This window comes from Rhizobium sp. SU303, assembly GCF_021052345.1.
Classification (GTDB): Bacteria; Pseudomonadota; Alphaproteobacteria; order Rhizobiales; family Rhizobiaceae; genus Rhizobium; species Rhizobium laguerreae.
This window is the reverse complement of sequence record NZ_CP088095.1, coordinates 4434365-4491719: the sequence shown is the minus strand read 5'-3', so window position 1 is coordinate 4491719 and position 57355 is coordinate 4434365. Positions and strand designations below refer to the sequence as shown.

Annotated in this window: 50 protein-coding genes, 2 pseudogenes and 1 riboswitch (2 of these 53 cut by a window edge); of the genes and pseudogenes, 40 read left to right on the top strand and 12 right to left on the bottom strand. The window is 61.7% G+C overall.

Annotated features, from left to right (window positions below):
* A pseudogene (locus RlegSU303_RS22115) lies at positions 1-77 on the bottom strand (DMT family transporter) (its annotated part extends 272 nt beyond the left edge of the window); the annotation flags it as partial.
* Between the two features lie 154 nt (positions 78-231).
* Here RlegSU303_RS22115 and RlegSU303_RS22110 point away from each other — a divergent pair.
* The 4 genes from RlegSU303_RS22110 (at position 232) to hisC (ending at position 4687) form a co-directional block, all read left to right on the top strand.
* Positions 232-1008 carry a DeoR/GlpR family DNA-binding transcription regulator gene (locus RlegSU303_RS22110; RefSeq protein WP_131620050.1) on the top strand — a complete coding sequence of 259 codons (777 nt, stop codon included), beginning with the start codon at positions 232-234 and terminating at the stop codon, positions 1006-1008.
* A gap of 63 nt (positions 1009-1071) precedes the next feature.
* Positions 1072-2262 (top strand): MFS transporter, encoded by a 1191-nt coding sequence (locus tag RlegSU303_RS22105; protein WP_017962538.1) that lies wholly within the window; start codon positions 1072-1074, stop codon positions 2260-2262.
* A gap of 96 nt (positions 2263-2358) precedes the next feature.
* Positions 2359-3609 carry a flavodoxin-dependent (E)-4-hydroxy-3-methylbut-2-enyl-diphosphate synthase gene (ispG, locus tag RlegSU303_RS22100; protein ID WP_168279284.1) on the top strand — a complete coding sequence of 417 codons (1251 nt, stop codon included), beginning with the start codon at positions 2359-2361 and terminating at the stop codon, positions 3607-3609.
* A 16-nt stretch (positions 3610-3625) separates the two neighbouring features.
* Entirely contained in the window at positions 3626-4687 is a 1062-nt protein-coding gene (gene hisC / locus RlegSU303_RS22095) for a histidinol-phosphate transaminase (RefSeq protein ID WP_168279282.1), read from the top strand.
* 9 nt (positions 4688-4696) lie between these two features.
* Here the strand turns inward: hisC and RlegSU303_RS22090 are convergent, their stop codons facing one another.
* Positions 4697-5611, bottom strand: coding sequence for a polyprenyl synthetase family protein (locus RlegSU303_RS22090; protein ID WP_131620047.1), 915 nt, complete (start codon positions 5609-5611; stop codon positions 4697-4699).
* A gap of 135 nt (positions 5612-5746) precedes the next feature.
* Here RlegSU303_RS22090 and mtgA point away from each other — a divergent pair, with 135 nt between their 5' ends.
* From mtgA to RlegSU303_RS22065, 5 genes and pseudogenes are all read left to right on the top strand, one after another.
* The gene (gene mtgA / locus RlegSU303_RS22085) at positions 5747-6484 is read left to right on the top strand and encodes a monofunctional biosynthetic peptidoglycan transglycosylase (protein WP_027668537.1); all 738 of its coding nucleotides are present in this window, start codon (positions 5747-5749) and stop codon (positions 6482-6484) included.
* 92 nt (positions 6485-6576) lie between these two features.
* Positions 6577-6663: pseudogene (locus RlegSU303_RS22080) on the top strand (DUF1868 domain-containing protein); the annotation flags it as partial.
* Between the two features lie 13 nt (positions 6664-6676).
* A complete protein-coding gene (locus tag RlegSU303_RS22075) occupies positions 6677-7324 on the top strand; it encodes a glutathione S-transferase family protein (RefSeq protein ID WP_168279280.1) in 648 nt (215 codons plus the stop codon).
* Positions 7325-7479: 155 nt separating this feature from the next.
* A complete protein-coding gene (gene rpmF, locus RlegSU303_RS22070; protein WP_003543812.1) occupies positions 7480-7665 on the top strand; it encodes a 50S ribosomal protein L32 in 186 nt (61 codons plus the stop codon).
* Between the two features lie 145 nt (positions 7666-7810).
* Positions 7811-8218 carry a hypothetical protein gene (locus tag RlegSU303_RS22065; protein ID WP_003543801.1) on the top strand — a complete coding sequence of 136 codons (408 nt, stop codon included), beginning with the start codon at positions 7811-7813 and terminating at the stop codon, positions 8216-8218.
* Here RlegSU303_RS22065 and phaR read toward each other — a convergent pair.
* Complete coding sequence (gene phaR, locus RlegSU303_RS22060) at positions 8213-8785, bottom strand: polyhydroxyalkanoate synthesis repressor PhaR (RefSeq protein ID WP_029870831.1); 573 nt, start codon at positions 8783-8785, stop codon at positions 8213-8215. The two genes, RlegSU303_RS22065 and phaR, sit on opposite strands and share 6 nt — an antisense overlap.
* A gap of 238 nt (positions 8786-9023) precedes the next feature.
* Between phaR and RlegSU303_RS22055 the strand changes: the two genes are divergently transcribed.
* Together RlegSU303_RS22055 and RlegSU303_RS22050 are read left to right on the top strand one after the other, a co-directional pair.
* Entirely contained in the window at positions 9024-10205 is a 1182-nt protein-coding gene (locus RlegSU303_RS22055; RefSeq protein WP_028742653.1) for an acetyl-CoA C-acetyltransferase, read from the top strand.
* A 71-nt stretch (positions 10206-10276) separates the two neighbouring features.
* Positions 10277-11002, top strand: coding sequence for a beta-ketoacyl-ACP reductase (locus RlegSU303_RS22050; RefSeq protein ID WP_017962530.1), 726 nt, complete (start codon positions 10277-10279; stop codon positions 11000-11002).
* A gap of 576 nt (positions 11003-11578) precedes the next feature.
* On the opposite strand, the gene RlegSU303_RS22045 is transcribed toward RlegSU303_RS22050, so the two are convergent.
* Together RlegSU303_RS22045 and RlegSU303_RS22040 are read right to left on the bottom strand one after the other, a co-directional pair.
* The gene (locus tag RlegSU303_RS22045) at positions 11579-11839 is read right to left on the bottom strand and encodes a YMGG-like glycine zipper-containing protein (RefSeq protein ID WP_003543792.1); all 261 of its coding nucleotides are present in this window, start codon (positions 11837-11839) and stop codon (positions 11579-11581) included.
* A gap of 27 nt (positions 11840-11866) precedes the next feature.
* Complete coding sequence (locus RlegSU303_RS22040) at positions 11867-12022, bottom strand: DUF3309 family protein (RefSeq protein WP_017962528.1); 156 nt, start codon at positions 12020-12022, stop codon at positions 11867-11869.
* Between the two features lie 808 nt (positions 12023-12830).
* On the opposite strand from RlegSU303_RS22040, the gene RlegSU303_RS22035 reads away from it, so the two are divergent.
* From RlegSU303_RS22035 to RlegSU303_RS22015, 5 genes are all read left to right on the top strand, one after another.
* A complete protein-coding gene (locus RlegSU303_RS22035; RefSeq protein ID WP_231283310.1) occupies positions 12831-16103 on the top strand; it encodes a helicase-related protein in 3273 nt (1090 codons plus the stop codon).
* Positions 16104-16105: 2 nt separating this feature from the next.
* Entirely contained in the window at positions 16106-16510 is a 405-nt protein-coding gene (locus tag RlegSU303_RS22030) for an RNA-binding S4 domain-containing protein (protein ID WP_168279276.1), read from the top strand.
* 194 nt (positions 16511-16704) lie between these two features.
* Positions 16705-17043 (top strand): ferredoxin FdxA, encoded by a 339-nt coding sequence (gene fdxA, locus RlegSU303_RS22025; protein WP_003543777.1) that lies wholly within the window; start codon positions 16705-16707, stop codon positions 17041-17043.
* Between the two features lie 393 nt (positions 17044-17436).
* On the top strand, positions 17437-18009 hold the full coding sequence (locus RlegSU303_RS22020) for a CarD family transcriptional regulator (RefSeq protein WP_003543775.1): 573 nt from the start codon (positions 17437-17439) through the stop codon (positions 18007-18009).
* Positions 18010-18387: 378 nt separating this feature from the next.
* Positions 18388-19251 (top strand): RNA polymerase factor sigma-32, encoded by an 864-nt coding sequence (locus RlegSU303_RS22015; RefSeq protein ID WP_012759432.1) that lies wholly within the window; start codon positions 18388-18390, stop codon positions 19249-19251.
* Positions 19252-19363: 112 nt separating this feature from the next.
* Here RlegSU303_RS22015 and RlegSU303_RS22010 read toward each other — a convergent pair whose 3' ends face one another.
* Entirely contained in the window at positions 19364-20908 is a 1545-nt protein-coding gene (locus tag RlegSU303_RS22010; RefSeq protein ID WP_168279274.1) for a M48 family metalloprotease, read from the bottom strand.
* Positions 20909-21297: 389 nt separating this feature from the next.
* Positions 21298-22836 (bottom strand): MDR family MFS transporter, encoded by a 1539-nt coding sequence (locus RlegSU303_RS22005; protein ID WP_017962522.1) that lies wholly within the window; start codon positions 22834-22836, stop codon positions 21298-21300.
* 116 nt (positions 22837-22952) lie between these two features.
* On the opposite strand from RlegSU303_RS22005, the gene RlegSU303_RS22000 reads away from it, so the two are divergent.
* The 4 genes from RlegSU303_RS22000 (at position 22953) to RlegSU303_RS21985 (ending at position 26765) form a co-directional block, all read left to right on the top strand.
* Entirely contained in the window at positions 22953-23480 is a 528-nt protein-coding gene (locus RlegSU303_RS22000; protein ID WP_026158935.1) for a MarR family winged helix-turn-helix transcriptional regulator, read from the top strand.
* 57 nt (positions 23481-23537) lie between these two features.
* On the top strand, positions 23538-24194 hold the full coding sequence (locus RlegSU303_RS21995) for a thiamine diphosphokinase (protein WP_017962520.1): 657 nt from the start codon (positions 23538-23540) through the stop codon (positions 24192-24194).
* Positions 24195-24197: 3 nt separating this feature from the next.
* Positions 24198-26015 (top strand): ABC-F family ATP-binding cassette domain-containing protein, encoded by a 1818-nt coding sequence (locus tag RlegSU303_RS21990; protein WP_168279271.1) that lies wholly within the window; start codon positions 24198-24200, stop codon positions 26013-26015.
* 120 nt (positions 26016-26135) lie between these two features.
* A complete protein-coding gene (locus RlegSU303_RS21985) occupies positions 26136-26765 on the top strand; it encodes a hypothetical protein (RefSeq protein ID WP_131644565.1) in 630 nt (209 codons plus the stop codon).
* A 71-nt stretch (positions 26766-26836) separates the two neighbouring features.
* On the opposite strand, the gene RlegSU303_RS21980 is transcribed toward RlegSU303_RS21985, so the two are convergent.
* Positions 26837-28726 carry an ABC transporter ATP-binding protein/permease gene (locus tag RlegSU303_RS21980; RefSeq protein ID WP_206106436.1) on the bottom strand — a complete coding sequence of 630 codons (1890 nt, stop codon included), beginning with the start codon at positions 28724-28726 and terminating at the stop codon, positions 26837-26839.
* Positions 28727-28840: 114 nt separating this feature from the next.
* A riboswitch (SAM riboswitch) is annotated at positions 28841-28918 on the top strand.
* A 48-nt stretch (positions 28919-28966) separates the two neighbouring features.
* Between RlegSU303_RS21980 and metA the strand changes: the two genes are divergently transcribed.
* The 6 genes from metA to RlegSU303_RS21950 all read left to right on the top strand — a co-directional run bounded on the left by metA (position 28967) and on the right by RlegSU303_RS21950 (position 35000).
* The gene (metA, locus tag RlegSU303_RS21975) at positions 28967-29890 is read left to right on the top strand and encodes a homoserine O-acetyltransferase MetA (RefSeq protein ID WP_027668526.1); all 924 of its coding nucleotides are present in this window, start codon (positions 28967-28969) and stop codon (positions 29888-29890) included.
* Positions 29891-30116: 226 nt separating this feature from the next.
* A complete protein-coding gene (locus RlegSU303_RS21970; RefSeq protein WP_168279269.1) occupies positions 30117-31139 on the top strand; it encodes an aldose epimerase family protein in 1023 nt (340 codons plus the stop codon).
* 162 nt (positions 31140-31301) lie between these two features.
* Entirely contained in the window at positions 31302-32075 is a 774-nt protein-coding gene (locus RlegSU303_RS21965) for a GntR family transcriptional regulator (RefSeq protein ID WP_131644562.1), read from the top strand.
* Entirely contained in the window at positions 32072-33103 is a 1032-nt protein-coding gene (locus tag RlegSU303_RS21960; protein WP_131628249.1) for an SIS domain-containing protein, read from the top strand. Before RlegSU303_RS21965 ends, RlegSU303_RS21960 begins: the two co-directional genes overlap by 4 nt.
* Positions 33103-34254: an N-acetylglucosamine-6-phosphate deacetylase gene (gene nagA, locus RlegSU303_RS21955; RefSeq protein ID WP_131644561.1), complete on the top strand. Its 1152-nt coding sequence runs from the start codon at positions 33103-33105 to the stop codon at positions 34252-34254. The genes RlegSU303_RS21960 and nagA overlap by 1 nt, the downstream gene beginning before the upstream one ends.
* Before the next feature lie 17 nt (positions 34255-34271).
* Entirely contained in the window at positions 34272-35000 is a 729-nt protein-coding gene (locus tag RlegSU303_RS21950; protein ID WP_029870843.1) for an SIS domain-containing protein, read from the top strand.
* 204 nt (positions 35001-35204) lie between these two features.
* Here the strand turns inward: RlegSU303_RS21950 and efp are convergent, their stop codons facing one another.
* Complete coding sequence (gene efp, locus RlegSU303_RS21945) at positions 35205-35774, bottom strand: elongation factor P (protein WP_017962511.1); 570 nt, start codon at positions 35772-35774, stop codon at positions 35205-35207.
* 148 nt (positions 35775-35922) lie between these two features.
* Here efp and epmA point away from each other — a divergent pair, with 148 nt between their 5' ends.
* The 9 genes from epmA to RlegSU303_RS21900 all read left to right on the top strand — a co-directional run bounded on the left by epmA (position 35923) and on the right by RlegSU303_RS21900 (position 48832).
* The gene (gene epmA / locus RlegSU303_RS21940; RefSeq protein ID WP_131644560.1) at positions 35923-36984 is read left to right on the top strand and encodes an EF-P lysine aminoacylase EpmA; all 1062 of its coding nucleotides are present in this window, start codon (positions 35923-35925) and stop codon (positions 36982-36984) included.
* Entirely contained in the window at positions 36981-38033 is a 1053-nt protein-coding gene (locus tag RlegSU303_RS21935; protein WP_131644559.1) for a lysine-2,3-aminomutase-like protein, read from the top strand. The genes epmA and RlegSU303_RS21935 overlap by 4 nt, the downstream gene beginning before the upstream one ends.
* Positions 38034-38297: 264 nt before the next feature.
* Positions 38298-38549: an acyl carrier protein gene (locus RlegSU303_RS21930; RefSeq protein ID WP_003543737.1), complete on the top strand. Its 252-nt coding sequence runs from the start codon at positions 38298-38300 to the stop codon at positions 38547-38549.
* On the top strand, positions 38549-39730 hold the full coding sequence (locus RlegSU303_RS21925) for an acyl-CoA dehydrogenase family protein (protein WP_231283309.1): 1182 nt from the start codon (positions 38549-38551) through the stop codon (positions 39728-39730). The genes RlegSU303_RS21930 and RlegSU303_RS21925 overlap by 1 nt, the downstream gene beginning before the upstream one ends.
* A 5-nt stretch (positions 39731-39735) precedes the next feature.
* On the top strand, positions 39736-40644 hold the full coding sequence (locus RlegSU303_RS21920; RefSeq protein WP_026158933.1) for an amino acid--[acyl-carrier-protein] ligase: 909 nt from the start codon (positions 39736-39738) through the stop codon (positions 40642-40644).
* A gap of 8 nt (positions 40645-40652) precedes the next feature.
* Entirely contained in the window at positions 40653-41615 is a 963-nt protein-coding gene (locus RlegSU303_RS21915) for a DUF1839 family protein (RefSeq protein ID WP_043294775.1), read from the top strand.
* A gap of 16 nt (positions 41616-41631) precedes the next feature.
* On the top strand, positions 41632-44112 hold the full coding sequence (locus tag RlegSU303_RS21910; protein ID WP_094087143.1) for a glycoside hydrolase family 2 protein: 2481 nt from the start codon (positions 41632-41634) through the stop codon (positions 44110-44112).
* Between the two features lie 45 nt (positions 44113-44157).
* On the top strand, positions 44158-45336 hold the full coding sequence (locus RlegSU303_RS21905; RefSeq protein WP_094087144.1) for a glycosyltransferase family 4 protein: 1179 nt from the start codon (positions 44158-44160) through the stop codon (positions 45334-45336).
* A 184-nt stretch (positions 45337-45520) separates the two neighbouring features.
* Positions 45521-48832, top strand: a complete 3312-nt coding sequence (locus RlegSU303_RS21900) for an oligosaccharide flippase family protein (RefSeq protein ID WP_017962502.1) — start codon at positions 45521-45523, stop codon at positions 48830-48832.
* A 69-nt stretch (positions 48833-48901) separates the two neighbouring features.
* Here the strand turns inward: RlegSU303_RS21900 and RlegSU303_RS21895 are convergent, their stop codons facing one another.
* From RlegSU303_RS21895 to RlegSU303_RS21885, 3 genes are all read right to left on the bottom strand, one after another.
* A complete protein-coding gene (locus RlegSU303_RS21895) occupies positions 48902-50080 on the bottom strand; it encodes a glycosyltransferase family 4 protein (protein WP_168279265.1) in 1179 nt (392 codons plus the stop codon).
* Positions 50081-50227: 147 nt separating this feature from the next.
* Positions 50228-50464 (bottom strand): Lrp/AsnC ligand binding domain-containing protein, encoded by a 237-nt coding sequence (locus RlegSU303_RS21890; RefSeq protein WP_003543721.1) that lies wholly within the window; start codon positions 50462-50464, stop codon positions 50228-50230.
* Between the two features lie 68 nt (positions 50465-50532).
* The gene (locus tag RlegSU303_RS21885; RefSeq protein WP_168279263.1) at positions 50533-51441 is read right to left on the bottom strand and encodes a LysR family transcriptional regulator; all 909 of its coding nucleotides are present in this window, start codon (positions 51439-51441) and stop codon (positions 50533-50535) included.
* Between the two features lie 84 nt (positions 51442-51525).
* Between RlegSU303_RS21885 and hglS the strand changes: the two genes are divergently transcribed.
* The 5 genes from hglS to RlegSU303_RS21860 all read left to right on the top strand — a co-directional run.
* Positions 51526-52956, top strand: coding sequence for a 2-oxoadipate dioxygenase/decarboxylase HglS (hglS, locus tag RlegSU303_RS21880; RefSeq protein ID WP_168279261.1), 1431 nt, complete (start codon positions 51526-51528; stop codon positions 52954-52956).
* A 69-nt stretch (positions 52957-53025) separates the two neighbouring features.
* Complete coding sequence (locus tag RlegSU303_RS21875) at positions 53026-54309, top strand: NAD(P)/FAD-dependent oxidoreductase (protein ID WP_094087149.1); 1284 nt, start codon at positions 53026-53028, stop codon at positions 54307-54309.
* A gap of 25 nt (positions 54310-54334) precedes the next feature.
* Positions 54335-55873 (top strand): L-piperidine-6-carboxylate dehydrogenase, encoded by a 1539-nt coding sequence (gene amaB / locus RlegSU303_RS21870; protein ID WP_094087150.1) that lies wholly within the window; start codon positions 54335-54337, stop codon positions 55871-55873.
* A gap of 211 nt (positions 55874-56084) precedes the next feature.
* Positions 56085-57101 (top strand): iron ABC transporter substrate-binding protein, encoded by a 1017-nt coding sequence (locus RlegSU303_RS21865; RefSeq protein ID WP_131720331.1) that lies wholly within the window; start codon positions 56085-56087, stop codon positions 57099-57101.
* Between the two features lie 63 nt (positions 57102-57164).
* Positions 57165-57355, top strand: partial view of an ABC transporter permease gene (locus RlegSU303_RS21860; protein WP_131720332.1) — the 5' portion only. The gene runs 1477 nt beyond the window's last position; 191 of the gene's 1668 nt are visible here — the first part of the coding sequence; its start codon is at positions 57165-57167; its stop codon lies off the right edge, out of view.

Here is a 57355-nt window from a genome sequence, read left to right as displayed (position 1 = left end):
TGGATGATGGTCTTTTCGTGCAGTGAGGTCTTGCGCAGCAGCACCATGGCGCAGGCCCAGAGCACGGCCGCCTGCATTCCCGCCTCTCGGATCGGTCAACAGGGCATATTTGGCTCTGGCGGTGGAGCTTTGTTTCGAAACGTCAGAAAACGTGTGACCGTGCATATTGCCTGCATGATCATAAGCGGTTATGCACGTTTCTGGTTTATGAGGTCGCGAACCGGTAGGAACATGCAGGATTTTCTGTTGCGAGAGCGCCAAGGCGTAATTTCCGAGAGGCTGCGGCTGAATGGCCGCGTGCTGGCGACCGAGCTTGCGCTCGAATTCGGTGTCTCCGAGGACACGGTACGGCGGGATCTGCGCGAGATGGCGGCGGCAGGGCTCTGCGAGCGGGTTTATGGCGGTGCATTGCCGGTCTCGCCGGCACATGGAAGCATGACGCAACGCATCGGCTTTGCCGCTGACCGGAAACAGGCGCTGGCGCGCGCTGCGGCAAAGCAGATTGCAGCCGGTTCGACCGTGTTCTTCGATGCCGGCAGCACCAATCTGGCGATTGCCAACGCATTGCCGGCCGAACTTCCACTCACGGCTGCGACGAATGCGCCGGCGATTGCCGCGGCGCTGATCGACAAGCCTGCCGTCAACGTCATCCTGATCGGCGGGATGGTCGACCGGCAGACGGGCGGTTCCCTCGGCGCCAAGGCCTTGCGGGATATGGAGCAGATTTCGCCCGATCTCTGCATTCTCGGCGCCTGCGGCGTCGATCTCGAGGCCGGCATCACGGTGTTCGGCTTCGAGGATGCGGAGTTCAAGCGGTTTGCGACGTCCAGGAGCAGAAAAGTGTTGGTGGCTGCAACCTCGGAGAAGTTCGGCACTGCTGCTCCCCATAGCATCCTGCCGGTTGCCCATTGCGAATGCCTGGTTGTCGAGCACGATGCCGATCCGGCCATTCTCGCCCGTTATCGCGAGCGCGGATGCAGAACTGTTCTCGCCGAGAAAACGAACTGAGGCGACGTCGTAGAGTTTAGGGAAACCGGGCGGGTGAAAGCCCGGCAATGAGGAAGTCCGGAAATGGATAGTCATGTGAGTACGCCGGGGGCCCGGAGCGGCTTCATTACCAGAAGCAGGGCGGCGGTTTCCCTGCTCTTTCTTATGAACGGTTTTGTCGTCGGCTGCTGGGCGCCGAAGATCCCGGATTTCGCCGAGCGTCTGGCGCTGACCAAATTCGAGCTTGGGCTGATGATCCTGGTCTTCGGCGTCGGCTCGCTGGTCATGATGCCGATCGCCGGTGCGCAGATCGCCAAACACGGCTCGCGTATCGTCGTTCAAGTCCTGGCCGTCTGTGTGCTGCCGTTGCTGCTGGCATTGACGCTGGCGCCAAATGTGCTCACCGGGGCGATCTCGCTCTTCCTGTTCGGCGGCTTCATCGGCGCAATGGATGTGGCGATGAATGCCAATGCGGTCTCGGTCGAGAAATCCATGCGCCGCGCCATCATGTCGTCCTGCCACGCTTTCTGGAGCCTTGGTGGACTGATCGGCTCAGGTCTCGGCGGCATCGTGATCTCCAAGCTCGGCATTCTCGGCCATGCGCAACTGGCGACGGTGCTGGCGGCGATCTTCGTTGCCGTCGCCTGGCCGATGATCCTTGCGGATCCGCCGCATCCCGACACCAAGAAGGAAAAGACGAAGCTGCCGATGGTGCCGCTGCCGTGGCTGCTCGGATTGATGGCGCTGTTCAGCATGGTGCCGGAAGGTGCTGTTCTCGACTGGGGCGCGCTCTATCTTCGGCAGGAAATGGATGCGTCCGTCGCGCTTTCCGGTCTTGGTTTCGCAGCCTTTTCGGCCACCATGGCAATCATGCGCTTTGGCGGCGACCTAGTGCGCGACCGTCTGGGCGGCGTCAAGACGCTGCGGATCTGCACGCTTTTTGCCATTGTCGGCATGCTGCTTGCAGGCTTGGCCCCCAATGCCGAGCTTGCCATTCTGGGCTTTGCTTTTTGCGGTATCGGCATTTCCAACATGGTGCCGATTGCTTTCTCGGCGGCGGGCAACATTCCCGGCCTCAAGCCCGGCATCGGCATCTCGGTGGTCACCACCATGGGCTATTCCGGCATGCTGGTTGCGCCATCGTTGATCGGCTTCGTCGCCGAGCATATCGGTTTTGCCGTCGTTTTCATGGCGCTGCCGGTGCTGCTGCTCGTCGTTCTGCTGCTGTCCAACCTAGCCCATTATGCCGATGAGACCTCCGGAGGCGGTCACTGAGCCGCCTCCCAACAAAAGTGATATCAGGGGCGGTTGACAAGCAGCCGGCCTTGATCCACCTGAAAAGCATTGTTTTTAGGGGTGCAAGAACTATCCATGTCTTCAGCCGCCGATTTTGATCCGAAACCGCGCCGCGCTTCCGTTGCCGTCGATGTCGGCGGCGTCATCGTCGGCGGCGGGGCGCCGGTCGTCGTGCAGTCCATGACGAATACCGATACGGCCGATATCGATGCCACCGTCGCGCAGGTCGCCGCTCTCCACCGGGCGGGTTCGGAGCTGGTGCGCATTACCGTCGACCGCGACGAGAGTGCGGCCGCCGTGCCGAAGATCCGCGAGCGGCTTCTGCGCCTCGGCATGGACGTGCCCTTGATCGGCGACTTCCATTATATCGGCCATAAGCTGCTCGCCGATCATCCGGATTGTGCCGAAGCGCTGGCGAAATACCGCATCAACCCCGGCAATGTCGGCTTCAAGGACAAGAAGGACAAGCAGTTCGCCGAGATCATCGAGATGGCGATCCGCTATGACAAACCGGTGCGCATCGGCGTCAACTGGGGCTCGCTCGATCAGGATCTGCTGACGGCGCTGATGGACCGGAACGCCGAAGCCGGATCACCGCTTTCGGCCCGGCAGGTGACGCGCGAGGCGATCGTGCAGTCGGCGCTGCTGTCGGCAGCCCTTGCCGAAGAGATCGGCCTGCCGCGCAACCGCATCATCCTGTCGGCCAAAGTCAGCCAGGTTCAGGACCTGATCGCCGTCAATTCCATGCTCGCCGAACGCTCCAATCATGCGCTGCATCTCGGCCTGACCGAAGCCGGCATGGGCACCAAGGGCATCGTCGCCTCGTCGGCGGCGATGGGCTTCGTGCTGCAGCACGGCATCGGCGATACGATCCGCGTGTCGCTGACGCCCGAGCCGAACGGCGACCGCACGCGCGAAGTCCAGGTGGCGCAGGAAATCCTGCAGGTCATGGGCTTCCGCCAGTTCATACCCGTGGTTGCTGCCTGTCCGGGCTGCGGACGCACGACGTCGACCGTGTTCCAGGAACTTGCCCGGAATATCCAGAACGACATCCGCAAAAACATGCCGGTATGGCGTGAAAAATATCCCGGCGTCGAGGCGCTGAACGTCGCAGTCATGGGCTGCATCGTCAACGGGCCGGGCGAAAGCAAACATGCCGATATCGGCATTTCGCTTCCGGGCACTGGCGAAACGCCGGCCGCCCCCGTCTTCATCGACGGCCGAAAGGCGTTGACGCTGCGCGGTCCCAATATTGCCGCCGATTTCGAGGCGCTTGTCGTCGACTATATCGAGAAGCGTTTCGGCCAGCGGACGGCGGCGGAATGACCACCGGCAAGTTCGGATGAGCCAGTACTGGTCGCCCATTGTCAGCAAGCTTCAGCCCTATGTCGCGGGCGAGCAGCCGCGTATCGCCGGCCTGGTCAAGCTCAATACCAACGAGAATCCCTACGGGCCGTCCCCGATGGCACTCGAGGCGATCAGGCTAGCCGCGGACGATCGTTTGCGGCTCTATCCCGACCCCGCCGCCACCGAATTGCGCGAGACGATCGCGGCCCGTTTCGGCGTGACGGCGGAGGAAGTATTCGTCGGCAACGGCTCCGACGAGGTTCTCGCCCACGCGTTTCAGGCACTGCTGAAACATGAGCGGCCGCTGCTCTATCCCGATGTGACCTATGCCTTCTATTCGACCTATAGCCTGCTATATGGTGTCGAGGTGGTCGAAGTGCCGCTCGATGTGAGGTTCCGGATCCGGCTGGCGGATTACGATAGGCCATGCGGCGCGATCATCATTCCCAATCCGAATGCGCCGACCGGCATCGGCCTGCCGCGTGCCGACATCGAGGCGCTTCTTGCCGCCCATCCAGATGCGGTCGTCGTGATAGACGAGGCCTATGTCGACTTCGGCGGTGAAAGCGCCGTGCCGCTCATTTCCAAATATCCCAACCTGCTGGTGATCCACACCCTGTCGAAGTCCCGTTCGCTTGCCGGTCTGCGCATCGGCTTCGCGCTGGGGCAGAGGCCGCTGATCGAGGCGCTGGAGCGGGTCAAGGACAGCTTCAATTCCTATCCACTCGATCGTCTGGCGCAGCTTGCCGCGACGGCGGCGATCAAGGACGAGGCGTGGTTCGAGACAGGCCGGAGGAACATCATCACCAGCCGCGAAAGCCTTGTTAGGGAACTCGAGGCGCTGGATTTCGAGGTTCTGCCGTCGCAGGCGAATTTCGTTTTCGCAAGGCACCAAAGCCGTTCGGGCGCAGCATTTCAAGCCGCTTTGCGGGAGCGCGGCATTCTCGTCCGGCATTTTGCCAAGCCGCGTATTTCAGACTTCCTGCGGATCAGCATCGGCACGGATGAGGAGTGTGCCCGTCTGGTATCCGTTCTCAAGGAGATACTGGCGGCCTGACCTGCCGCTTCAGCTGTTCCGGTCGGCGATGAAATGCGCTGCAGCAATGAGGGTCGAGGCACGGGCGCCGTAAGGGGCAAGCAGCGCTTCGGCATCGCGGACGTGCTCACGGAGCTGGGTCTCGGCCCATTCCATGCCGCGCAGGGCGACGAGTGTTCCCTTGCCGCGGGCCGCATCCTTGCCGGTCGCCTTGCCCATGGTCGCCGCATCCGAAGTCTGGTCGAGAATGTCGTCGGCAAGCTGGAAAGCAAGACCGATCTTTTCGCCGAAGGCGCGCAGGCGGCGGCGATCTTCCGGCGGGCTTGCCGAGATGACGGCGCCGGCTTCGCACGCGAAGCGGATCAGCGCGCCTGTTTTCATCGCCTGCAGACGGATGATGCCGGCCTCGTCGGGCGCCTGCTTTTCCGCCGCGAGATCAAGCGCCTGGCCGCCGGCCATGCCGCCGAGACCGGCTGCGCGGGCAAGGGCCAGCACCAGCGATGCCTTGCTCGTATCGGCAAGGGGCGTTTCCGACGCGGCGATGATGTCGAAGGCATAGGTCAGCAGGCTGTCGCCGGCGAGGATCGCCGTCGCTTCGTCGAACTTGATGTGGACCGTCGGTTTGCCGCGACGCAGGTCGTCATCGTCCATGGCCGGCAGGTCGTCATGCACGAGGGAATAGCAGTGGACGCATTCGAGCGCGGCGCCGACGCGAAGTGCCGCCTCGGCGTCGCCGCCGAGAAGGGCGGCACTTTCGACGACCAGAAACGGGCGCAGCCGCTTGCCGCCGTTCAGCACGGCATAGTACATGGCATCGCGCAGCGTCTCGGGCCTGGCGATTTCATCGGAAAGGGCACTCGGTGAAAGCAACGCGTCGAGCAGCGCCTCGATGTCGCGGGCGTTGTTCTTCAGCCTCGTCTCGAAAGTGTCCGGGTTCGCGTCCATGGGCGCTGTTTGGCATGAGCGCCCCCGGGCTTGCAACGGAATTGTCGATGGCGGCAGCAAGATTCGCCGCGCACTCTGGCATAAGCTCCGCACAGGCGTTATGAGAACCACAGGAGCGAAATCGGACTGGGGACATTGGATATAGCGCCGGAGAGAGAGGACAGCGTCGACATGCCGGCTCGTCGGCGATGGTTCGAAGACAGGCGTGTGTTGAAACGCATTGTTCTTGCCGTGCTGATCGTGCTGATCCTTCCCTATGCGCTGATCTTTTTCTATCTGCTGCCCTTCATTCACCCCGTCTCGACACTGATGCTGCGCGATCTCGTGCTGCTGCGTGGCTACGACAGGCAATGGGTGTCGCTTGATAAGATCGCCCCTGTTGTGGTGCAGTCGGTGATGATGTCGGAGGATGGGCAATATTGCTTTCACGGCGGTGTCGACTGGGCGGAAATGCGCATGCTGGTCGAGGATACGCTGAAAGGTCAGGCGACGCGCGGCGGCAGTACGATCCCGATGCAGACGGCGAAAAACCTCTTCCTTTGGAACGGCCGCTCCTTCGTACGCAAGGCGCTGGAACTTCCGCTCGCGGTGACCACGGATTTCGTTCTGTCGAAACGGCGGTTGATGGAAATCTATCTCAATATCGCCGAATGGGGTCCCGGCATTTACGGCATCGAGGCGGCGGCCCAACACCATTTCAAGGTGCCGGCCTCGAAGCTGACGCGGCGCCAGGCATCGCTGCTTGCCGTCTCGCTGCCGAACCCGATCGACCGCAATGCCGGCAAGCCCGGACGAGGCCTTCGCCGGCTCGCCGGCTTGATCGAGAGGCGTGCGCAAGGTTCGGGCGATTACATCAAGTGCATCTACGATTGAGACCAGAACTTGTCATTAGAGCATGATGATGCCCGAAAACCGCTCACAGTTTTCGGCATCATGAGAAGCGGCAAGCGTCATCGAGGCGCCCTGTTTTCGAGCTTGCCCCGCCGGTATTCTGCGTGCTCAAGGACATGAACCATCTTCACGAATTGCTGATCTTCGATTTCGAAGCCTGAACGGGAGAGGCCTATGGACAGACCGACGCTCTACATCGCCAACAAGAATTATTCCTCCTGGTCGTTCCGGCCGTGGATGGCGCTGACGGGCGCCGGTGTCGATTTCGAGGAAGTCCTCATCCCCTTCGACTATGCGGGTGGCAATCCCAACATCAAGGCCATCTCACCCACCGGGCGTGTGCCGTTGCTGCAGCACGGCGCATTGAAGATCTGGGAATCGCTGGCGATCATCGAATATGTCGCCGAGCTTTATCCGGACGCCGACCTTCTGCCGAGGGATCGCGCCGAGCGGGCGCTCGCCCGTTCGGTTTCGATGGAAATGCTGTCGAGCTTCCGGGCGCTGCGCAGTGCCTGCCCGATGAATATTCGCCGGCCGAAGGGCAGGATCGCGTTGCCGGATGGTGTCGACGCCGATATCAGCCGCATCGAGACGATCTGGCGCGACCTACTGCAGCAATCCGGCGGACCGTTTCTGTTTGGCGCATTCTGCGGGGCGGATGCGATGTTTGCGCCTGTCGTCAACCGGTTCGACATTTATGACCTCGTCAGCCGAAACGATACGTTGGCCTATATGGAGACCATGAAGGCGCATCCGGCCTGGCGGAAATGGGAAGAGGCGGCCCGCGCCGAGCCTTGGATCGTGCCGGAAGACGAAGTCTGAGCCTGGAATCATCGGCTTTGCAAAAAATACGCATGGGGACTGGTCAAGGTCACCCCTTGCATGTATAAGCGCGCCAAATTCCGAAATCGCGACATGTCCGTTTCGGCCGCCGGTGTGGCCGTGGGAATGTTTTGCCCGCAAGTGGAGTAAGAGAAATGGCTGTACCGAAGAGAAAAACAAGCCCGTCCAAGCGCGGTATGCGCCGTTCGGCAGACGCCCTTAAGGCTCCGACCTATGTCGAAGACAAGAACTCCGGCGAACTGCGCCGCCCGCATCATATCGACCTGAAGACCGGTATGTATCGCGGCCGCCAGGTTCTGACGCCGAAGGAAAGCGCATAATTTCCCGATTCGGCTTGTCCGATCGAAGTTTCAAGGCCGGCGTCATGCCGGCCTTTTGCATTTCGACAATATAATATTTGCAATGACTTGCGGTGGGGCAAGGGTTTGCGGCAGTATTCTTCCATGATGCGCTGGGAGATTGCCGATGATAGCCGCCATGCCCCTAATGATTATCCCGTTTATTCTTTACAATCTTGCGATGCTGGGCCTGATGGGCGATGGCGGCATTCCGGCACTGCAACATGATATCATCGTGCTGTCGATGATCTCGGGCGCGATCTGGAGCATGGCGCTCGGCGATCTTTTCATCGTCATCGCCCTTGTCGTGCTGTTCTTCGAAATCCTCAAAGCGACCAGAACCGGTCCCGGCAATCTCGTCAACCACATGCTGTCGATGCTGGTGTTCATCGCCTTCCTGGTCGAGTTTCTGCTCGTCCGGGATGCTGCGACGCAGGTCTTCTTCATTTTGATGACGATCGCTCTGATCGATGTCATCGGCGGTTTTGCCGTGTCGATCCGGAGCGCCGGGCGGGACGTCTCGATCGGATTATAGGTTGTCGAGCTTGTTTTGAAGGGCGCGGAGCTGTTCCTTCAGCTCGTCGATATCCTTGGCCTCGGCCTTGCGGCTTTCCTTGGCGGGCGGCGTCATGAAGGGCGAGAACATCTGCATCGCCTGCTGAAACAGCTCGGTGTTACGGCGAACATGGTCCTCGACCATCTGCATCGGCAACTGCAGGTTCTTGCCGAGCGGCGTTTCGCCGAAGGCGCGGTTTACCTGCTCGCGCATCTGGGCCTGTTGTTCGGTGAAGGAGCGCATCGAATGTTCGAGAAAGCTCGGCACGACCATCTGCATCTGGTCGCCGTAATAGGTGATGAGCTGGCGCAGGAAGGAGATCGGAAGCAACGTGTTGCCGGTTTTCGATTCCTGTTCGAAGATGATCTGGGTCAGCACCGAATGGGTGATGTCATCTCCGCTTTTTGCATCTTGTACGTTAAATTCTTCGCCCTTCTTCACCATCTCCGCCAGGTCTTCCAGCGTCACATAGGTGCTGGTGCCTGTGTTGTATAGGCGGCGATTGGCGTACTTCTTGATAACGATCTGACCCTCATGCTTCGCCATATCAGTCTCCTGAACCCCCGTCTGATTTATGGATATTCCTCCATTTGAGACTGTAAACGCAAAAGAAGCCCGGTGACAATCTCTTTGTGCGATGCGGCAAACCTTTAACAGAGCAGATGAATCGGGCTTTGACGGGCTTTGCCTAAAAATGACGGCGGCCGGTCTTCGCGTTTGACTTGTGCTCCAAGCTTTGCCAGTTTCGACTTATGTAAGTGAGACGAAAACGAGGAGCGTCCCCATGAGCAATCCATCCATCGTCATCGCCAGTGCAGGGCGAACAGCAGTCGGCGCCTTCAACGGTGCTTTCGCGACGGTCCTCGCGCATGAGCTCGGGGCGGCCGTCATCAAGGGCGCGCTCGAGCGCGCCGGCGTCGATGCCGGCGAGGTGGATGAGGTGATCCTCGGCCAGGTGCTTGCCGCCGGCGAGGGCCAGAACCCGGCCCGCCAGGCGGCGATGAAGGCCGGCATTCCGCAGGAAGCAACTGCCTGGGGTGTCAACCAGCTCTGCGGCTCGGGCCTGCGCGCGGTCGCGCTCGGCATGCAACAGATCGCCACCGGCGATGCCAAGATCATCGTTGCCGGCGGCCAAGAATCCATGTCGATGGCCCCGCATGCCGCGCACTTGCGCGGCGGCGTCAAGATGGGCGACATGAAGATGATCGACACGATGATCAAGGATGGCTTGACCGACGCCTTCCACGGCTACCACATGGGCATCACCGCCGAGAATGTCGCGCGTCAGTGGCAGCTTTCGCGCGACGACCAGGATCAGTTCGCGGTCAGCTCGCAGAACAAGGCGGAGGCGGCGCAGAAGGCTGGCCGCTTCACCGACGAGATCATCCCATATGTCATCAAGACACGTAAGGGCGACGTTACGGTCGATGCCGACGAATATATCCGTCACGGCGCGACGATAGAGGCGATGGGGAAGCTGCGCCCGGCCTTCGACAAGGACGGCACGGTCACGGCCGCGAACGCGTCCGGCCTCAACGACGGTGCCGCTGTGGCGGTGCTGATGAGCGAAGCGGAGGCAGTCCGGCGCGGCATCCAGCCGCTCGCCCGCATCGTTTCCTGGGCGACGGCGGGTGTCGATCCGCAGATCATGGGCACCGGACCGATCCCGGCTTCGCGCAAGGCGCTCGAGAAGGCCGGCTGGTCGGTCAACGATCTCGATCTCGTCGAAGCCAACGAGGCCTTCGCGGCGCAAGCCTGCGCCGTCACCAAGGATCTCGGGTGGGATCCGTCGATCGTCAACGTCAATGGCGGAGCGATCGCGATCGGCCATCCGATCGGCGCCTCGGGTGCGCGCGTTCTCAACACGCTGCTGTTCGAAATGAAGCGCCGCGGCGCAAAGAAGGGTCTCGCCACGCTTTGCATCGGCGGTGGCATGGGTGTGGCCATGTGCTTTGAAGCGCTTTAAATAGCATACGATCCATGTTTGATTGAAGATCCCGCCAAGCGGCGGAGCAAAAAACAAAAGGGGAGCGGAACATGAGCAGAGTGGCTTTGGTCACCGGGGGTACACGCGGCATCGGCGCGGCAATATCCATGGCACTGAAAAATGCCGGATACAGGGTCGCCGCCAGCTATGCCGGCAACGACGAGAAGGCCAAAGCCTTCCACGACGTTACCGGCGTTCCGGTGTTCAAATGGGATGTTTCGGATTACCTCGCCTGCGGCGAGGGAATTGCCAGGGTCGAAAGCGAGATCGGTCCGGTCGAAATCCTCGTCAACAATGCCGGCATTACCCGCGACGCGATGTTCCACAAGATGACGCAGCAGCAGTGGCACGAGGTGATCAATACCAACCTCACCGGCCTGTTCAACATGACGCATCAGGTCTGGACCGGCATGCGTGACCGCAGCTTCGGCCGTATCGTCAATATCTCGTCGATCAACGGGCAGAAGGGCCAGATGGGCCAGGTGAACTATTCGGCGGCCAAGGCTGGCGATCTCGGCTTCACCAAGGCGCTGGCTCAGGAAGGGGCGAACAAGAACATCACCGTCAACGCCATTTGCCCCGGTTACATCGGAACGGAAATGGTACTTGCCGTGCCGGAGAAGGTGCTGAACGAACGCATCATTCCGCAGATCCCCGTCGGCCGTCTCGGCGAACCCGAAGAGATCGCGCGCTGCGTCACCTTCCTCGTCTCCGACGACGCCGGCTTCATCACCGGTTCGACGCTGACGGCCAATGGCGGACAGTTCTTCGCCTAGGCTTTCTGTCTTCGAGTCGATAGTAGAGATTAGATTCAAAGCTATCGTTGTTTTTGGACGTCTCTCGTGATGCCGGTTTGTGGCCGGAGTACTGGTGCCTTTTCGGGCAGATCAAGAGCGGCGGTCTGTGTTCGGACGTCGCTGTGGCCGAACTCTGGCCGGAACTTTGCGCAGCGAAGGATCATCGGTGCTGAGGGCTGATATCGCGGTCGTCAGGAAAGCCGACCCGATGAGAACGGCGACGAGGGAATTCAGCAAAATCTGAATCATGGAAGCGTTTCCTTTCCGGTGCGCCGGGCGGCTCTGACTGTCCGTTGCGCTCTAGAACAGCATGATTTTAGGCCGGGTCGGCCTAAAATCTGAATCCTGTTCTACATTCTATAGTGAGAGCATGATGTCGTCCGAAAACCGATCACACTTTTCGGCATCATGCTCTGCAGGAAATATGTGCCTGCCCGTTGGGCGGCGGTAGGTTTGACTTTCGCAACCGATTGTCAACGTCTCGTTGACGGATGCGACCGGCCAAAAGAAAACGGGCGCCGAAGCGCCCGTTGGGAGTCCGATATGCTTTGCCGATCAGTAGCGGCAACGGGCCTCGTAGCGGCGGCCGTAGCGGTCGCGATAGACGCAGTAGCCGCGGCGTTCGACCGACTGGCCGATCAGAGCACCGGTCAGGCCGCCGGCAACGGCGCCGACGGCGGCACCACCCCAGCTGTTGGTGACAGCACCGCCGATGACCGCACCGGTGCCGGCGCCGATCGCCGTACCCTGCTCGGTCGCTGTGCAGGATGCCAAGGCGCCGACGAGGGCACCAATAAGAACAATCTTCTTCATCATGTCGTAACTCCCCAGGTTAGTTGGCCTTTAGATGCGGCCCATTAGTACAAGGATAATGATAATCACGAGAACTAGCCCCAAACCGCCGGAAGGTCCATAGCCCCAGCCACGGCTATAACCCCAATTCGGCAAGGCTCCGATCAAGAGCAGAATGAGGATAATAAGAAGTATCGTGCCAAGCATGGTGTGTTTCCTTCATTTCATCCGCAATTTGGATGGACGAGAAACACGCATTGGCGATTTTTGTTCCCGGTTAGGATCTGGAAATGTGACGAAGCCTGATTCACGGTTTAATTTCCGTCATCTCGGAAAATACCGCTATGGTTAAAAAGACATTTAAATACAATATGTTGCGGTGAACAAAGCAGGAAAATCGCGATGTCGCCGATTCGTCAGCGATTCGTTCCGTTTTTGATCGGCGCGCCACAATTGGCCGTCCCGACTTAACGCCGTCTGAATCCGGCTCGCAAAGGATTAACGTCGGTGCGGCGGAGCGGGGCGACGGCTCCTGCCGCTGATCCGCGTCTAGTGTCCGGGCCTGATAGCGCTACCAGAGGTGGCCGTGAACGAAAGGTGAAAACGATGGAGTGAGCGATTCGTCTCCGATTCGTTCAGGCTTTGATCGAGAGGTTAATTTCGGGCGGATTTTTGCCTGTTCAAAATCGGGCGAAGATCGTCACTCACGGCGGCGAAAGTGCGAACAGGAGAGAGTCTCACGATTCAGCATCTAGTGGGAAAAAGTGATTCAAAATCAATACTTAGCCGTGAACAAAAGCTGAATCAGCGTGAGTCATCGATTCGTCGCTGATTCGTTCTCACGCTGTTCCGAATCGGAAATTCGGGCGTTCCGGGCGACTCGCAGAGGTGGTAATCCCTGAGGCATTTTGAAATCTGCCCTTGCGTTTGCGGCGGCAGCTGTCCATGTGTTGTCCAGCTTCCATCGAGGAGCCGAGATTTTCCTGGGGCCACCCCGCCTCATTTGCATGGATCCATGACTCTGACTTCGCAGCCGATGATTCTGAGTGGGCGCGGTGTGACCGCGGTGCTCGGGCCGACCAATACCGGCAAGACCCATTATGCCATCGAGCGCATGGTCGCGCACGGGACGGGCGTGATCGGCCTGCCGCTCCGGCTGCTGGCGCGCGAGGTCTATACACGGGTGGTCGAGAAGGTCGGCGCACACAACGTGGCGCTGGTGACCGGCGAGGAAAAGATCTCGCCGCCCAATGCGCGGTTTTCCGTCTGCACTGTCGAGGCGATGCCGCGCGAAACCAGGGCCGCCTTCGTCGCGATCGACGAGGTACAGCTCGCCGGCGATCTCGAGCGCGGCCATATCTTCACCGACCGCATCCTGCATCTTCGCGGCCGCGAGGAAACGCTGCTGCTCGGCGCGGCGACGATGCGGCCGATCCTGCAGCAGCTCCTGCCCGGTATCACTATCGTCGAGCGGCCGCGGCTTTCGCATCTTTTCTATGCCGGGCAGAAGAAAATCACCCGGCTGCCGCAGCGCTCGGCCATCGTCGCCTTCTCCGCCGACGAGGTCTATGCCATCGCCGAGCTCATCCGCCGGCAGCGCGGCGGCGCTGCCGTGGTGCTTGGCGCGCTCAGCCCGCGCACCCGCAATGCGCAGGTGGCGCTCTACCAGGCGGGCGACGTCGAATATCTGGTGGCGACCGATGCAATCGGGATGGGCCTCAACCTCGATGTCGATCACGTCGCCTTTGCCCAGGATCGGAAATTCGACGGTTACCAGTTCCGCAATCTCAATCCGGGCGAACTCGGCCAGGTCGCCGGGCGCGCCGGGCGGCATGTGCGGGACGGGACCTTCGGCGTCACCGGGCAAGTCTCGCCCTTCGACGACGAGCTGGTGCAGCGGATCGAAGGACACGAATTCGACAACGTCAAGGTTTTGCAGTGGCGGACGACGGAGATGGACTTCTCCTCCATCCCGTCGCTGCGCGCCAGCCTCGAGGCGGGTCCGCGCGTGCCGGGGCTGACGCGGGCGCTGCCTGCGGTCGACCAGCAGGCGCTGGAACAGCTTTCGCGTTATCCCGAGGTCATCGATCTCGCCGACAGGCCGGCGCGCGTCGAAAAACTCTGGGAGGCTTGCGCGCTTCCCGACTATCGGCGTATCACCCCAGCACAACATGCCGATCTTATCTCGACCCTCTTTTCCGATCTCGTCCGCTATGGCACGGTGAACGAGCAGTTTCTTGCGGAGCAGGTTCATCGCTCCGATCGAACAGATGGCGAAATTGACACGCTTTCGGCGCGAATCGCGCAGATAAGGACCTGGACCTACGTTTCGAATCGGCCCGGTTGGCTTGCCGATCCGACACACTGGCAGGAAAAGACGCGGGAAATCGAAGATCGATTGTCCGACGCGTTACATGAAAGGTTGACGAAACGCTTTGTTGATCGCAGGACATCTGTGCTCATGAAGCGCCTGAGAGAGAATGCGATGCTGGAAGCTGAAATCAGTGTGAATGGCGATGTCTTCGTTGAAGGACATCATGTAGGGCAGTTGAGCGGATTCCGTTTCACGCCGGTGGCGGGAACGGACGGACCGGATGCCAAGGCGGTTCAGGCTGCGTCGCAGAAGGCGCTCGGGCTCGAGTTCGAAGCCCGCGCGGCCCGGATGCATGCCGCCGGCAACAGCGATCTGGTGATCGGTTCGGATGGGTTGATCCGTTGGCTGGGCGATCCGGTGGCGCGGCTTTCGGGCAGCGATCACATCATGCGTCCGCGCGTGATCCTGCTCGCCGACGAACAACTGACGGGCAATGCCCGCGATCACGTTGCCGCCCGCATCGAGCGCTTCGTCAATCATCATATCAGCACGGTTCTGAAGCCGCTCGATGATCTGTCGCGTGCCGAGGATCTGCAGGGTCTCGCCAAGGGTCTTGCCTTCCAGCTCGTCGAGAATCTCGGGGTGCTGTTCCGCCGCGACGTGACCGAGGAGGTGAAGTCGCTGGACCAGGAGGCCCGCGCCTCCATGCGCCGCTACGGCGTGCGTTTCGGCGCCTATCATATCTTCGTTCCCGCACTTCTGAAGCCGGCGCCGGCCGAACTCATCACGCTGCTCTGGGCGCTGAAGAACGACGGTCTCGACAAGCCGGGCTACGGCGATCTCATTCCGGTGCTTGCCGCCGGCCGCACCTCCGTGGTCACCGATCCGAGCTATGAGCGGATGTTCTACAAGCTCGCCGGCTTCCGTTTCCTCGGCAAGCGTGCCGTGCGCATCGACATCCTGGAACGGCTTGCCGATATCATCCGTCCGCTGCTGCAGTGGAAGCCCGGTCAGAACAACCGCCCGGAGGGCGCCTATGACGGCCGCCGCTTCACGACGACGACGGCGATGCTGTCGATCCTCGGGGCGACGCTCGAGGACATGGAAGAAATCCTCAAGGGTCTCGGCTATCGCGCCGATGCCGTGAAGGCGGAAGAGGCATCGGTCCATCTTGCGGCGCAGGATGCCGCCTCAGTGCCTGCCGCCAGCGCACAAGCGCCTGCGGAAGAGACAGCCGAGAAGGCCGATCACGACGATGCCGATGGCGCCGCGGAAGAGACTGCTGCCGAGCCATCCGCAACCGAGGCGGCTTCGGCGGTGGCCGACGCGTCGGTGACGGAAGCGGTCGAAAGCCCTGCTCCGGCCGAGGCGATCGAGGCACTCGCTCCCGTGGAAGCCTCAGCTGCCGAAGAAACTTCCGCTCCTGCGGAAGCGGTATCGGCTTCCGAGGAAGCAGGACCTGCTCCTGGGGAAGCCGGCGAGCCGACGGAACCGAAGCCGGTTCTTCTGTGGCGACTTGGCGGTCGCAACGACAATCAGCGCCAGGGGCGCGGCGGGCATGGCGAACGCCGTGGCGGCCAGGGCGAGCAGCGCGGTCAAAACCAGGAGCGCGGCGACCGCAATCGCCGGCCGGGCGGCGGTGAAGGCGGCGAGGGCAACCGCAATGGTGACGGCCGCGACAACAATCGCCAGAACCGCGGCAACGAGGGTGGCGGCCGCGATGGCGGCCGGCCGCAGCAGGCAAGAGGCGACCGCAATAACCAACCACGGGGCGACCAGCCGCGCGGTGACCGGCAGGACCGTGGCGATCGCAAGGATCGCGGCGAGCGTAACGATCGCAACGACCGCAACAACAATCGGGGTGGCTCGCAGCCGTTGCGCTTCGAGGCCAAGCCGCCGCGCAAGGAGAAGCCGATCGATCCGGATTCGCCTTTCGCCAAGCTTGCAGCTCTCAAGGAGCAGATGAAGAAGTAATCATGAGCGGGGAGACACAGCCGACAAGCGGTTCGCGCCAGCGCATCGACAAGTGGCTGTTCTTCGCGCGCATGGTGAAGTCGCGCTCGCTGGCGCAGAGCCATATCCAATCGGGCCATGTGCGTATCAACGGCGAGCGTTGCAGCCATCCAAGCCAGATGATCAAGCCGGGCGACCGTATCGAGCTGACGATGGAGCGGCGCGATGTCGTTCTCGTCATGCGCCTTGCCGGCGAACGGCGGGGGCCCTACGAGGAGGCGCGCCTGCTCTACGACGACCAATCCCCGCCGCCCGATGAGGCAAAACGTCTCACGCCCTACGAGCAGGCGATCCGGGCCACCGGCACCGGCCGTCCGACCAAAAAGGAAAGACGTGCAATCGACAGGCTGATGTCGGACGAGGATTAGAAAACTCTGTCTGCGGCGGCGGCTTTTGCAGATCGTTTATCCTTGAAATCCGGTGATAAAGCCGATAGGTCACTGACAACCTGCCGGAAGCGTGCTTGCCTCCCAAGCCTGCTCACGCTTTTCCTCCGGCACGGGGATAGGCGCGACGTTCCAGGTTGCCCGGCCCCATCCGCATGGAAATCCTGGAGTTCTTCATGACCTATGTCGTGACCGACAATTGCATCAAGTGCAAATACACCGATTGCGTGGAAGTCTGCCCTGTCGACTGCTTCTATGAGGGCGAGAATTTCCTCGTCATCCACCCCGACGAATGCATCGATTGCGGCGTCTGCGAACCTGAATGTCCCGCCGAGGCGATCAAGCCCGATACCGAGCCGGGCCTCGACAAATGGCTGAAAATCAATACCGAATATGCCACGATCTGGCCGAATATCACGGTCAAGAAGGACCCGTTGCCCGAGGCCAAGGACATGGATGGCGAGACCGGAAAATTCGAAAAGTATTTTTCGGAGAAGCCCGGTTCCGGCGATTGAGACAGCGCCCACATTCGGGCCCCGGATTCGGGCGACCGCGGGGCAAAACGTTTTAAAAGCTGCGTGAGGCATATGGGTGACATGTGTTGCCCGCATGACTCAAGCGAAGCAAATTATTGATTTCCTCATATTTTTATGATAGGTTTCGTCTACTGTTCCATTTGTGGCATAACGCATGCCCAAAACCATCACGAAAGCAAAACAAATCCGTACACGGTTTCCGTGACATATCAACGCTTTGAGCGCCGGGTCCCAAGATCGTGCGCAAGAAGTCTTTGCTTTTGCCCGATGGGACCAGAGTGAAGTCACCCGACGGATACTACCGTCTCACCCGGGCCTGACTGACCCGGCTCCGGCCGCCGCCGGAAGCGTAACAGGGAGTTTTTGAATAGAATGACGACTCAGCAGAAAAAACCTTCTACAGCACGTCACGGCTTCAAGACCGGTGAATCGATCGTCTACCCCGCTCATGGCGTCGGTACCATCACCGCTATCGAAGAGCAAGAAGTTGCCGGCATGAAGCTCGAACTTTTCGTTATCGATTTCGAGAAGGACAAGATGCGTCTGAAGGTTCCGGTCGCGAAGGCGATGAGCATTGGTATGCGCAAGCTTTCGGAAACGGATTTCGTCGAGCGTGCTTTGAAGGTCGTGCAGGGCAAGGCGCGCGTCAAGCGCACCATGTGGTCCCGCCGCGCCCAGGAATATGATGCCAAGATCAATTCCGGCGACCTGATTTCCATCGCTGAGGTCGTGCGCGATCTCTATCGTGCCGAGAACCAGCCTGAACAGTCCTATTCCGAGCGCCAGCTTTATGAGGCTGCGCTCGACCGCATGGCGCGCGAAATCGCCGCGGTCAACAAGATGTCGGAAACCGAAGCCGTCCGCCTCGTCGAGACCAATCTCAACAAGGGTCCGAAGCGCGGCAAGGCGATCGAAGAAGACGATTCACAGGACGAAGCCGCATAAAGCGACCCTGTTTTTTCTGTCAAAAAACCCGGCCTTCGAGCCGGGTTTTTTTATTGGAACTTTTTCCCGACTGCCGCGTTTATCACACGTAATTGCGGACTGCTCGTCGGGCAATGGCCTCACGGGCGAACTGCTATTCCGTCAATGTTCGATGAGGAGCGGGTCATGCCTTTTCTATATTGCCCATCCGGCAAGGTGAAGAAACAGATCCTGCCCAGCCGTCTTACCGGCACATGATGAGAAATAGGGCCTCCCCCTGAAAAGTCCAGGGGCGAGGCTTTTATGCATTCAGAACCCCATTCAATCCGGACAGCGACGTTCCGGAAGATGAGTTTTATTGTTCATTTCAGGGCGAGAGGCCTGTTTCGGGAGATCGAAATGAAGAACATGTCTGCAGATCGGCGCATGATCAAAATCGCGATGGCCGCGCCTTATCTCGCCCGTCAGGAAGAGCACGATCTCGCCACTCGTTGGAAAGATCACGACGATCGCGGCGCGCGCAACCAGATCGCCATGGCTCATATGCGCCTCGTCATATCCATGGCCGGGAAGTTCCGCAATTTCGGCCTGCCGATGAGCGATCTGGTGCAGGAGGGCTATGTCGGTCTGCTTGAGGCCGCCGCCCGCTTCGAGCCGGAACGCGACGTGCGCTTTTCCACCTATGCAAGCTGGTGGATCAGGGCGTCGATCCAGGATTATATCCTGCGCAACTGGTCGATCGTGCGCGGCGGTACAAGTTCCGCGCAAAAAGCGCTGTTCTTCAATCTGCGCCGTCTGCGCGCCAAGCTCGCCAAGGGCGACACGCAGCTGACGCTGCAATCCATTCACCAGGAAATCGCCGCGGCCCTCGGCGTCAGCCTCTCCGATGTGCAGACAATGGATGCCAGGCTTTCCGGCAACGACGCCTCGCTGCAGGCGCCTTCGGTCTCCGGCGATGCCGAGAGCGCGGAGAAGATGGACTTCCTCGTCAGCGACGATCCCCTGCCGGACGAGCAGGTTTCCAACATGATCGACGGCGAGCGCCGTCGCGTCTGGCTGGCCTCGGCGCTGAAGCACCTCAACGAACGCGAGATGAAGATCATCAGTGCCCGGCGCCTGGCGGAAGACGGTGCCACGCTCGAAGAGCTCGGTGCCGATCTCGGCATTTCCAAGGAGCGCGTGCGTCAGATCGAAAGCCGGGCGATGGAGAAGCTTCGCAGCGCGCTCGTCAGCGCCGATCCGCATATGGCGGCCTACGCCTGAACCGAAAGCGCGTTGCGCTTTCGGTCATTGTCGCAAAACCGCCGCACAGTTTGCGCCAGATGTTTCATCCCCTCCAGCAGCACAGACTGGCCCGGCGCAAGCCGGGCCTTTTTTATTCGGCGATGATCTTGACGCGATCGCCTGTTGCAACGGCTGCACCCGTGGGCAGGGCGTTGATGAGCTTGAAGAGATCGAGCTTGCGGTCTGTGCCCATCATGCGGGCGGCGAGTGTCGAGATGTTCTCACCCGGCCGGACGGTGACGACGCGGATGCGCAGCGGCTTCAGCGAGGCGGCTTCTGCCGGCGTCATGCGGCGGAAACTCGCGCGCAGCACATTTGCCGTTGGCTCGAGGGCGCCGCTGCCTTTCGGCACGGCGGTCAGGAAACGGAAGATCTGCGAATTGTTGCGGATCACGGTCACATCGAAATCCCAGCGGTCGGCGCTGGCGCGCGCGGTGGCCGCTTCCATGCCGTTGATGGTGATCGGCTGGATCGTCGACGGGTCGAGACCGGTCACCCAGCCGCTGGAGATATAGTTGGTGAGGCTCTGGTTCTGATTGTCGGCGACGCCGTCGAAGCGGACGGCAATGTCGTTCGGGCCGGTGGCCATCACCGCTTCGACCTTGTTGTCGATGTGGAAATCCGGCGGCACGTCGAAGCGGATGCCGAGACCGCCATGCAGGAAGGTCTGGCCGCGCACATAGCCTTCTTCCGGGCTGTCGCCGTAGAGCAGTCCGTCTATGCCGTCGAGATAATAATTGCGACCCTTGTCGCCGACCGAGCCTTCCTGGCCGAAGGCGCGGGCGTGGGTGCGGGCAAGTTCGATGCGTTGGGCCGAATTCGGATGGCTCGACAGGAAGTCGAGGCTCTGGTCGGCTTCGGGATCAACCGACATGAAGCGACTGTAAGCGGCCATCGAATCGAGGAACCGGGCGGCGGCATAGGGGTCGTAGCCGGCTTCGCCGAGCATGCGCACGCCGATGACATCGGCCTGCAGTTCCTGCTGGCGGGAGAAGGCGGCGAGCCGCAGTTTGCCGCGGGCAAGCGCCTGCTTGCCGGCGATGTCGCTGGACAGGACCTCGGCGACGACGCGGCTGGCGATAACCTCGGCCTCTTCGCGCTTCTGCCGCTCGATGCCGTGGTTTGCCGTCACATGACCCATTTCGTGCGACAGCACAGCGGCGACTTCCGAGGCGTCGTTGGCAAGGGCGAGCAGGCCGCGGGTGACGTAGAGATAACCGCCCGGCAGCGCGAAGGCGTTGATCGCCGGCGAATTCAGGATGGTGATGCGGTAGGACTGGCTCGGATTTTCCGACACCGCCGTCAGCGCGCCGGCGATGCGGGCGACGAGGCGCTCGGTTCTGGCGTCTTTGTATTCGCCGCCGTAGCTGGCCACGATGCGCGGATGCTCACGGGCGCCCATCGCTGCGCGCGGATCGTTCTTCTGCACCTCGTCGACGATCTGCGGATTGGAAGAAGGCGAAACACTGGGCTGATAGGATTGGTCGATCAGCGATTGACAGCCATTCAGCGCCATTGCGAGGGCCGAAAGCAGCATCATGCGACGCGCGAAGCGCCGCGGCGCGGAGATGGCATCACTGGAAAGCGCGGGCGATTTCCACGTCGTCAAGCTGTCCAGTCTGATTCTCCGCATCATGTCGCTGTTTTGCCGGTTTGCCGCAGATTCGGACCGACCGTGGCAAGGGGAACTCAACAGGTGCGCACCCCTGATCTCGCGCTGCACAATCGGCCGATACAAGTCGTTGCTGTAGCTGATTTACGCATCGGTTGCATAGCGAGACTTCGTTTAAATGTGGCGCCGTTGCATTTTAGCAAGCCTCAGGCATTAAGGCTTCCTTTCGCTCGGATGAAATTATGGCGAAAGTTCCGTCACAAAGCGGAGATTCGTCGACGGTGCGGAAAAAGAACGGCCCGATTGAAGCAACCGGCTCGATAGCGACAGTCCTGCGAGAAAATTGCAACCTTTGATATAGGCATCGAGAGGAACGTCTCCCGATGAAGCATCCTCTCGCAGTAACGATTCGACTATTCGGCAGCTTCCGCCGTCGCCGGTTGCGGCTTCGTGGTCTCCCCGGCGCGAGGCAGCGGCACGGGTTTCAGCATGATGGCGGCGGCAAGGCCGATCAGCGCAATGGCGCAGGAAGTCATGAAGAGCGGCGAGAAAGCGGCGGCATAGGTATCGGCGACGGCCTGGCGGCTCGCTTCGGGAAGGGCGGCCATCATTTTCGGCGTCAGCTGCTCGATATCGGCGACGCCGGGAATGGAAATGCCGACCTTGCCGAGCTGAGAGGCGATGATGGCGCCATAGATGGAAATGGCGATCGAGGCGCCGCCCATGCGCGACAGCGTCACCGAGCCGGTGGCGGCGCCGACGTCGCGGGCGGGTGCTGCATTCTGTACGCCGATGACGGGAACCTGCTGGGCAAGGCCGATGCCGATGCCGTGCAGCATCATGACCGCGCCAATAAAGGCGATCGGCGTTCCCGCGTGGATCTGCGACATCAGTGCGAAGGCGATGGCGCTGCAGGTGAGGCTTGCAATGGCGAAGGGCTTGTAGCGCCCCGTCTTCGAGATGATGCGGCCTGCGGAAAGCGACCCGCAGACGAGGCCGCCGGTCAGAAGGATGAAGAGCAGGCCGGCGGCAGACGGCGAAAGGCCGGTCGTGGTCTGCAGAAAGAGGGCGAGATAATTGACCATGCCGATGGCGATGGCGCCGCCCATGATCGAGATCACCAGGAGCAGGCTGAAGGTCGAATTGCGAAACAGCTGCAGGGGAACGATCGGTTCGGGCGCACGGCGCTCGACGAACACCCAGGTGACCGCACAGACGACGCCGAAGACGACGATGCCGATACTCTCAGGCGAAATCAGTGCACCGAACAGTTCGCTGCTGTCGGTGGCAAGCACGATGCTTGTCGTCGTCATGGCAAGCAGAAGCGCACCGGCATAATCGATCTTGGGGCGGCGATGCGGTTTGCGGTAGGGCAGCATGAAGGCAAGGCCGGTGAGCACGATGAAGCCGATCGGCACGTTGACGAGGAAGATCGAGCGCCAGCCGAAGAGATCGCTCATCGTGCCGCCGAGCACCGGGCCGATCGCGCCCGATGCCATCAGCACGAGGCTGGAATAGCTTTGGTAGCGAGCCCGCTCGCGCGGCTCGAACAGGTCGGCATTGACGGCGAAGATCGACACCATGATGCCGCCGCCGCCAAGGCCCTGCAGCACGCGGGCGGCGATCAGCGTGTCCATCGAGACCGCAAGGCCGCAGACTGTCGATCCGACGGTGAAGATCATGATCGCGGTCATCATCACGTATTTGCGGCCGAACAGATCGCCGAGCTTGCCGTAGACCGGCATGACGGCGCTCAGCGATAGGAGATAGGCCGAGCCGATCCAGCCGAAGCGCTCGAGATGGCCGAATTCGCCGACGATCGTCGGCAGAGCCGTGGAGACGATCTGATTATCAAGCGTCGCCATGAACATGGCCGTCATCAGGAAGAAGAAGAGGATAAGCCGGCGATGAGGATCCGTCACGAGCGGCGCAGGCGCGAGTTGCATGTCCATGGGAGGCATCGTTCCAGGTTGATGTGCTTTTATGTGCTAACAGCATATAATTGTCAATGGCACATTAATGACATCGGCATATTCAATTTTTGAATCGGCTCTGTTATGGTCCTGTGATGAGCGACGTCCTGACCAAGACCCCTTCTGCGGAGCCGGCCGAGCCGGATCGTGAAAACGTGCCGCGTATCGGCCGGAGCATGGCGCGCATGCGGCTGATGACCGGGCGGCGGCTAATCGGCCGGCTGGCGATCCAGAGTGCTGCACCGGGCCTCGAGCTTTCGCATCTCGACGTGCTCGATGCCGTGCGCAGGGCGCAGCCTGCCGGCGAGGTCACGGTCGGCATGATCGCGGAGATGCTGCGCATCGATCCGTCACGGGCAAGCCGGGTGGTGGCCGACATGGTCGGGCGCAACGTATTGCGCCGCGAGGCCTCACAGGCCGATGCGCGGCGGATCGTCGTCGTCATGACCGAGGTCGGCCAGGACCTGCTTGCCGAGATCGTCGCGCAGAAGCTTGCGATCATTTCCGAAATTGTTTCGGACTGGCCGCAGGAAGATGTCGAGCGCTTCGCAGCGCTTTTCGAGCGCTTCATCGGCGGCTACGAGGCGGTTTTCCTGTCGCGCGACAAGGATACGCCGGGCTGAGGCAGACGCCGTCGTTCGCCGGCCCTTCCCCTCGACCCCTCGTTTGCGCTAAGGGCAATGCCCATGAGCCAATCCACCTTCACCATTCTCCTTGGCGGCGAACTCAGCCTGACGGAGCGCCTGCGCGATGCCATCGAAGACAGCCGCTTCATTGCGGCCGATGGCGGCATGCGGCATGCGGCAGCACTCGGTATTACGCCGGAGCTCTGGGTCGGTGATTTCGATTCGACACCTGATGATCTCGCGGGTGCATTTCCCGATGTGCCGAAACAGCCCTATCCGGCCGCGAAGGCGGCGACGGACGGCGAAATCGCAGTGGCGGAAGCAATCGCGCGGGGTGCGCGGCGGCTCATCCTGGCCGGTGCGCTCGGCGGTGAACGTTCCGACCACGCGCTTCAGCATCTGCTGTCGGCCGTCAGCCTGGCAGAAGAGGGTTTCGACCTGCTGCTGACCTCGGGCAAGGAAGAGGCCGTGCCGCTGGTGGCCGGTACGATCGAACTGGACCTTCCCAAAGGCAGCCTGTTTTCCGTGCCCGGATTCAGCGAGCTGAGAGGGCTTACCATCGAGAATGCGCGTTATCCGCTGGCAGATTTCCATCTGCCTTTCGGCTCGTCGCGCACCATTTCCAATGTTGCGGAAGGCAAGGTTCGCTTTTCGCTCCGCAGCGGCCGGGCAATTGTGCTCGCCCGGCCCTATGATCTTTCCGGAGTCTGATTTTTGGCCCCTCCCATTCTGAAACTCGACGATATCTTCCTGAGCTTTGGCGGTGCACCGCTTCTGGCGGGTGCTGGCCTGCAGATCGAGCCCGGTGACAAAATCTGTCTCGTCGGGCGTAACGGCTCGGGAAAATCGACGCTGCTGAAGATTGCCGCCGGCCTGGTCGAGGCGCAGTCCGGCGAGGTCTTCCGCCATCCGTCCTCGACGGTGCGTTATCTCGAGCAGGCGCCGGATTTTGCCGGCTTCAACACGGTGCAGGCCTATGCCGAGGCTGGCCTCGGGCCGGGCGATGACCCCTATCGTGTCACCTATCTGCTGTCGCATCTCGGGCTGAGCGGCGATGAAGACCCCAAAATGCTGTCCGGTGGCGAATCGCGGCGCGCAGCCCTTGCCCGGGTTATGGCACCGGAGCCGGACATTCTTCTGCTCGACGAACCGACCAACCATCTCGACCTGCCGACCATCGAATGGCTGGAAGGCGAGCTGCAAAAGACACGTAGCGCTTTGGTGCTGATCTCGCACGACCGGCGTTTCCTCGAAAAAGTCTCGACGGCAACCGTCTGGCTCGACCGCGGCACCTCACGCCGGCTCGACAGAGGCTTTGCGCATTTCGAAGCCTGGCGCGACCAGGTGCTGGAGGCCGAGGAGCTGGAGCAGCACAAGCTCGGCAAGTCGATCGAGCGTGAGGAGCATTGGCTGCGCTACGGCGTCACGGCGCGGCGCAAGCGTAACATGCGCCGTCTTGGCGAGCTGCAGACAATGCGCTCGAACTATCGCGGCCACAAGGGGCCGCAGGGCACGGTGCAGGCGACGGTTTCGGACGCGCAGGAATCTGGCAAGCTGGTGATCGAGGCAGACAAGATCACCAAGAGCTTCGGCGAGCGGGCAATCGTCACGCCGTTTTCGATCCGCGTGCATCGCGGCGACTGCATTGGTCTGGTCGGGCCGAACGGCGCCGGGAAGACGACGCTGCTGAAGATGTTGACCGGGCAGCTTTCACCCGATAGCGGCATCGTCAAGCTCGGCACCAATCTGGAGATTGCGACGCTCGACCAGAAACGCGAGGATCTCGACCCCGAGGATACGCTTGCCAACTATCTGACGGATGGGCGCGGCGAAAACCTGCTCGTCAACGGCGAGCAGCGTCATGTTACCGGCTACATGAAGGAATTTCTGTTTCAGCCGGAACAGGCGCGTACGCCGATCAGAAACCTCTCTGGCGGCGAACGCGCCCGGCTGATGCTGGCACGCATCCTTTCGCGCCCGACGAACCTCTTGATCCTCGACGAGCCGACCAACGATCTCGATATCGAAACGCTCGATCTTCTGCAGGAAATTGTCGCCGGCTTTCCCGGCACCGTCATTCTCGTCAGCCACGACCGCGATTTCCTCGACCGCACCGTGACCTCGACGATTGCACCCGCCGTGCCGGATGCGCCTGATGGTCGCTGGATCGAATATGCCGGCGGCTACTCGGACATGCTTGTACAGCGCAAGGGCGCGCTCGAGGAGCGTAAGAGGGCCGAGAAGGCGGCGGAGAAGCCGAAGACCCAGCAAGCAACAGCTTCAGGCAGCTCGAAGGTCAAGCTCTCCTTCAAGCAGAAATTCGCACTGGAAAACCTGCCGAAGGAAATGGCGAAGGCCGAAGCCGAAATCGCCAAGCGCGAACAGGTGATGGCAGATCCCAATCTTTTCACGCGCGATCCTGCAGCCTTCAACCGGCTTGCCGGCGAGATGGAGAAACTGCGCGCCAGCCTGACTGACATGGAAGAAGAGTGGCTGGAGCTCGAAATGCTGCGGGAAAAGCTGGAAGGCTGAGATTTTCTCGAGGCTCGAGGCTCACTTTTCCTTGATTCGTCAGTGTGTCGTCCTGCGGCATAAGGTGCCGTCCGGTAGCCGGGGATATTGCCGATCGCAATGGCGACAAGGAAAAGTCATATGTCTCGCAAGCCTCATTCCCGTTTTCTCACAGCACTTACCGCCGGCAGCCTCGTTGCGCTTGCCCTGTCGCAAGCCGCACAGGCGCAGGATGCCCAGCGCATTCGTGTTCGCGGCGCAATCGAAAGCCTCACCGGCGATACGCTCGTCGTCAAGACGCGCGAGGGCAAAGATGCGACGGTCGCGCTGAAGGCCGGCTGGAAGGTCGGCGGCATCAAGAACGCTTCCGTCGAGGATATCAAACCCGGCGATTTCGTCGGCGTCGCTTCGCTTCCGAAGGGCACGGGCCCGGACGGGGCGATCGAGGTGCTGATCTTTCCGGCGTCGATGAAAGGAACCGGTGAGGGCAACCGTCCCTGGGATGCGCAGCCGAACAGCCAGATGACCAACGCGACTGTCAGCAACGCCGTCAAATCCGTCGACGGCCACACGATCACGCTGACCTATCAGGGCAAGGAAAAGACCATCACGATTGCCGATGGCACGCCGATCGTGACGTTGGCGCCTGCGACCAAGGATGATCTGAAGGCCGGCGCCGGCGTCGTCGTCACCGGCGAGAAGGCGGCGGATGGCAGCATCTCGGCCAGCCAGATCGCCGTCGGCCTCAACGGCGTCATACCGCCGATGTGACCATCGGCTCAAATCTTCGTCTTATGCATGCCGTCATCCCAAAACCGCTCCACACTTTTGGGCGGCATGCATCAAAGCGCCGGCGCCGGCACGGCGGCAGCGCCGACACTGGCGCTGGCGCCGGTCTGGACGACAGGCGGCTCCTCGGATGCTGACGGCAGCGCCTGCAGATGCAGCACGCGCGGCCTCAGCGCCTCGAGATAGGCCTCGGAGCGGCCGATATAGATCATGCCGCTTTCGGGCATCGAGGTGAGCAGTTTGGCCATCGTTTCCTGTAATTCCGGCTCCATGCCTTCCAGCACTTCGTCGAAGACGATCCAGCGCGGGCGCACCAGAAGCAGCCGGGCAAATCCGATCGCTTTCTGCTGGTCGCCGTCGAGCATCTTGTCCCAGCGGGCGCGGGTATCGAGCCTTGCGATCAGCGAATGCAGGCCAACCTTGTCGAGGGCCGCCTCGACGGCGGCTTTCTCGTAGGCTTCGGGACGTTCGGGAAAGGCCAGCGCCTCGCGCAGCGTGCCGCCGGGAACATAGGCAACCTGCGGAACGAAGAGCATGTCGTCGATTGGCGGCAGGCCTATCGTGCCGCTGCCGCACGGCCAGAGGCCGGCCATCGCCTGGAAGAGCAGCTTGCGATTGACGCTGTGATCGCCGTTGATCATGATTTTTTCGCCGGCCTTGATCACGACATTGGTTTCACGCAGACGGAAACCGCCGCATTCCTCGATGTCTTCGCCGATCTTGGCGACGATCACCACGTCCTTCAGCGTCAGCGTGTCGGGCGCGGCGTTTTCATAGGCGATGCTGTCCTTGAGGTCGAAGTCCTCTTCCATCTCGACCAGCGCCTGGCGGAAATCGGTGACGCGCATCAGCGTGGCGCGCCATTCGGCGATCGGGCCGAAATTGGAGACATACCAGCGCAGCGCCGTGTTGACCTGGTTGAAGGCACCGACCGACATCATCAGCTGGCCGAGGGTGAGGCCGCCGGAGAAATAGGCGGGGGCGGCAACGATGATCGGGATGACGATCACCAGCCAGCCATAGCCGGCCGAAACCCAGGTGAGATTGGTATTGGCCATGGCAAGCCGCTTGACGACTGTCAGGACCGAGCTGATGTCGGTGTTGATGCGCCGGCGTTCGTTCTCCTCGCCGCGGGCAACAGTAATTGCCGGCATGTTCTCATTGGCATGCATCAGCGTGAAGCGAAGCTCGGCCTCTTTCGAAAAACGGTCGGCATTGAGCTTCACCAGCTTCCGACCGACGACCTGGCTCAGCACCGAGGCGGAAGCGGCATAGAAAATCGCCGCCCAGACCATGTAGCCTGGAATGGAGAAGCTATGGCCGCTGATGCGGAAGATGAAGCCGCTGGAAAGTTCCCAGAGCACGCCGATGAAGCTCACCAGAAGAATGGTCGACTGCAGCAGGCCGAGAACCAGCCCCGTCGTGCTTTCGGCGAGGTTGCGGGAATCTTCGTGCAGGCGCTGATCCGGATTGACGCCGATCAGGCCGCTGGAGGCAAGCCGCAGCGCCCGCTTGCGCTTCAGCCACTGGTCAACCAGATCGCGTGACAAGCCTTCGCGCATATAGAGCGCCGTCATCTGGTTCAGCCAGGCCTGCAGCACGTTGAGCAGCAGCAGTGTGCCGGCGATCATCGCGAAGATTTCGAGCTGGTGGAAGAATTCGCCGAGGTCGCGGCGCTCCAGCGAGTCGTAGAAGGGCGCATTCCACTCGTTCAAAATGACCTGGCCGTAGGACGTCGCCAGGATAACGAGGATCAGCACGGTCGCCAGAAACAGCACCTTGCCACGCACTTCCGAATTCCAGAATGCTGAGAACATGACGCCGAGGCGATATGTCAGGCTTAAATCATACCCTACCCTATCCTGCCTCCGGATGCCCGGCCTCCCCTCGATTTTATCTGCCATTACGCTTTTCCAAATCGCCCATACCCTTATAAATAACATGGTGGCGTTACCGGTCTATCAACAGATTCTATCAGTCATTAAAGTGTGATGATGCTTGCATGAGTCTCTCCTGCATGTATTCGCCAGTTGATTCGCAATCCGACTGGGTCTAATTAAGGCCTCCGTGGTGATTTGGCCGGCCGGCTTGCAGCCACGTTAAAAAAGTCGCTAAAGGGCCGCGTGCGGACCGGTAGCGATTTTTGTCGCCGCCGGTTTTTTGTTTTTGATCGAGTGTCCGCAATGCCCATCAAGATCCCCGATACGCTGCCCGCCTTCGAAACCCTGGTTCAGGAGGGTGTGCGGGTGATGACCGAGACGTTGGCGATCCGTCAGGATATCCGACCGTTGCAGATCGGGCTGCTCAACCTCATGCCGAACAAGATCAAGACCGAACTGCAGATGGCCCGCCTCGTCGGCGCCTCGCCGCTGCAGGTGGAGCTGTCGCTCATTCGCATCGGCGGCCACAAGGCGAAGAATACGTCCGAGGATCATCTGCTCGCCTTCTACCAGACTTGGGAAGAGGTAAAGCACCGCAAGTTCGACGGCTTCATCATCACCGGGGCGCCGATCGAGCTTTTGCCCTATGAGGACGTCACCTATTGGCCGGAGATGCAGGAGATTCTCGACTGGACGGAAACGAATGTCCATTCGACGATGAATGTCTGCTGGGGCGCGATGGCGGCGGTCTATCATTTTCACGGCGTTCCGAAATACGAGCTGAAAGAGAAGGCCTTCGGCGTCTACCGCCACCGGAACCTGAAGCCTTCCTCGATCTATCTCAACGGCTTTTCCGACAATTTCGAAGTGCCGGTGTCGCGCTGGACCGAGGTGCGCCGCGCCGATATCGAGAAATCCGAAAGCCTGGAGATCCTGATGGAGTCCAGCGAAATGGGCGTCTGCCTCGTGCACGAGAAGAGGGGCCGGCGGCTCTACATGTTCAACCATGTCGAATATGATTCCACGTCGCTTTCCGACGAGTATTTCCGCGACGTCAATGCCGGCGTGCCGATCAAGATGCCGCACAATTACTTCCCGCATAACGATCCGGCGCTTGCGCCGCAGAACCGCTGGCGCAGCCATGCGCATCTTTTGTTCGGCAACTGGATCAACGAAATCTACCAGACGACGCCCTTTGATGTGGAAGAGATCGGCAGCGATCTCTGACCGTTGCCGATCACGCCTGGAGCCGATGCCGCCGCACCACTGCTGTGGCTTTTCTTTCTGATCCGCCGGTTGCGGATCGAAGCAAATCCGGGCAGGTTCCTGTCCTGAAGCCTACCACACCGCGCGTCTTCGTCGGACGTGCAATGCACACTTTCAATCGCTGCACATTCCTCAAATCGATTCCGAATTGAGGGATGTGCAGCAGGGACAGAATGGACGGTCGATCATGTCGGATAAGTTGGAGCGGGACGTTTTCGGGCAGACGCAGGCGGGCGAGACCGTCTATCGCGTCGTGATCAAGGGCGGGGGGCTGACGGCCAAGATCATCAGCTGGGGCGCGGTCATCCAGGATCTGCGCCTCGAGGGACATGATGCGCCGCTGCAGCTCGGTTTCGACGATTTTGACAGCTACCCTCTCTATTCGTCCTATTTCGGCGCGACACCCGGCCGCTGCGCCAACCGCGTCGGCGGCGGCAGGTTTGCGCTTGACGACAAGGACTATCAGCTCGAACTGAATGAAAACGGCGTGACGCATCTGCATGGGGGCAGCGACAATATCGCCAAACGCAATTGGACGATCGTCGAGCACGACGTCGACCGCGTTGTGCTGAAGATCGTCGATCCCGATGGCCGCGCCGGCTATCCCGGCAATTGCACCATCCAGGCGACGTTCTGGGTGCACGGCAACGGCGAACTGTCGATCACCTACGAATCGACCAGCGACCATCCGACGCTCGCCAATGTCTGCCAGCACGCCTATTTCAATCTCGACGGCCGCGAAGATGCGCTTGGCCATGACATCATGATAGCCGCCGATCACTATCTGCCGACCGATGAGAAGCAGGTGCCGACCGGCGAGATCCGTTCCGTCGACGGCACGGAATTCGATTTCCGCGAGATGGCGCCGATGAAGCGTTTCGTCGGCAGCGAACAAGTGTTCTATGACCATAATTTCTGCCTGTCCCGCGAGCGTACCGCCAAAAGGAGCGTCGCGCTTGCCCGCAGCCTTTATTCCGGTGTGTCGCTGGAAGTGCGCAGCACCGAGCCAGGCGTGCAGTTCTATGCCGGCTTTAAGCTCGATGTCGGGGCGCCCGGCATCGGCGGGCGCAAATACGGCCCATTTGCCGGCTTCTGCCTGGAGACGCAGGTCTGGCCGGATGCCATCAATCACCAAGGTTTTCCGAATGCGGTCCTGCGCCCCGGCGAAGTGCTGCGCCAGGAGACGGATTATATCTTCACCAAGAACTGAGCATCCTCCGGCGCCGCGCGTTCCTAACGCGAGGTGCTGTCGACGCACGACTGTCAAATTTGAGCGCTATGAAACCCTTGCCGGTCCGCCGGCGAGGGTTTTTTCGTTCCATGTTCGATTGTGCCTTGCCGATTGGTTCTATATAGGTTCTATTGTGCGCCCATGGATAGAACCAGTCTGATAGCGGAACTGAACAGCCGCGGCCTGCGTGACGAGGCGCTGACCGGGCCGCTCTACAAGCGGCTGGCGCAGACGCTGACCGGCCTCATCCAGGAAGGGCTGCTGAAGCCCGGCACCGCGCTGCCGGGTGAACGAGACCTTGCCGAGGCTCTGAAGCTCGGCCGTGTCACCGTGCGCACCGCCTATCGCGATCTGATGGCATCCGGCGCACTGGAATCGCGCCATGGAAGCGGTACTTTCGTGTCGAGCAGAGTGGAGCGCATGGAACAGTCGCTCTGGCGGCTTTCCTCCTTCTCCGCCGACATGCGTTCGCGCGGGCGTTTGCCGGCCGCACGGATATTGTCGCGGGCGGTCAACACGCCGTCGCCGGAGGAATCCTTCCTGCTCGGCCTTAGCGGCGACGAGCCGGTGCTGAGACTCGACCGCTTGCGCCTTGCCGACGGCCTGCCGCTGGCGATTGAACGCGCCGTGGTGCCGATCAAGTTCCTCGGGCACGATGCCGGTGGCGAGGGATCGCTCTATGATGCACTGACGGCCAGCGGCCACAGGCCCGTGCGCGCGCTGCAGCGGCTGACGGCGGTCACGCTCGACCCGTCCTCCGCCGCAATCCTGAACGTCAAATCGGGCGCGCCGGCGCTCCTGATCGAACGTGTGTCGCGGCTGGAAGACCAACGCGTCGTCGAATACACCCGCTCGCATTATCGCGGCGATGCCTATGATTTCGTAGCCGAATTGAGAATCGGAGATGACCTATGAATGACAACCAGTCACTGATGCTGCAAGAAGCCGGCCAATCGCCAGAGGTGGTGGCCACGCTGCTCGAAAAAGAAAAACCGGTCTTTGCCGAGATTGCCCGGCTGTTTTCGTCCGCCCGCCCGAGCGTGGTAACGACGGCGGCGCGCGGCTCCTCGGACCACGCCGCCACCTTTTTCAAATATCTCTTCGAGATTACCTGCGGCGTTCCGGTCGCCTCGGTCGGCCCGTCGATCGCTTCGGTCTATGGTGCGGCGCTGCATCTGAAGGGTGGTGTCCATTTCACCGTCTCGCAGTCGGGTGCCAGCCCCGACATCGTCGCGCTGCAGGATGCGGCGAAGAAGGGCGGAGCGACGACGATTGCCGTCGTCAACGTCACCGACAGCCCGCTTGCGAAACAGGCCGATATCGTTCTCGGCCTCAATGCCGGAGCGGAAAAGAGCGTCGCGGCGACAAAATCCTTCATCGCCTCGGTCGCCGCCCTTGCCGGCGTGACGGCTGCGATCGGCGGCGCGTCCGACCTGGCTGCTGCGCTCGGCAAGCTGCCGGAGGCGCTTTCGGCAACTGCCGGGATCGACACGGCGGCAGCCGAGGAGGTGCTGTTCAACGCGACCTCGCTCTATACCGCCGGCCGCGGCCCGGCTTTCGCGATCGCGCTCGAAGCGGCATTGAAGGCCAAGGAGACCTCCGGCCTGCATGCCGAAGCCTTCTCGCTGGCGGAACTGATGCATGGCCCGATGCGCCTGGTGCAGCCGGGCTTCCCGATCGTCGCTTTTACGCCCGATGATGCGGCCTTCGCCAACAATGTCCAGGCGCTGGAACGCCTGCAGAAACTCGGCGCCACCACCGTCGGCTTCTCGACGCAGCCGCTTTCCGGCGCCCATCTGCGCGTGCCGACGACGGGCAACGGCCTGGTCGATCCGCTGGTGTCGCTGCTCGTCTACTACCGGCTGATCGAGTCGGTGACGCGCCGCAAAGGCTTCGATCCCGACAAGCCGGCAAACCTGCTCAAGGTGACGGAGACGGTCTGATGGGACGCAAGATCTTCCTCGGCACCCGCATCTTCGACGGCGAGCGCTTCCATGACGACAAAGCCCTCATCGTTGCCGATGGCCGCGTCGAAGCGATCGCTGCCAGAAACGATCTGCCGGACGGCGAGGTGGTGACGCTTGCCGGCGGTGTTCTGTCGGCCGGCTTCATCGATGCGCAGGTCAATGGCGGCGCCGGGCGGATGCTGAACGACGAGCCGTCCGTTGCCTCGATGGACATTATCGCCGGCGGGCACCGACCCTATGGCACGACGTCGCTGCTGCCGACGCTGATCACCGATACATCAGAGGCCTCCATTGCCGCCATCGAGGCGGCCAAGGAGGCAGTGAAAATGAACCGCGGCGTCGCCGGCCTGCATCTCGAAGGCCCGCATCTGGCGCCTGCGCGCAAGGGCGCGCATCTGGCCGAACTGATGCGGCCGGTGGAGGACCGCGATGTCAAAGCCTTCATCCGGGCGCGCGAGGCAATCGGCACGCTGCTCGTCACGATGGCCGCCGAGCAGGTGACGGTTGCCCAGGTGCGCGAGCTTGCGGAGGCCGGCGTCACTGTCAGCATCGGCCATTCCGATTGTTCGAGCGAGGCGGCGGAAGAACGTTTCGATGCCGGTGCGCGGGGCGTCACGCATCTCTTCAACGCCATGAGCCAGTTGGGACACCGGGCGCCCGGTCTCGTCGGCGCGGCGATCGATCATCCCTCGACCTGGTGCGGCATTATCGCCGACGGCCATCATGTCGATCCGAAGGCCCTGCGCACGGCGTTGCGCGCCAAACGCGGCGAAGGCAAGCTGTTCTTCGTCACCGACGCGATGTCGCTCGTCGGGTCGGAAAAGGACTCGTTCACGCTGAACGGGCGCACCGTCCGGCGCGAAAGGGGCGGCTTCTGCTCGAAGCTGGTGCTGTCCGACGGCACGCTGGCCGGTTCCGACGTCGACATGATCTCGACCATCCGCTACGGCGTCACCTATCTCGACCTGACGCTCGCCGAGGCTTTGCGTATGGCGACCCTTTATCCGGCCCGGTTCCTCCGGCTTGGCGATCGCGGCCATCTCTCGCCGGGCGCGCGTGCCGATCTCGTGCATCTCACCGATGCGCTTGCCGTCACCGCCACCTGGCTCAGCGGCGAAGCGGCCTGAAATCAAGGAAAAGTGGGATGACCGACATTACCGATGCCTATTTCTCCAACCTCATCGGCCGGCTGGAAGAACTGAAGCAGACGCTTGCCCAGCCGATGGCGCAGGCAGCAGCCGTCATCCTCGATGCTGCCCGCGGCGACAAGCGCGTCTATGTCTTCGGCACCGGCCATTCGCATATGCTGGCGGAAGAGGTGCACTATCGTGCCGGCGGGCTCGCCTTCACCGTGCCGGTACTCGTCGGCTCGGCCATGCTGCATGAGGGCGCGGTCATCAGTTCGGTCTATGAGCGCACGCAGGGCCTGGTGCGGCCGATGCTGGAGCGTTACGGCATGCAGCCGGGCGATGTCATCATCATCGCCTCCAATTCGGGCGTGAACGCCGCGCCGATCGAGGCCGCCGACTATGCGCGCGAAATCGGCGCAAAGGTGATTGCCATCACGTCGATCGCCTACTCTTCAGCGATCGCCAATGGCCGCCGGCGGCTCGCCGACGTGGCCGATGTGGTGCTCGACAACGGGCTGCCACCGGGTGACGCCGTTATCGATCTCGAAGGCACGGGGCTTCGGGTTGGGCCAGTCTCGACGGCGGTCGGGGTGACGGTGATCAATGCGATCTTCGCCGAAGTCGCCTCGGAGCTTTCCAAATCCGGCGATGCGCCGATTTATCTCAGCGCCAACATGCCGGGTGCTGCCGAGATCAACCAGAAGCTCGTCAAGAAATACCGGCCGCGCAACCCGCATCTCTAAAGCATGTCGCGCAAAAGTGTGCCGCGGTTTTGCGATAACGGCATGCGTAAAACAAAGAGCTAAAGCGTCAGGAGCGAATCTGAAAGATTGCGACGCGCTTTAGATGGATGATGCCGAAAAGTGTGAGCGGTTTTCGGCATCATGAGACGGCGGATACAAAAAAGGCCGGCGTGAGCCGGCCTCTTCGATAGGCTGAAACCAGGATCAGTCCTTGGCGCGTTCGACGTAGGAATTGTCTTCCGTGGCGATGACGACGCGGGTGCCGGCATTGATGTGCGGCGGCACCATGGCGCGCACGCCGTTCGACAGTATCGCCGGCTTGTAGGAAGACGAAGCCGTCTGGCCCTTGACGACCGGTTCCGTCTCCATGATTTCGAGCGTGACGTGGCGCGGCATCTGGATCGCCAGCGCAATGCCTTCATGCATTGACAGAACGCAGGTCATGCCTTCCTGCAGATAAGCCTTGTCGTCACCCATCGTGTCGACATCGACGACGACCTGATCGTAGTTTTGAGGGTTCATGAAGTGAAAGCCTTCGCCGTCCTCGTAGAGGAATTGATGGTTCACGTCCTCGACGAAGGCGCGCTCGACCTGTTCGGTGGTGCGCCAGCGCTCGGAAACCTTCACGCCGTCGACGATGCGGCGCATGTCCACCTGGGTGACCGGCGTGCCCTTGCCCGGATGAAAGTTCTGGGCGGTGAGAACGACGTAGAGCTTGCCGTCGACATCGAGAACGTTGCCCTTGCGGACCGAAGAGGCGATGACCTTGACCATAAGACTTCCTTGTAACTCGGCTTTCGGCGTCGTAGATGACTGACGAGACGCTCCAAAGACGCAAATGTTTTTCTTTGGGGCGCAACTAACCTAAAATCCGGGAAATAGCCACCCCCCATACCGGCCTCTCCGGCGAAGAAAGCTTGGAATGAACTCTTCGGCGAAAGCGTCCCCCTGGTGGACCCCGTCCGTGCATGCCGACCGCCGTCCGTTCCTGATCGGGCGTAATGCGATCCAAGCGGCCTTGCGCGGATTTTTTTCGCGCGAGGATTTCATCGAGGTGGATACGGCGGTGCTGCAGATCTCCCCCGGCAACGAGGCGCATCTGCATGCCTTCGCGACGGAAGCACTGACGACGGATGGGCAAAAGGCGCCGTTCTATCTGCACACCTCGCCGGAATTTGCCTGCAAGAAGCTGCTTGCGGCGGGCGAGGAACGCATTTCGTGTTTTGCCCATGTCTACCGCAACCGCGAGCGCGGGCCGCTGCATCATCCCGAGTTCACCATGCTCGAATGGTATCGGGCCGGCGAAAGCTACGAGAGCCTGATGATGGATTGCGTGCGGATCCTGGCGCTGGCGACTGAGACGGCGAAGACCGGGAAGCTTGCCTATCGCGGCGCCGAGAGCGATCCCTTCGCGGGGCCGGAGCGGATCAGCGTTGCCGAAGCGTTCGAGCGTCATGCCGGCATCGATCTTCTCGCCTCGGTCGCAGCCGACGGTTCGACTGACCGCGACCATCTGGCCGCCGAGACGAAGCGCGTCGGCATGCGTGCTGCCGATGACGACGGCTGGGCCGATCTCTTCAGCCGGGTGCTGGTCGAAAAGATCGAACCGCGCCTCGGTTTCGGCCGCATCACCATCCTCGACGAATATCCGGTCTCGGAGGCAGCCCTTGCGCGTCCCTCGGCACGCGATCCGAGGGTTGCCGAGCGTTTCGAGCTCTATGCCTGCGGCGTCGAGCTTGCGAACGGCTTCGGCGAACTCACCAACGCTGCCGAACAGCGGCGACGGTTCGAGATCGAGATGGCCGAGAAGGCGCGGGTCTACGGCGAGACCTATCCGATCGACGAGGATTTTCTCGCTGCGCTGCCGCTGATGCCTGAGGCAAGCGGTATCGCGCTCGGCTTCGACCGGCTGGTGATGCTGGCGACGGGAGCATCGCGCATCGACCAGGTGCTCTGGGCGCCGGTGGCGGAGGTTGGAAGATGAATGCCGTCAAACCGATCAAGAGCGTCGACGATCTTGTGAAGGCGGGGCTGGTCGCGCCTGGCGATCGTGCAGGGCTCGAGGAGGTTGCGGCGCGTTACGCGATTGCGCTGACGCCTGCGATCAGCAAGCTCATCGACCGCACCGATCCCGATGATCCGATCGCTCGGCAATTCGTGCCTGATGCAGCCGAACTCACGATCGCCCCGGAAGAACGCGCCGATCCGATCGGCGATCATGCCCACAGCCCCGTCGAAGGCATCGTTCACCGATATCCCGATCGTGTATTGCTCAAGGCCGTGCATGTCTGCCCGGTCTATTGCCGCTTCTGCTTCCGGCGCGAAATGGTGGGGCCGCAGGGCCTCGGCACACTCGATGCCGCGGCGATGCAGGCCGCTTTCGATTATATAAGCGGTCATGAGGAGATCTGGGAGGTCATCCTCACCGGCGGCGATCCGCTGGTGCTTTCCTCGCGCCGGCTCCACCAGATCATGGAGGCGCTTGCCGGGATCGCGCATGTGAAGATCGTGCGTTTCCATACGCGTGTTCCGGTCGTCGATCCCGGGAAGATCGATGCGGCGATGATCGCGGCACTGAAGGCGAGCGGCAAGACGGTCTATATCGCGCTGCACGCCAACCATGTGAGAGAGCTGACGACGGAAGCGCGGGCCGCCTGCGGCCGCCTCGTCGATGCCGGCATTGCCATGGTCAGCCAGTCGGTGCTGCTCAAGGGCGTCAACGACGATCCCGCCGTGCTGGCGGAGTTGATGAAGGCCTTCGTCGAAATCCGCGTCAAGCCCTATTACCTGCATCATCCGGATCTGGCGCCCGGCACCAGCCATTTCAGAGTGACGATCGAGGAGGGGCAGGAGATCGTCGCGGCATTGCGCGGGCGGATTTCCGGGCTCTGCCAGCCGGCCTACATCCTCGATATCCCAGGCGGTCACGGCAAGGCGGTCGTCAGTGCGAGCGCGATCCGGGCGACAGGCGACGGATGTTATTCCGTCACCGATTATCGCGGCAACGAGCATTCTTATCCGCCGGCCGATTGAGACAAAACGCGGCGTTTTGCGTGTCATTTCTGTACTCTCCACGGCACAAACCAGAGTGTGTCGCAGTATCGAAATTACCTTAAGTCATTGATATAAGGTGGTTGTTTACGACGGTGCGGGAATGATCGCTAAAATCCTAACTGTGAGCCTCAGTCATATTTAACTCAATAAATTAGCGGAATGTTCTGTTTTCCGCACTAAAAGAACGCTCATGACAAGGCGATGAACGCCGGTTCGGGATCATGAGAATCTTGGAGTGATGGGATGAATAAGGCAATCCGCGACCTCGTAGCCAAATTCGGCAAGCTTCCTGGGTCGATCGACCAGGTCGCCGACGACGCCGATCTTTATGCGGCAGGTTTGACGTCCTTTGCTTCTGTGCAGTTGATGCTTGGCCTTGAAGAGGCCTTCGACATCGAATTTCCCGACAATCTCCTGAACCGCAAATCCTTCGCGAGCATCTCGGCGATCGCCAGGACCGTCGATCTCATCCGGGACAGCCGGAAGGTCGCCTGATGAATTTCCCCGTCAAGATCATGCAGGACGGTCTTGTCACAAGGGTGGCCCGTGTCGCCGAAATCGCGGCGAAATACGCGGATACCGTTGATGCCGAAGCCCGCTTCGCTCGGGAAGCCGTCGATGCGATGAAGGCCGAAAGGCTGCTCGGCATCCAGGTGCCGCGCCATCTCGGCGGCGAATCCGCCTCGATCACCGAGATCGCCGAATTGTGCTCGATGCTCGGCCAGGCCTGCGCCGCAAGCGCCATGGTCTTCGCCATGCACCACATCAAGCTGTCGAGCCTCGTTGAACATGGCGTCGACAGCGAATGGCATCGCGGTTTCATGCGCCGCATCGCCGCCGAACAGCTGCTGATCGCATCCGCCACCACCGAAGGCGGTATCGGCGGAAACCTGCGCAACAGCATCTGTGCGGTCGAGGTCGATGGCGACACGTGCCGCCTCGAAAAGGATGCGACCGTCATTTCCTACGGCTCGCACGCCGACGCCATCCTTATCACCTCGCGTGCCCACGCGCAGGCGACTTCCTCCGATCAGGTACTGACGGCATTCCTCAAGGACCAGTACACGCTCGAGAAAACGCATGTCTGGAATACGCTCGGCATGCGCGGTACCTGCTCCGACGGCTTCCTGTTCAAGGGCGAAGCGCCCGCTTGCCAGATTCTGCCGAAGCCTTTCGCTGAGATTGCGGCGCAATCCATGCTTGCCTCCTCGCACCTCTTGTGGAGCGGCGTCTGGTACGGCATCGCCGTCGACGCCGTTGTGCGCGCCCAGGCTTTCGTGCGCGCCGCTGCCCGCAAGGCGCCGGATGCCCAACCGCCGGGCGCGCTGCGCCTCGCCGAGGTTTCGAACCTGCTGCAGATGGTGAAATCCAACGTGGTCGCCGGCCTCAAGGCCTATGAGGATGCCAAGGCCGATGCCGACAGGCTGTCTTCGATGGGATTTGCGGTGGCGATGAACAACGTCAAGATCGCCTCGTCCGAGACGATCCTGGAGATCGTCAACCATGCCATGCTGATCTGCGGCATCATGGGCTATAAGAACGGCACGCCCTTCAGCCTCGGACGCCATCTGCGCGACGCGCATTCCGCACAGCTCATGATTTCGAACGACCGCATCCTCGGCAACACGTCGAGCATGCTTCTTGTCCATAAGCAGGACACTAGCCTACTGGGGTGACAGTCATGGATATGCAGACCTCGTTTCTGGACCGGCTTTTCGAATCCGGTCTGCTGATCGATACCGGCATCGACGGGCTCTACGGCCGTAGCGGCCAGTTCGAAGACGTGATCGCTGCCTTCGAGCGCCTGATCGACACGTTCGGCGGCGCCGATGGTGCCGAAGCCATGCGCTTTCCGCCCGGCATGAACCGCGCCTTCTTCGAGAAGAGCGGCTACATGAAGAGCTTTCCGCAGCTCGCCGGCACGGTCCACAGCTTCTGCGGCAGCGAGCTCGATCATGTCAGCCTGCTGCAATGCATGGAAGTCGGCGAAGACTGGACCAAGGGACAGGAGGCGACCGACATCGTGTTGACGCCGGCTGCCTGCTATCCGCTCTATCCGACGATCGCCAAGCGCGGCAACCTGCCGAAGACGGGCGGCCTTTTCGACCTGCAATCCTATTGCTTCCGCCATGAGCCGTCGAAAGACCCTGCCCGCCAGCAGCTGTTCCGTATGCGCGAATATGTCTGCATGGGTACAGAGCTGCACGTCACCGATTTCCGCCAGCGCTGGATGGATCGCGGCGTCGAGATGATGAAGACCGTCGGCCTCGAGGTGACGATCGACGTCGCCAATGATCCGTTCTTCGGCCGCGCCGGCAAGATGCTCGCCAACAATCAGCGCGACCAGAACCTGAAGTTCGAGCTGCTGATCCCGATCACCTCGGCTGCCAATCCGACCGCCTGCATGAGCTTCAACTACCATCAGGATGCCTTCGGCACGAAGTGGGGTCTCAATCTCGAAGACGGCAGTGTCGCGCACACCGCCTGCGTCGGCTTCGGACTGGAGCGCATCGCCCTTGCCCTCTTCCATCATCACGGACTCGATGTGAAGCAATGGCCGGCCAGCGTACGGAAAGCGCTGTGGGGCTGAGCAAATCGATGACATCGGTCTTTTCGGGAATCCACCCGGAAACCTACCGGCCGCATGCGCTGCATTCCAGTGAGCGCGCCTGGCCGGAAACCAATTGTTATGTCGATCTCTGGATCGAGGTACTGGCGACAGCAGGCGTTGCGCCGGAGGCGATGCTGGGTTTTACCCTGACGCAGGATTTCGAGGGCGACCAGTTCACCTTCTTCAAGGTGCCGCTCGAGGATCTCGAAGCGCTCTACGGCATTCGTGCGACCGAGCTTGCCATCTACGACCGTGTCGAACGCCATGTCGAGGTTCAGATCGCTCGGGCTCGTCTCTGCCTGATCGAAATGGATTCCTTCTACATGCCGGATACGCGCGGCACCGCCTACCGGCAGGAGCACGGCAAGACGACCGTTGCGATCAACCGGCTGGACGTTGCGGCCAAGCGCGTCGATTATTTCCACAATGCCGGTTATTTCCGTCTCGAAGGGGAGGATTTCGACGGACTGTTCCAGCTGCATCTGACGGAAAACGACCCGCCGTTCCTGCCCTATACGGAATTTGCGCGTTTCCCGGAAAGGCCGGCAGACGAGGCGCATCTGCGCGCGACCGCGCGGCGGCTTGCCGGCTTTCACTTCGCCCGGCGTCCCCACGAAAACCCGATCCGCGCCTTTGCAAGCGTTTTTCCGCAACAGGTCGAGGCGGTGGCAGAGCGGCCGTTCGGCTTTTTCCACAAATACGCCTTCAACACACTTCGCCAGGTGGGCGCCAATTTCGAGCTGGCGGCCGATCACCTCGCCTGGGTTTCACCCGATGAATTCGCGGCTGCCGCCGAGCATGCCAGGCGTATTTCGGAGGTGGCGAAGTCGGTGCAGTTCCAGCTTGCCCGCGCCGTCACCCGCAGGAAATTCGAGCCGTTGCAGGCAGCACTTGATCCGGCCGTCGATGCATGGGATTCCATGATGGCGTCGCTTGCGGGGCGAATCTGAGGCCGGAGATCTGACCATGCGGGGGCGTTTGGCAAGCATCGGTGCCGAGGAAAGTCTACTTTCCGAAGGCTGGAACCTGATCCTGACGGAGCCGGGCGCCTGCGCCGTGCCGCACGACATCCCGCTGTCGGCACAATTCATTCCAGCACCGGTTCCCGGCACCGTCGCCGCCGCGCTTGAAAAAGCCGGGCTCTTCGACCGTGAAAATCCCGAGCCGCTGAACACTCGGGATGCCTGGTATCTCTGCCGGCTTTTCGATGCCGAGCCCGGCGACGCGATCCTGCGTTTCGAAGGATTGGCGACGCTCTGCCATGTCTTCCTGAACGGCCAGGAAATCCTGTTTTCCGAGAGCATGTTCACGGCGCACGAGATTCCGGTGACGCTTTCGGGCGGTGACGAACTGGCGCTGTGCTTCCGGGCGCTCGGCCCCCGCCTGTCGGAGCCGGGCCCGCGCGCGCGCTGGCGGCCGCAGATGATCACGCCGGCGGGCTTGAAGAATTTCCGCACGACGCTGCTCGGTCATATGCCCGGCTGGTGCCCCGATATCCATGCCGTCGGGCCATGGCGGGCGATTTCGATGGTGCGGCGTCATCCGATCTCGATCGACAATGTCTCCATCCGCGCCGTATTGGAGGAGAGTGGCGTCGGCCGTCTCAGCGTTTCCCTCCATAGCAATGCCGAGGATCCGGCGATGCTGCTGCGCTGCGGCGGAATGGAGCAGGCCTTCGAGAAGGTCGGTGACAGTCATTACTCGGCTATCCTCAAGCTTTCCGATATCGAGGCATGGTGGCCGCATACGCATGGCGCTCCGCGTCTCTACGCGCTGACGCTGGTTTCCGACGGCGTGGAATATCCGCTCGGCAGGACCGGCTTTCGACGTATCGACGTCGACCGTGGTGCTGATGGCGATGACTTCGCGCTCCTCGTCAACGGCGAACGCATCTTCTGCCGCGGCGCGGTGTGGACGACCGCCGATATCGCGCGATTGCCGGGCGGGCGGGCGGATTATGAGCCGTTCCTGCGGCTGGCCGCTGGAGCCGGCATGAACATGATCCGCATCGGCGGCACGATGGCCTACGAAACGCCTGATTTCTTCGCGCTCTGCGACGAACTCGGCCTGCTCGTCTGGCAGGACTTCATGTTCGCCAATTTCGATTATCCGCGCAACGACAAGGCTTTTCTCGGCCACGTGCATGCGGAGGTCGAAGAATTCCTGCACGGCGTGCAGGCGTCGCCTTCACTGGCCGTGCTTTGCGGCGGCAGCGAAATCCACCAGCAGGCGGCGATGCTCGGCCTGCCGGAGGAATTCTGGAGCGGGCCGGTCACCGATGAAATTATCCCGGCGGTCGTCGCGCGCATGCGCCCTGACGTGCCCTACGTGCCGAACTCGCCGCATGGCGGGGCGATGCCCTTTTCGCCCAATGCCGGTATTGCGCATTATTACGGCGTCGGCGCCTATATGCGGCCGATTGCAGATGCGCGCCGCGCCGATGTGCGTTTTGCCTCCGAAAGCCTCGCATTCGCGCATGTGCCGCAGCAAAGGACGCTGCTGCGTCATCTCGATGTGCCCGCCGTCCACAGCCCGCTGTGGAAGGCTCGCGTGCCCCGCGACCGCAGCGCATCGTGGGATTTCGAGGATGTTCGCGATTTCTACCTGCAGCTTCTCTACGGTTTCGATCCGGCCCATCTGCGCCGCGAAGATCCGGAACGCTATCTCGATTTCTCCCGCGCCGTCACCGGCGAGGTGATCGAGGAGACTTTTGCCGAATGGCGGCGCAAGGGCTCCGCCTGCAACGGTGCGCTCGTCTGGACGCTGCAGGACCTGCTGCCCGGCCCCGGCTGGGGAGTGATCGATTCCACCGGAGAGCCGAAGCCGGCCTGGTATGCGATGCGCCGTGCATTCCGGCCGGTGCAAGCGGTCTTCACCGACGAGGGAACGAACGGTCTCGACGTGCATGTCATCAACGAGACGGATGCAGCACTCGACGTCGAGCTCGAGGTCGTCTGCCTGCGCGGCGGAAAACAGCAGGTCGTCAGCGGCAGCAGGGCCTTCAAGCTGGCGGCAAGAGACACGGAGCGCCTTGCCTGCACCGCGCTGTTCGGCGCCTTCTTCGACACGACCTATGCTTTCCGTTTCGGACCGCCGGCGCATGATGCCAGTGTGGCGCGCCTGCGCTCGCTGGCGAACGGCACCATTCTCGCCGAGAGCTTCCATTTCCCGTGCGGACGGGGGAAGGCGTTGCATGATGCAGGGATCGAAGCATCATTCACCAGAGACGGCGACGACTGGTTCGTTGACCTCAGGACCGACCGGCTGACGCAATCTGTGCATATCGACGTCGAAGGCTATCGGGCCGACGACGACTGGTTCCACCTTGCCCCCGGCGCGATGCGGCGCGTGAAGCTCCACGCGCTGTCCGGCGTGGAAAGCGATATTCCGCCTGCGGGCGAGATCAGAAGTCTAGGCAGTTCGCATCGCGTCGCAATCGAGGGCTGACGCCCCTGCGAAGGATGATGCCGATCCATTGGGAAAGACCGTGATTTGAGAACGATATACCGCTTTCTGCGCGCCCATGTCCTGCAGCGGCTGATCCCGCGGTCGCGTCTTGCCTTCAATCCGCGCAGGCCGGTGGAAATCGTCGGCTATCTCTCGATGGCGGTCGGCGTCGGCGAATCGGCAAGGCTCTGCGCCGGCGCTCTATCGGAGGCTGGGCGGGCGATTTCGCTCTCCGACGTCAGCACGCATCCAGACGAGAATTCCTTTGCCGGATGGATGCCGTCACATCTCTCCACCGAACCCGCGGGGAGCCGGATCTGGCATCTCAATCCGCCGATGCTGCCGCGCGCCATCCTGAAGAAGGGCGTTGCCAATTTCACCCGCGCCTTCAACATCGGCTATTTCGCCTGGGAGCTCGAAGTCGTGCCGGCCGAGTGGCGCAATGCGATGCATTACATGAATGCCGTCTTCGTGCCGTCGGAATTCACGAGGCGGGCGATAGCGCCCCTCACTGCGGCACCGGTCATCGTCGTTCCGCATCCTGTCACCGAGAAGCCGGCGACGGAAGGCATGCGTCAGAAATTCGGCATCGATGAAGACGCCTTTCTCGTCAGCTTCATCTTCAGCGCCGGCTCCTCGATCAACCGGAAGAATCCGCAGGCCGTCATCGAGGCCTTCAGGATATTTGCCGCCGATTGCCCCAGCGCCTTCCTGTTGATGAAGGCCAGTGGCGACATCAACAATGACGAGGGCCTTCGCGAATTGGTCGCCTCGGTCGCGGGTAATACCCGGATCAGGATCGTCACCGACAGGATGTCGGACTCCGATATTAATGGCCTCATCCGCTGTTCAGACGCCTATCTTTCACTGCATCGTTCCGAGGGTTTCGGGCTGACGGTGGCCGAGGCGATCATGCAGCGTACGCCTGTCATTTCCACGGCCTGGTCGGGCACGGTGGATTTCTGCGATCCCGACAACAGCTGGCCGGTTGCCTCTCCCCTCATTCCGGTGGTCGATACCCATCCCGAATTTGCCGGGCTCGAAGGCGCGGTCTGGGCCGATCCCTCTCCAGAAGCAGCCGCCGCGCACCTGCAAGATATCTTCCGCACACCCGAGCGTGCACGAGAGAAGGCCGAGAAGGCGCGAGAGTTCCTGCTGCGTTACCTCGCGGAAAACAGCTACGAGAAGGCGCTTCAGACGCTGGCGGCGATGCAGGCCAGCTAAGGTGTCACTCCGCTTTATTTTAACATTTTCGCATTAGAGATGGCGGGTATGCGGCTTTAGAGCATGTCGCGCAAAAGTGTGCAGCGGTTTTGCGATAACGACATGCGTAAAAACAAAAACCTAAAGTGCGAGGAGCGATCTGAAGATCGCGACGCGCTTTAGGCCGATCCTGACGGATGGACAGATGTCGAAGGGTATTATCGCAAACTCGGTGATGAACGCAGCGGCAGGCATGCTGCTGCTTCTGACGGGCTTTGTTTCATCGATCATAACCGCGCGGCTGCTCGGGCCGGAAGCCAACGGCATCGTCGCCTTCTCGCTCTGGCTGGTGGTGACCGGCGCCTCGATCGCCGAGCTCGGCTCCAGCATCACGCTGCTGAAGACCTTGCCGCAACTTTCGGCGGAAGGCTTCGACGCGCGCCGCCGCCGGGGTTTTGCCGCCATCCTCGTCAGCTTCATGATGTTCTCGACCGTCGTGCTGCTGGCGCTCTACGCGCTGTTCTTCCTGACTTCCGAAAAGATGCACTGGGCCGACACCGCGCCATCCGTCGCCCTAGTCACGGGGGTGCTGTTCTTCATCCAGGCGATCGGATCCTTCGTCAAATTCTACCTGATCGGCGAAAAGAAGCTGGGCGCCTTCTTTAAGCTGACGGTCGCCGTCTCGATCGTGCAGCTTGCCGGCGTTGCCGTCGGCGCCGTTTTCTACGGCGTCGAGGGCGTTCTCGTCGGTTATGCGCTCGGCCAGCTCGTGCTGTTTTTCGCCACCCTGCCGATCCTTCTGGCGCGGCGCGACTGGTGCGGGGTCTCGCTGAAATATCTCGCCTCCTCCTCCGTCATCCTGTCGATCCAGTTCATCATCGATTCCATTTTCCTAAACCGCCTCGAGTTGCTGTTCCTTCAGCAGTTCTGGTCGGTAGAGATGGTCGGCTATTATGCCGTCGGCCTGTCGATTGCGAATATCGCGCTGCAACTGCCGATCCAGATGACCGGCAGCCTGCTGCCCTATTATTCCGAGCGGCGGCACAGCAGCGACGATTCGACATTGCCGGTCGAGGTCTTCACCGCCGTTACCCGCAGCATGGCCTATATCGTGCTGCCGATGAGCCTCGGGCTTGCCGCGATCTCCAGCGAACTGGTGCTTGTGGTGTTCGGCGAAGCGTTCCGCCGCAGCGGGACGGTGGTGGCGCTGCTTGCGCTTGTTGCTCCTGCCTATACCTTCATGCAGATCCTCAGCCTCTACCTGCTGTCGATGGACAGGGCCCGCTCTCGCCTGAACATCAGTGTAATAGGTGGCCTACTGATGGTAGCGGGTTGTTTACTGATCATACCTAGGCTTGCTGCCGAGGGTGCCGCACTCGTGCGCATCTTCGTATTCGTTGCGATGTCGGTGATGATGATCAGACAGACAGGATTCGGATCCCAGCTTTCGGGTCTCTACGCGAGCCTGACGAAGGTGACACTCGCCTCCGTGCTCTGTGCTTGCGGCGCGATTTCCGTCCTGGAATTCGTCCAGGGTCCGCTCGGCCTCGTCGGCGCGATCATCGTCGGCGCATTCTGCTATTTCGCAGCACTGCGGGTGCTGCGCGCCGTGCCGGGCGAGGATGTCGAAGTCATGCGCTCCATTCTCGAGAAGATGCCGTCCCTGCTGCGCCGGCCGGTCGGCCATGCGATCAATTTCATCGCGCCGCGGCTTCCCGGCGATCCCGATCGCGCCAAGGTCGCGCCTGGTGAATTCTCGCTCGAGCCGGCAGAAGGCGCGGGACGGAGTGCCGCCCTGCCTGTCGTCTTCGACGGCACGATCGGGCTGTTCATGCCTGAGAATCCTCTCGCCAAGAAACGTTCGGCCGCCGTGCTCTTCGTCAGTCCCTGGGGTTTCGAGGAGATGTGCAGCCGGAAATTCTTCCGCGTCGCGGCCGAGCATTTCTCCGATATCGGCGTGGCGAGCCTGCGCTTCGACTATCGCGGCACCGGTGACGCGCTCGATTTCGCCGCGCTGCCGGCAAGGCTGGAAACCTGGGAAAACTCGATCCGTGCGGCCGCCGCCGAGCTGAAATCACTGAGCGGCTGCGACCGCGTCATCCTCATCGCCCAAGGCCTCGGCGCGACCCTTGCCCATCGCGTCGGTTCCTCGATCGACGGCGTCGACAGCCTCGTCATGCTGGCGCCGGTGCTGAGCGGCAGAGCCTATCTACGCGAACTCAACATGTGGTCCAAGATCATCGATGCCGATCTCGGCCTCGGCAAGGAGCATGTCCAGACCGCCAAGGTGCAGATCGCCGGGCTCGTCATGCCCGAAGAGATCGCTGCCGAGCTCGGCAAGCTCAGCATCGCCTCGCCGCAGGGGATCGCAGCCCCCCGCTATCTGATCCTCGAACGTCCTGCCAAGGCCGAGGATACCGGTTTTGCCGATGCGCTGAAGGCGCTTGGCGCCGATGTCGAGCAGAAGGCTTTCGAAGGTTATGACGAGCTCGCCACCAATCCGCTGTTTGCCAAGACGCCGATGGCTGTCGTGGCGCTGCTGACGGCTTGGCTGGAGGCGACGACGACGGAAACATCCGCCGCCCATTCGCCGGCAGCGATCGACAACCCGCCGCTTGCCGGCGAAGGTTTTGAGGAAACGCCGGTCCGTTTCGGAAGCCATAACCATCTGGTCGGCGTCGTCAGCCGGCCGCTCGGCGAGATCAAGGGCAATGCCGTGCTCTTCCTGTCGACGGCCTATGACCGGCACGCCGGCTGGGGACGCACGACGGTTGATATGGCGCGCGAGCTTGCCCGCCAAGGCGTCGTTTCGCTGCGCTTTGATTCCGCCAATGTCGGCGACAGCCCGCCGCGGCCGGATGCGCCGGAACAGGTGCTTTATTCGGATACGCAGACCGCAGATGCTGTCGCCGCGCTCGATCTACTCGAAAACGTCGTCGCCGGTCCCGTCATGGTCGCCGGCCGATGCAGCGGCGGCTATGTCGCCTTCCGCGCCGGCGTCGCCGACGAACGGCTGAAGGCAGTCGTGTCGATCAATCCGTTCGTCTATTACTGGGATCCCGACGTGCCGGTTCGCCGGGAGCATGTCGTCTCGGTCCCGCGTAGCCTTGATGATTACAGCCAGCGCCTGGCGCGACTCGACACGCTGAAGCGGCTGCTGCGCGGCCAGGTCGACGTCGTTGCGGCGCTGCAGAACATCGTCATCGCCGCCGGCCGCCGGCTGTCGCCGTGGATCGCGCCGCTGCTCGAGCTGCTTCCCGACCGGCGCCATATCGCCCGCGAGGTCCGGCACTCATTCGCGCTGTTCGGTAAGCGTAAGGTACCGCTGACACTGATCTACAGCGAGGCCGATGTCGGGCTCGACCACGTCTATTTCCACTTCGGACCGCGCGGCGCCAGGCTTTCCCGCTATCCGAACGTGCGGCTGCTGATGCTGCCGGATGCCGATCACAATCTGACGCCGCCGCAATCGCGTAAATTCGTGCTCGACGAGATCATCCGTCTGGCGAAAGCATAACCGGCGATGCTACAGCGCCGCGTCGTTTCACACGCGCAATGCTGTAGCTTATGCGGCAGGAAGACGGGATCAGATGCTTTCCGCGGCGACGACATCAAGCGATCTGTAGAGATCGATATAGCGTCCGGCGACGATATCCCAGGAATAGCCGCGGGCGGCGTCGAGAAGCTCTGTTCGAACGGTGTCCGGTTGGCGCCAAAGGTGTTCATAGGCCGTTTCGAGCGCCGTGGCGGCGGTCTCAGAATTGGTGAAATCGGCAAGCATGAGAGCGGGATGCCGGGCGGCAAGCGTCGCAAAGGCATCGTTGGCGTTCAGCACCGGCAGGAGACCGGCGCTCATCGCCTCCAGCGCCACCAGGCCGAACCCTTCATATTCCGAGGCGGAGGCGAAAATCGAGGCTTCTGCGATGACGCGCCGGATGGTGTCGTTGTCGGGCGACACATGCAGGGTGACGCGGCCGGAAAGATGGCGGCTTTCGATTGCGCCTTCGACATCCGCCCGGTCCAGGTCGGATTCGGCGCCGACGATGTCGAGATGCCATTCCGGGTCGCGGGTCTTCAGCGCGGCCATCGCATCGAGCAGATGGTCGATGCGCTTGTTCACCGAGAACCGGCCGATCGTGACGATGCGGCGCTTTGCCCGGCGCGAAGCGGTGTCGGCGAATTTGCCGATATCGGCGCCGTTTTCGATCAGCAGGCTGTCGGGCACGATCTCGGAAAACTGCTTGAGGTCGGAGGCGCTGCAGCAGACGACACGGCGGTAGGCCATCGCCGAAGCACGGGTCAATGTCCGGAACCAGATCTTCTTGATCGTCGCGTATTTCCGCGTGTGGAAGAAGCCGCCATGGGTGGTGACGATCATCGGCTTGCCGTGCAGCCGCCGGCCCCAGGCGAGCGCGTCGAAGAAGAAGTCGATGGCATGGACATGCACGAGATCGGCATCGGCGAGATGGCGGAAAACCTGCGGTGCCAGCGGATAGCGGCTGGTGCCGGACCAGGGAATGCGCACCACCTCGATGCCATCGATATCTTCGCGAAGCGGCAGCTTGTCTTCAGGCGCGGTGAAGAGCGAATCCAGCGTGACGACGCGTACGCGATAGCCGCGGCGCACGGTCTGGCGGGCGAGATTGGCGACCACGTCTTCCAGGCCGCCGCGATTGGGCAGGAACTGGCGCACGACATGGACGATCAGCGGGACCGTCTCCAACTGCGGCTTTGCGCGCGCCCTATTTGCCTCGACGATCGACATTTTCCACCTAACGCTGCACGTGCCGGCCCGCTCTGACGCAGGCCCTTGATAACAACGACCAGATATGTCCGGCGTTAAAGCGCGGTTTAGGCGACGTCCTGCGAGGGCGATTCTTCGCGAAAAGGGTTAACCGTGTCTGACGGGAATTCAGAACGCCTTGAAAGTCAGCGTCGTCAGCGAGCGGACGATGCCGGGAATATTGGCGATGTTGTCGTTGATGAATTTGCCGATATCCTGGCCTTCCTCGATATAGACCTTCAGCAGCAGATCGTAGTCGCCGCTGGTCGAATAGAGCTCCGAGACCAGTTCGGTCTGGTAGATGGCGTCGGCGACATCATAGGTCTTTCCGGGTGCGCATTGGAGCTGGACGAAGATCGGCTTCATGGAGATTTCCTGCAAAGTTGTTTGGGGCGCATAATGGTCGAAAGCGCCCTGCCGATGCAAGCCGTTCGTCACACAGCCGGGTTGGCGGTGGCTTCTGCGACGATCCAGTCACGAAAGGCGGCAAGCGGCGCATAATCGGCGCGCTCGGGCGGAAAGGCGAGATAATAGCGCTCGCGACTTTCCATTTCACGGTCGACAGCGGCGACGAGATCGCCGCGTCTGATCTCCTCCTGCATCAGGAATGTCGGCAGCAGGGCAACGCCGAGGCCGGCGATTGCGGCCTGCGCGGCGGTAGCGAACTGGTCGAAGAGCATGCCGTGCACGCTTTCGAAAGAAACGCCATTGCTGGCGAACCATTGCTCCCAGGCGTCAGGACGCGTCGTCAGGTGCAGCAGCGGAACGGCGAGCAGATCCTCCGGTCCTGAGATCGCATATTGCTTCAGAAAATCCGGACTGCAGGCCGGCACCGTGCGCTCCGACATCAGAAGCGCGAGTTCGGCGCCCGGCCAGTGCGGGTGGCCGAAATGGATGGCGGCGTCGATCGAATCGAGGCGGAAATCGAAGGGGGAAAGCCGGGTCACCAGATTAATGGTCACGCCGGCATTGGCGGCGAGAAAGCGCCCGAGGCGCGGCGCCAGCCAGCGTGTGCCGAAGGTCGGCAGGATGGCGAGATTGAGCGTGCCGCCATGCGGATTGGCGCGCAGGTTCAGCGAGGCGCTCGATATCCGCCGCAGCGCCTCGCGAATCTCGCGGGCATATCCGTCGCCGGCAAGCGTCAGCCGCATGGTCTGGCGTTCCCGCAGGAAGAGCTCGACGCCGAGCTGCTCCTCCAGCGCGCTTACCTGGCGGCTGACGGCGCTTTGCGTCAGATCGAGTTCGCGCGCCGCTGCCGTCACGCTGCCGGTACGGGCAACCGCCTCGAAGGCGGCGAGATGCGAAATCGACGGCAGAAAACGTCTAGACGTCAGCATGATCATTCCGTTTCAGAATGGGCTATTTCCGAAATAACGATATTTGCGGCTTTATCGCCCGTGTAAAGAGGTTCATCCTACAAAAACGGAATGAGCCGGAGTTTCCCAATGCCGCAAGCCTTCGTTTCCCCAGACCGCATCCGATCGCTGTTCACCGAGGCGATGTCGCAGATGTACCGGGCGGAGGTGCCGCAATACGGCACGCTGATCGAACTGGTGGCGGATGTGAATGCCGGCTGCCTCGAAAACGATCCCGATCTGCGCGAACGTCTGGCTCAAGCCGGCGAGCTGGAGCGTATCGATGTCGAGCGCCACGGCGCCATCCGGCTCGGTACGGCCGATGAGCTCTTCACCATTCGGCGGCTGTTTGCTGTCATGGGCATGCAGCCGGTCGGCTATTACGATCTTTCGGTCGCCGGCGTGCCGGTTCATTCCACCAGCTTCCGGCCAATCGACGAGGCAGCGCTCAACGTTAATCCATTCCGGGTCTTCACCTCGCTGCTGCGATTGGAGCTGATCGAGGACGAGGGGTTGCGCGGCGAAGCCGAAGCCATTCTGGCGAAACGGCGGATCTATACGCCTCGCGCCGTCACGCTGATCGAGCGCCATGAGCAGAACGGCGGCCTCACCAAGGCAGAAGCGACGGAATTCGTCGCCGAGGCGCTTGAAACCTTCCGCTGGCATGGCGAAGCGACAGTCAGCGCCGACACCTACAAGCGGCTGCATGACGCCCATCGGCTGATCGCCGACGTCGTCAGCTTCAAGGGGCCGCATATCAACCATCTGACGCCGCGCACGCTCGATATCGACGCAGTCCAGGCCCGCATGCCGGAACGCGGCATCACGCCGAAGGCTGTCATCGAAGGGCCGCCACGCCGCCATTGCGATATCCTGCTGCGACAGACGAGTTTCAAGGCGCTGGAGGAAACGATCGCCTTTTCCGACGATGACGGTGCGGTTCAAGGGACGCATACCGCCCGCTTCGGCGAGATCGAACAGCGCGGCGTGGCGCTGACGGCGAAGGGCCGGGCGCTTTACGATCAGCTGCTCGCCTCGGTTCGCGGCGAGGTGCAGGTGGGCGCCGGCGGCGCCAAGGCCGGCGTCTACGACGACGAACTCGCCGCGCGTTTCAAGGCACTGCCGGATAGCTGGGATGAGTTGCGCAACGACGGTCTGGCCTTCTTCCGCTATTCCGCGACGCCTGCGGGCATTGCCGCTGCAGCCGGCAGCACGCTGCCCGGCGATCCTGAGACGCTGATCGCCAAGGGTTACCTCGCCTTCACCCCGATCGTCTACGAAGACTTCCTGCCCGTCAGCGCGGCCGGCATCTTCCAGTCGAACCTCGGCACCGACCAGCAGCAGAACTACGCGACCCGCTCGAACCGCGACGCCTTCGAGGCAGCACTTGGCGCCGCCGTCCAGGACGAGCTGGCGCTCTACGCCGAACGCCAGGCGGCATCGCTGGATTCGGCGCTGGAGGCGCTCGGCCTTGTGGGCCTGCCGTTGAAGACGGTTGCGTGAAATGGCAGGTTCAACACTTTCTTTTGTGCATTAGAGTATCCCGCGATTTCGCTCTGATCGGACTGAGTCATGCTGAATGATCCGCGCTCCCACGGCCTCTGGGAAAAGACAGCGCCCGAACCGCCGACGACCTCGCCTCTCGACGGCGCGATGTCGGTCGATGTCGTCATCGTCGGCGGCGGTTACACCGGCCTCTCTTCCGCCCTGCATCTTGCCGAAGCCGGGTCGAAGGTGGTGTTGCTGGAGGCCAAAGAGATCGGCTTCGGCGGTGCCGGGCGCAATGTCGGGCTGATCAATGCCGGCATGTGGGTGATGCCGAACGATCTGCCCGGCGTGCTCGGCCCGGTGCATGGCGAACGACTGCTCGATCTGCTCGGCAATGCGCCGAAGCTCGTCATGGAGCTGATCGACAAACATCAGATTACCTGCGAACTCGAACGCAACGGCACGCTGCATTGCGCAGTCGGCGCGGACGGGCTGAAGGAGATCGAGGCACGCGCGGCGCAATGGTCGGCTCGCGGCGCAGCCGTGACGCTGCTCGATGCGGCTGAAACGGCAAAACGTATCGGCAGCGATGCCTATACCGGTTCGCTGCTCGACAAACGCGCCGGAACACTGCAGCCGCTTGCCTATGCGCGCGGCCTTGCCGATGCCGCCGTCAAGGCGGGCGTCGCTATTCAGACATCGAGCCCGGTCATCGCAACGGAGCGCAATGGCAGCCGCTGGACCGTGAAGACGGCACGCGGCGAAGTCAGCGCCGAGTGGATCATCGTCGCGACGGATGCCTACAGTACCGGCCCGTGGGAGCAGGTACGCAGCGAGCAGGTGCATCTGCCCTATTTCAATTTCGCCACCGCGCCGCTCGGCCACAATCTGCGCCAGTCGATCCTGCCTGGGCGGGAAGGCGCATGGGATACCAAGGAAATCCTCTCCTCCTTCCGCATGGACCAGGCCGGCCGCCTCGTTTTCGGCAGTGTCGGGGCGCTGCGCAATACCGGACTGGCCGTTCACAAGGGCTGGGCCAAACGCGCATTGAAGCGGCTCTTCCCTGTTATCGGCGACGTCGAATTCGAGTGCGAATGGTATGGCCAGATCGGCATGACCGACAATGCGCTGCCGCGCTTCCACAAATTCGCACCTGGTGTCGTCGGCTTTTCGGGCTACAATGGCCGCGGCATTGCCCCCGGTACGGTCTTCGGCCGTACGCTGGCGGAGCATATCCTCGGCCGGCTTCCGGAAGCCGATCTGCCGTTGCCGCTGACTTCGCCCGCCGAGCCAAGCTTCCGTGCACTCAAGGAAATATGGTACGAAGCCGGCGCTCAGGTCGCCCATTTCGCCGATGCCCGCTTCTAAGCACAATAAGATTGGAAACACGACAATGACCATCGCCGTCCTCGATCTCGCCACCGAAACCGCCAAGCTGCTTGCCGAACTCGGCGTCGATGCCAGCCGCTATCACGGCGGCACGCTTTCCGTCACCTCGCCGGTCACCGGCAAGGAAATCGGCAAACTCAAGGAGCATTCCGTTTCCGAGACGAAGGCGGCAATCGAAGCGGCGCATCAGGCCTTCCTCGAATGGCGTGCCGTGCCGGCGCCGAAGCGCGGCGAACTGGTCCGCCTGCTCGGCGAGGAGTTGCGCGCCGCAAAGACGGCGCTCGGCCGTCTCGTTTCGATCGAGGTTGGCAAGATCACTTCGGAAGGTCTGGGCGAAGTGCAGGAGATGATTGACATCTGCGACTTCGCCGTCGGTCTTTCCCGTCAGCTTTACGGTCTGACGATCGCCACCGAGCGCTCCGAGCACCGGATGATGGAAAGCTGGCATCCGCTCGGCGTGATCGGCATCATCTCCGCCTTCAATTTCCCGGTTGCCGTCTGGTCGTGGAATGCGGCGCTCGCGATGGTCTGCGGCAATTCCACCGTCTGGAAGCCCTCGGAAAAGACGCCGTTGACGGCGCTTGCCGTGCAGGCGCTGTTCGAAAAGGCGCTGAAGCGTTTCGTCGCCGAAGGCGGTACCGCACCGGCCAATCTGTCGACGCTGATCATCGGCGGCCGCGAGGTCGGCGAAGTGCTGGTCGATCATCCGAAGATCCCGCTGGTTTCCGCCACCGGCTCGACAGCCATGGGCCGCGCCGTCGGTCCGCGCCTGTCGCAGCGTTTTGCCCGCGCCATTCTCGAACTCGGCGGCAACAATGCGGCGATCGTCTGCCCGAGCGCCGATCTCGACCTGACGCTGCGTGGCGTCGCCTTCTCCGCCATGGGCACGGCTGGCCAGCGCTGCACGACGCTGCGCCGTCTCTTCGTGCATGAGAGCGTCTACGACCAGCTGGTGCCGCGCCTGCAGAAGGCCTACGGCTCGGTCACCATCGGCAACCCGCTCGAGACCGGCACGCTTGTAGGGCCGCTGATCGACGGCCAGGCTTTTAAGAACATGCAGGCAGCGCTTGGTGAAGCGAAATCGGCCGGCGGCACGGTGACCGGCGGCGACCGTGTCGAAACCGGTTCGACCGAGGCCTTCTACGTTCGCCCGGCGCTTGTCGAAATGCCGGATCAGACCGGCCCGGTCGAGCACGAGACCTTCGCGCCGATCCTCTATGTGATGAAGTATAGCGATTTCGACGAGGTGCTGGCGCTGCACAATGCTGTGCCGCAGGGGCTGTCGTCATCGATCTTCACCAACGACATGCGCGAGGCCGAAATCTTCGTCTCCGCCCGCGGTTCGGATTGCGGCATCGCCAACGTCAATCTCGGGCCATCGGGCGCCGAGATCGGTGGCGCTTTTGGCGGCGAGAAGGAGACCGGCGGCGGCCGCGAATCCGGCTCGGATGCCTGGAAGGCCTATATGCGCCGCTCCACCAACACCATCAATTACGGCAGAACGCTGCCACTTGCGCAGGGCGTCAAGTTCGACGTCGAATAAGCCGGCTGCAAAAGGCTGCAAAAGAGGGCGGCGCTCGCGGAGCGTCGCCTTTTTTTGATCAATCGCGATTTATTCCCCTGTAATATGAAATATTTAGTCAAGATATTGTGATGGCTTTTCCGACCAAGCCAAACTTGAAATCGGCAGTCAGGAAAAATATACGCTCTCATCGCCCTTGGAGAGCTCGGGTGACATCGCCATGGAGGCCATCATGAACATTGCTCTTAACCGTTTTTCCCTCGTGCTTGCCGCTTCGCTTCTCTCCGCCACCGCGCTCGCAGGCAGCGCCAATGCGCAGGATGAAGGTCTCGTTGTGTACAATGCCCAGCACGAAAGTCTGGGCCGCGAATGGATCGCTGCTTTCACCAAGGAGACCGGCATCAAGGTCACCATGCGTCAGGGCAGCGACATGCAATTCGCCAACCAGATCATTCAGGAGGGCGACGCCTCTCCCGCGGATATCTTCCTGACCGAGAATTCGCCGGCAATGACGCTGGTCGATGGTGCGGGCCTCTTCGCCCCCATCGAAAAGGAAACGCTGGATCAGGTTCCGGATCAGTATCGCCCGGCTGACGGCATGTGGACGGGCATTGCCGCCCGCACCACCGTCTTTGCCTATGACAAGACGAAGCTCACCGAAGACAAGCTGCCGAAGTCGATGATCGACCTCGCAGATCCGGCCTGGAAGGGCCGCTGGGGTGCAGCACCTGCCGGTGCCGACTTCCAGGCCATCGTCGCCGCCCTGCTGCAGCTCAAGGGCGTGCAGTCGACGGCCGACTGGCTCAAGGCTCTCAAGGAAAACGCCACGCCCTACAAGGGCAACAGCGTCGCCATGAAGGCCGTCAATTCAGGCGAAGTCGAAGGCGCGATCATCTATCACTATTATTGGTTCGGCGATCAGGCCAAAACAGGCGAGAACAGCAAGAATGTCGGCCTGCACTACTTCAAGAACCAGGATCCGGGCGCTTTCGTCAGCGTTTCGGGCGGCGGCATCCTGAAGTCCACGCAGCACATGAAGGAAGCGCAGGCTTTCCTGAAGTTTCTCACCAGCAAGGCTGGCCAGGCAGTCCTCAAGGATGGCGATTCCTATGAATATGCCATCGGCAAGGATGCGCCTTCCAACGACAAGCTCACTCCACTTGCCGATCTCAATGCTCCGAAGGTCGAAGCGTCGACCCTCGACAGCAAGAAGGTCGTCGAGCTGATGACGGCCGCCGGCTTGATCTAACCTTTCTGCCGCAGGCGTCCTGCGGCCAAAACTATTGCTTTTGGCTCAAGAAAACCTTAGGGCATGACGATATCCGGCAACCGACCTTCAAAGGCGGTTGCCTTCCTTTTTCAGCGTGTAAAGGCATCGGCCTTGCTGCAGGACAACAGACTGCTCGGATCCGGCAACGAGGCACCGGTCGCGCCGAGGGCCGCGCGAATGGCCTTGCCGTGCGGACGCATGCCGCACGCTTCCGTGATCCTGCTTGCAACCAT

Coding starts and splice junctions, on each gene's coding strand:
- RlegSU303_RS22075 (WP_168279280.1), top strand. CDS start 6,677: ATGGACAGACCGACGCTCTACATCGCCAACAAGAATTATTCCTCCTGG.
- RlegSU303_RS21865 (WP_131720331.1), top strand. CDS start 56,085: ATGAACATTGCTCTTAACCGTTTTTCCCTCGTGCTTGCCGCTTCGCTT.
- RlegSU303_RS21895 (WP_168279265.1), bottom strand. CDS start 50,080: ATGTCGATCGTCGAGGCAAATAGGGCGCGCGCAAAGCCGCAGTTGGAG.
- RlegSU303_RS21995 (WP_017962520.1), top strand. CDS start 23,538: ATGCCCATGAGCCAATCCACCTTCACCATTCTCCTTGGCGGCGAACTC.
- RlegSU303_RS21875 (WP_094087149.1), top strand. CDS start 53,026: ATGCTGAATGATCCGCGCTCCCACGGCCTCTGGGAAAAGACAGCGCCC.
- fdxA (WP_003543777.1), top strand. CDS start 16,705: ATGACCTATGTCGTGACCGACAATTGCATCAAGTGCAAATACACCGAT.
- efp (WP_017962511.1), bottom strand. CDS start 35,774: ATGGTCAAGGTCATCGCCTCTTCGGTCCGCAAGGGCAACGTTCTCGAT.
- RlegSU303_RS21915 (WP_043294775.1), top strand. CDS start 40,653: ATGACATCGGTCTTTTCGGGAATCCACCCGGAAACCTACCGGCCGCAT.
- RlegSU303_RS21970 (WP_168279269.1), top strand. CDS start 30,117: ATGTCGGATAAGTTGGAGCGGGACGTTTTCGGGCAGACGCAGGCGGGC.
- RlegSU303_RS21985 (WP_131644565.1), top strand. CDS start 26,136: ATGTCTCGCAAGCCTCATTCCCGTTTTCTCACAGCACTTACCGCCGGC.
- amaB (WP_094087150.1), top strand. CDS start 54,335: ATGACCATCGCCGTCCTCGATCTCGCCACCGAAACCGCCAAGCTGCTT.
- RlegSU303_RS22000 (WP_026158935.1), top strand. CDS start 22,953: ATGAGCGACGTCCTGACCAAGACCCCTTCTGCGGAGCCGGCCGAGCCG.
- RlegSU303_RS21890 (WP_003543721.1), bottom strand. CDS start 50,464: ATGAAGCCGATCTTCGTCCAGCTCCAATGCGCACCCGGAAAGACCTAT.
- metA (WP_027668526.1), top strand. CDS start 28,967: ATGCCCATCAAGATCCCCGATACGCTGCCCGCCTTCGAAACCCTGGTT.
- RlegSU303_RS21910 (WP_094087143.1), top strand. CDS start 41,632: ATGCGGGGGCGTTTGGCAAGCATCGGTGCCGAGGAAAGTCTACTTTCC.
- RlegSU303_RS22050 (WP_017962530.1), top strand. CDS start 10,277: ATGAGCAGAGTGGCTTTGGTCACCGGGGGTACACGCGGCATCGGCGCG.
- RlegSU303_RS22090 (WP_131620047.1), bottom strand. CDS start 5,611: ATGGACGCGAACCCGGACACTTTCGAGACGAGGCTGAAGAACAACGCC.
- RlegSU303_RS21900 (WP_017962502.1), top strand. CDS start 45,521: ATGTCGAAGGGTATTATCGCAAACTCGGTGATGAACGCAGCGGCAGGC.
- RlegSU303_RS21930 (WP_003543737.1), top strand. CDS start 38,298: ATGAATAAGGCAATCCGCGACCTCGTAGCCAAATTCGGCAAGCTTCCT.
- RlegSU303_RS22010 (WP_168279274.1), bottom strand. CDS start 20,908: ATGATGCGGAGAATCAGACTGGACAGCTTGACGACGTGGAAATCGCCC.
- RlegSU303_RS21965 (WP_131644562.1), top strand. CDS start 31,302: ATGGATAGAACCAGTCTGATAGCGGAACTGAACAGCCGCGGCCTGCGT.
- RlegSU303_RS21950 (WP_029870843.1), top strand. CDS start 34,272: ATGACCGACATTACCGATGCCTATTTCTCCAACCTCATCGGCCGGCTG.
- RlegSU303_RS21885 (WP_168279263.1), bottom strand. CDS start 51,441: ATGATCATGCTGACGTCTAGACGTTTTCTGCCGTCGATTTCGCATCTC.
- hisC (WP_168279282.1), top strand. CDS start 3,626: ATGAGCCAGTACTGGTCGCCCATTGTCAGCAAGCTTCAGCCCTATGTC.
- RlegSU303_RS22055 (WP_028742653.1), top strand. CDS start 9,024: ATGAGCAATCCATCCATCGTCATCGCCAGTGCAGGGCGAACAGCAGTC.
- RlegSU303_RS21925 (WP_231283309.1), top strand. CDS start 38,549: ATGAATTTCCCCGTCAAGATCATGCAGGACGGTCTTGTCACAAGGGTG.
- RlegSU303_RS22045 (WP_003543792.1), bottom strand. CDS start 11,839: ATGATGAAGAAGATTGTTCTTATTGGTGCCCTCGTCGGCGCCTTGGCA.
- rpmF (WP_003543812.1), top strand. CDS start 7,480: ATGGCTGTACCGAAGAGAAAAACAAGCCCGTCCAAGCGCGGTATGCGC.
- RlegSU303_RS21920 (WP_026158933.1), top strand. CDS start 39,736: ATGGATATGCAGACCTCGTTTCTGGACCGGCTTTTCGAATCCGGTCTG.
- hglS (WP_168279261.1), top strand. CDS start 51,526: ATGAGCCGGAGTTTCCCAATGCCGCAAGCCTTCGTTTCCCCAGACCGC.
- ispG (WP_168279284.1), top strand. CDS start 2,359: ATGTCTTCAGCCGCCGATTTTGATCCGAAACCGCGCCGCGCTTCCGTT.
- RlegSU303_RS22040 (WP_017962528.1), bottom strand. CDS start 12,022: ATGCTTGGCACGATACTTCTTATTATCCTCATTCTGCTCTTGATCGGA.
- RlegSU303_RS22105 (WP_017962538.1), top strand. CDS start 1,072: ATGGATAGTCATGTGAGTACGCCGGGGGCCCGGAGCGGCTTCATTACC.
- epmA (WP_131644560.1), top strand. CDS start 35,923: ATGAACTCTTCGGCGAAAGCGTCCCCCTGGTGGACCCCGTCCGTGCAT.
- RlegSU303_RS22065 (WP_003543801.1), top strand. CDS start 7,811: ATGATAGCCGCCATGCCCCTAATGATTATCCCGTTTATTCTTTACAAT.
- RlegSU303_RS22015 (WP_012759432.1), top strand. CDS start 18,388: ATGAAGAACATGTCTGCAGATCGGCGCATGATCAAAATCGCGATGGCC.
- RlegSU303_RS22020 (WP_003543775.1), top strand. CDS start 17,437: ATGACGACTCAGCAGAAAAAACCTTCTACAGCACGTCACGGCTTCAAG.
- RlegSU303_RS22005 (WP_017962522.1), bottom strand. CDS start 22,836: ATGGACATGCAACTCGCGCCTGCGCCGCTCGTGACGGATCCTCATCGC.
- RlegSU303_RS22035 (WP_231283310.1), top strand. CDS start 12,831: ATGACTCTGACTTCGCAGCCGATGATTCTGAGTGGGCGCGGTGTGACC.
- phaR (WP_029870831.1), bottom strand. CDS start 8,785: ATGGCGAAGCATGAGGGTCAGATCGTTATCAAGAAGTACGCCAATCGC.
- RlegSU303_RS22030 (WP_168279276.1), top strand. CDS start 16,106: ATGAGCGGGGAGACACAGCCGACAAGCGGTTCGCGCCAGCGCATCGAC.
- RlegSU303_RS21980 (WP_206106436.1), bottom strand. CDS start 28,726: ATGTTATTTATAAGGGTATGGGCGATTTGGAAAAGCGTAATGGCAGAT.
- nagA (WP_131644561.1), top strand. CDS start 33,103: ATGGGACGCAAGATCTTCCTCGGCACCCGCATCTTCGACGGCGAGCGC.
- RlegSU303_RS22110 (WP_131620050.1), top strand. CDS start 232: ATGCAGGATTTTCTGTTGCGAGAGCGCCAAGGCGTAATTTCCGAGAGG.
- RlegSU303_RS21935 (WP_131644559.1), top strand. CDS start 36,981: ATGAATGCCGTCAAACCGATCAAGAGCGTCGACGATCTTGTGAAGGCG.
- RlegSU303_RS21960 (WP_131628249.1), top strand. CDS start 32,072: ATGAATGACAACCAGTCACTGATGCTGCAAGAAGCCGGCCAATCGCCA.